The sequence below is a fragment of the Prolixibacter sp. SD074 genome (genome assembly GCF_009617895.1).
GTDB lineage: Bacteria > Bacteroidota > Bacteroidia > Bacteroidales > Prolixibacteraceae > Prolixibacter.
The window spans coordinates 230,344-288,014 of sequence record NZ_BLAW01000001.1 but is presented as its reverse complement, the minus strand read 5'-3'; the positions used below and the strand labels follow the sequence as shown (position 1 = coordinate 288,014).

Sequence of the window (57,671 nt, the reverse complement as noted above, 5' to 3'; positions counted from 1 at the left end):
GAGAAACATTCTCCGTTTTTTTAGCTTCCCGAATATCGAAAACAGCCAATCCTACCGAAGGAACTTTTGCCAGAAACAAAATCTTCATTACATGCCCTTCACAACTCTCTATCTGTGTAGGAACTGCTTTTCCTCTTCGATCGAATACCTGCACATTTGCCGGCATCTTTTCGTAGGTCAAACTAGCCGTAACAACATCTTCCCGACTGTGGGCAACCGGATTGTATACAACAACCGGACGACCTTTCACTTCCGTATTCATTCGGTTGCTTAATTCTTCGATCGAATTTTTCAATACACCTGCAAAGCCATTAGCGGCAATAAATTCATCGTTCCAGGCGTATTCGTAAGCTTTCGGAATGGAGGTTCCGGGAAGAATATCGTGAAACTGGCTTCCCAATACCAGTTCCCAGGAGGCATTTAGCTTTCTGAACGGATAACTGGCCAGATGAGTATGATCTGCCACTGCTGCCAAAGGCTCAGCAGCCCTGGCGAGCAGCTCATTTTTTCGGTTCATGCGTTTCATGTAGGCCTGAGAGGTTAGCGAACCGGCACTGTGCTCGGTCAGTAAGAGATCTCCGCTGTACCGGGGTAATTTTTTTCGGATTTCAGGAGTAATATCCTTATACATTTGGTCTGAAGAGGTCAGCACCACCTGAAGTTTACTGTCAGTTTGGTTCAAGCTGCCAACAGCATTTTTCACATCCCGCTCCCGCGGGGCCCCCCCTTGATCTCCTACACCATAATAGCGATAATCAAAGGAAATACCATAATTTTCCTTATCCTTGTTTAACCGGGCATTCCAACTGCTATCCCTGTCCAGCCTGGAAACGACATGACCAATGTACGTGGTGGCATTTAACGCAGCAACAACCCCTTTGTCATCAGGACCATTCCACACGCCCACATTAAAAGGAATACCAGCTGCTGAGTGCCATGTCAATTTTTGAGTTGAAAAACCAAGCAAACCACAGTGATGAAGAACGCTGGGAAGATTAGCTACAAATCCGAAGCAGTCAGGCAACATATAGTCTACACTCTCCTCTCCAAACTCTTTGCGGAAGTAGTTATTCCCGTATAGTACCTGTCGGATCAGCGATTCGGAAGAAGAGATATTCACCTCACCTTCGTCCACCGATGAACCCGAAACATACCACCGTCCCTGGTGAATGTAGCTCCGGACCTTCTCATAAAGCTCAGGATAATACTCCTTCATCATTTCGTAGCGCCGGGAGCCTGTAAAATTGAAAACATAATCAGGATACCGCTCAAACAGATGAAAATTTTCCGTCATTATATTTCGGATATATTCATTGATGGTCGCCGGATAATCCCAGTTCCATTCAGTATCCAAATGTGCATAACCGATGGTATACAACACTTTGTCCTTATTAATATCATATGGCGCCCTTCTTTGCAGAGGCTGGGCATAGCCAAAGACGGAAAACAGAACTCCCGCCAAAAACATACTTAACCTGATTTTCATTGTTTGTTAATTTTTGATTGATTTTAAACAGGAGTAAAGCCCCGCCGGATTGCCATTTCCGACGGGGATATTTGGTTTACTCTCTGATTTTAATTAGGATATTAGATATTCTTCAAAACCTATGCGATAGGTTACTTTGGTGTTTCTTTTTCCAGCATTTTAATAAAATACCCGCCCACAACCGAACGAGCCTGAAATCCGACCTGCTTAGCGTTGGTCGTTTCGTACCAGTCGGTCATCGGAACCCGGTCGGGAGTTTCTGTTACAAACCGGTGCAGGCGGTCTATAAATTGTTCGAAATCGGCCTGGTTATCTGCTAAAGTTGCTGTCCAGACAATCCAGTCGGCTTTCGTATAGGTTTTCCGGTTGTCAAGCGGCAAACCGTACTTGTTTTGTTTGGTCAGGTAGTATGCAATTTCCTTCTTCGCTACTTCCTTTGGGAAAATATTAAACTCGAGCAACTTGTCCCACACCAAATTATATTTCTGGCTCCAGGTTCCGGGCTTGTCAAACGTCAGCCGGTAATGATCACCGTCATTAGCCATCGTTTGCCATCTTTGGGCCATCTCTTTGGCTGCTGATGTGTATTTCTTAGCAATATCAGTTTTGCCCAACATCTCAGCCAGTTTACCGTATCCTTCTATGCCCATGATGGCTTTAATCGACAGGTTCGTGTTATGAGCAAAATGCCCGGCAAAATCGTCAGTACATAACTGGTTTTCCGGATCGAGTCCGTTTTCAAGCAGATAGTTCGCCCAGGTAGTCAGCACATTCCAGTGTTTGGCTGCATAATCGGCATTGCCTTCCATCCTGGCAATAGCTGTTGTCAGGATGATCATGTTGCCACATTCTTCCACCGGCATGTCTCCTCCATAAGTCTGTCCGTTGGCTTTCGGATAAGTGCCCACATCGTGTGCCGCAAACGGCTTCGTCCATTTACCGCTTTCCGAATAATAGAATATCGGGTTCAGCATGCCCTTCAACAAATCGGGGTTATAGTACAGAAACAAGGGGGCAGAGGGGTAAGTAACGTCAACCGTCCCGATCGAACCGTTGCTGAAGTTCTCTTTCGACAGGAAAAGAATGTTTCCGTTCGGATCTTTCACCAGTTTGTGAGCAGCGATCGACTGCCTGTAAGCCAATACGCACAAATCGGCGTATTTCTTTCCGCCGGCAGCAAGAGTTTCTTTCCAGAGCTTATTATCAAACTGGTCACAACGTTCGACCACCTGGTCGTGTTCTTTTGCGGCAGACTGCAGAGCATCGTTAAAAGTGATTGTACCGTTGTGCGTCCACCAGGCCTTCAGATTAGTGCCAAAATACTGGATCGATTCGATATCGTTATAACCGATCATTACATAACCATCCGAAGTCTTTTTGGAAATCTGCCCCAGGTTTTCCACAAAAGCCATGGCCGGCATTGACCGGTTCATTTTTGCTGTTAGTTCGTTTTGTCCGGAAGGTACTTTCCCGTTTTCGGCAAAAGCTGTTTTGGTATCAAAATAGTTCCCAAGTGCGACCGAGCAGTTTTCACTTTTACCGGCAGCCAGATAGACATATCCCCAATCGATGCGCACGTTATCGCCTTTCTTTTTCAGAATAGGCTGTTCTGTGGTTCCGGCTTTGATATAATCAATGTTACCGGTTTCACCTTTGCTGACCTGAACCTCCTGGCTCACATCATTTACTGCCCACTGCGGCGTAATTTCAAAGTAAAGCTGAACATTATGTTTCGCTCCGTCGTCCGAAGTCACCTGGTAGTTGATATAGTCGATCGGGCGGGAAAGCAGGTCCAGGTCGTTAGGCAAAAACGGTGCTACAAACTGAACATCCAGATTAACCGGTCCGGCGGTGAAGCTGTAGTGCGTTTGAGTCGCGGAAAGCGAAACACTGTTTTGTTTCGCAGTCCGGGTAAAAACTTCTTTTTGGTCACCGTCGGTGTAGAGTCCGAAATCGACATATGCCAATCCGCCGGTGTTCGTGCAATGCCCGGCCAGTACATTTTTGCCGTCTTTATTCAACAAGTTCGGATCAATTTTTAATAGTACATCATTTTTTGCCGAATGACCCGTATTGACGATCTCTTTCCCGTTCAGGTAAAGTTCAAAATCATCGTCGTGTGAATAAATCAAATAGAGGTTCGCGTCTGCTACCATTTTCGGAGTGGAAAATTCGCGTCTTACCCAGATTTCTTTGGTGTTCCATTCGGTACCAATGGCTTTCATTCCCGAGGTGCCAAAAGCAGCTTTCCCGCTTTTCCAGTTGAGGTCATTAAAACCAGATGTCTTCCAGTTTTTTACAGGTGTTTGGGTGGTGTATTTCCCTTGCCAGGCTTCTTCTCCAGCCATCGGAACCAGCGTTTTCAGCGGGATATTTTCCTTGCCCATAAAACGATAAACGTCCCCGTCGACCCGAATGGCGCCGATCAATGAATGTATCTTACCCGTCCAATGTTTCACGGGGCTACTAAACAGGGTATCCGTTTCACTCCATGCACTGGTATATGGATCAACCGTGATCAACGGGTATGCCGGGGCACGGAAGGAAACAGCGCTGGTCTCATTTAGCTTTACATGCGACTGCGTACAGGAAAAAAGAAAAAAAAGTATTCCTGTGAACAGGTACAAAGTCGGTGTTCTCATCATTTCGTTTGGTTTACATTATTAAGTCTCTAATTCTTCACATTTCTACATCTACAATGCCATCTTCAGAAAAATCATCTTCTCATTCTTCTCTATTGCAATACCTTAAGGACTAAGCATCCTACGTTTTTCCTCATCGGGAAGAGTGACAATCTTAGTTAATTCGAACGCGATATCACTCAGACACTGTGTCGGGCGCCAGGCCCCATTTCTCATTCAGATGGCAATCTCACAAGCCGAAGCAGGAGATTCACGTCTGTCAGATATCAAATTTTATTTTGGGGAACAATAGAGGATGAACAACAAGTGTACGACAATAGTCAAAGAATTTACCAGCGCAAACATTCCGACTTTAAATTCAGTCTTTCTGCTAAAAGCGATAGCGTTGACGTCTCCGGGCCCGCGAAACCCAATCTAATATTCATCAGGAAAATATTTCGAATATCAGAGACGCTATGTTGTGTCAGCCGTAAAGTTATGTTTTATCATTTAATATGAAAAGTATTTATTGAATTTTACATTCAACAATAAAGTTTACCATTCTATCTTCACCATAATACCATCGGGGCTGTTTTCAAATCCCATCCAGTATGTGTGTGATTGATTATCCCATGAAGTTCGAACATCCGGAAGCTCATCTCCTCCGGCATCCTGCACCTGAACTTTCCTGGGTTTTTTTGGTAAAAGGATCCGCATACTGTTTGTTGTTTTTAGTGGACTTTTGACGACAAATGAGTACTGTTCCGCTTTTGTCGTTTCGTCATAAACCCGCGCAGCTGCAGCTAAAACCTGTGGATTCCTTTTGCTTTTCACCCGGCGAAGATCAAATAGAAGGGCCTCCCTGCCAGGTTGAACTGTTTTCGTTTTTAAAACCGGTAGCTTTGAATCATATAAATCGATAAAAGATCCATGAATTGAAAAAGGACTGGCATCTACTCCTTCATCCGTCACAAAGATGATATCATAGGGGCCACGCTCCAGGTAAAAACTATTTTTAAATACTAATTTACCTGCATGAGCAGACTCTTCGTACGCATCCTTAACAATATGGATGAATGACGCATCTCCCCCTTTTTTCAGAACAAATTCTTTAGGGTCTTCCCGGATGACATACACCACCCCTTTTCCCACAGTATATTGACCAGCAAGCAAATCAGGATTGAGCCCCATTTTTACGAACAAATCTTCAGACGGCGCTTTGTATCTATTCCCCTCCGTATTCCACCACTCTTCAACGGATTGATACGGATCGTCATCCCGACCACAATAAATTAACACACCTCCATTTTGAACCCAATTGGCCAGATAATCATGGCCTTCCCCAGACACTGGTTTCATGTTAGAGTAACTCATAATTAGCACCTTGGTATTTTTAAGTGCTTCCGGGTAGCACAGGTTTTCCATGTGGGATATTCCGACCGGCACTCCTCTCTTTAACAAGGGTAAAGTTTGTCCGTAGAAATTGGAAAAACGGGGATCTCGATAGCCATCATGTTCCGGAAACTGCTGAAACATCAGTGAATTGCTCATTAGGATAGAGATTCCCTGAGAACCGCTAACGGCATGATTTGAAACAGGCATTTTATTTAATGCGTTTATCATTACCTGCATTTGTGTTGAATAATACCTCGGGATCAGCACCTCCTTGTCGCTTCCGGCCAACCGGTAAGGACGGGTATATATTCTTTCCGGCCAAGGCATTACTTCGTAGTTATTAACCGTGGGGTACAGCAATTCTGCCGTAAATGTTGCCTCATAATTCTGTTTGTAATCCTGCCAGTTTCTGGGCCAATCCTCAACAGGATCAGTTAAAAGAAACAACTTGCGATGTGTGGGAGCGGTCATCGATACCATAGAGCCATATTCCAGAAAAGCTGTTTCAAATACCCGTTCTTTTGCTTTTCCGTTAAAGTAGTTGGGTTCGCGCGAAGTACCAGTCCAAACCTGTGCGATGTAACCATCCACACAAGGCAAAGAAGCCAAACTGGCTTCCGGACTAACAATTTTCCATTGCGAATAATTCACCAGCGAATGGGTTGGGACGTAACATTTCACATCCATTCCTTTACTTTTCCCATACTCTTTTGCATAAGTAAACACCTCATTCAGCGCGCGGTAATACAAATGATATTTCAACTTGTTTGCCAGGTAGGTGTTTTCCGGGGATTTGTCCTGTGGCCTCCAGTCGAATCCATAGAAAGCTTTCCATTCCCGCTTAAACGCTTCGCTGTATCCTGCACGGGCCCAGAATTCGGGCTCTTCCATGAAAATTGCATTAACACCAGCATCGATTACCCTTTTTACATGTTTCTCTTTTAGGTACTTCAAATAGTTTTCGGAAGGAACAATATATGGAACCATGTGGCCGTGCCAAATGGTATCACCATTTTGTTGCACCTGACCTTCGTCCAGATGCCTTTTCCCGTCCCATTCTCCTGTAAAATAGTCCTGGTATTCGCCCCAGGCGATACCCGTCATAAAATGAGCGACATAACCATGATCCCTCCACGATTGCACCCGCTCTTCAAAAGGAATCCTTTTCGATCTGTCGGAAGGATTTCCCCCAACGCCATATACCATAACAGCATCGGCTCTTACATCAATCGCAGGCATCCACTCACGAGAAGTCTGAAAAGTTGTTTTAACCGGATCATTGCTTTGCGCAAACAGCTGCCCCGTAAGCGCAACAAAACAGATGACTAGTAGCTTTCTCATTGTTAATCATTTTTTGACAGTTCATGGCCTAAGGAAAAAAAGAAGGAGGTAAGGCTCCCTGAATATTCGTACCAATCTCAACTGAGCCAACGCGGGGGAAAAGTGATGTTCCATATCAAATTTTGGTTGATTATCGACCAAGATATAAAAGTTTAAAGCCACCTTCTAAAAAGATGACTTTAAACCTCTGGCCTTTCTGTTTTAAGGAATCATAACTTCCTCAGGTGCGTTGTAGTTCCAACGCCTTGTACCACTTCCCCTGGGGGTATCGTAGTTGATACGTGCAGCAGCACGAACAAATACAACCCGACCGGAAGGAATTGTCCCGTTGGATTCAATGGTAATTGTTTCACCCAATAGCGAGTTAAACTCCGAACCGGAATATTCAATCTTACTTGACCATCGATCGTCGCGGGCACGGTACCCGACCGACGAAGAATAGCTAACAAACAATTGAATATCGGTCACATTCAGGAAGCTATTGCTATAACTGCCCATTGGTTCGATTTTGGAACGAAAATCTTCTTCCGATACGCCCCTTGTAACACGTACTTTTGCTGTAATTTTACCATTGGTTACAACCGGTTCGCTTACCCATTCTACTTTCAGAAAAGGTTGAACTTCGAATTTTACTTTCGTAATGCCTTCAATATTGATCGTTTGTGTTTCATCCGCTAACGGAACACCACGGTTGTCTTCCCGGACCAATGGGATAAAAGGTCCAAAAAGATTGACGTTGTATGTCCCTTTAAACAGTTTCGTATTTTGGAAAGTCCCGTCGGGCATACAATTAAAATCAGGGTTATGGCTCACATTATCGCCATAACTAAGTTCGGTCAAACGCACAGTGATCCCTTCGCTTCCCTGATCGGTAAGCACTGGTTCACCCGTAGCCGCATCCACAACTTCTCCTTGCAGGGTTTCTGACGGTGCTGCATAGTTGTCCAGTTCAAACATGCTGCATGAAGTGAACGAAAACAGCGTTAACGATAATATATAAAATGCTATTTTTTTCATATCCTGTGTCGTCTTACATTTAATCGCAAAATTCATTATCTATTCGGTTGCTGATCGATTACCGGACTTTTTGCTACCTCTCCACCCGGAATCGCAAAATAGTAGTCAACAATATTATACTCGAACGTTTTCAGGCTTACCCATTGAAAATGGGCATCGAAGAAGTATTTTCCACTTTCGGTGGAGAAAAACGGATACAATCCGCGGAACCGATACCGGGCATTGTTACTGAACAGATTCTTGTCCCTCTTTTCGCCCCAGAAGCCATCACGTCCTTCGTAGTGTTCAACCCGCCAGCGACGCAGGTCCCATTTGGTCTTATGCTCTAAAGCCAATTCTTTACGACGTTCTTTACGAACGATGTTACGCCCGGCTACGTCAGGAGTGATACTACCGTTAAGCAAACTGGCCCCGGCTCTTTCACGGATACTGTTAACTGCATCAGTAGCTACCTGCATCAAGTCATCTCCATCAGGTGAAGATTCTCCGCCCAACGAAAGCTCTACCGCAGCCTCAGCAGCATTCAACAATACTTCGGCATAACGCATCAGGATGAAATGTTGATCGGATTTTCCTTCACCAGCTTCGAAAGAAGGATCGGGATTCAGCCACTTACGGTCATACAATCCGGTAAGGCAACCTTCGCCGTTGTTATAGAAAGGGCCATTGGCCCCGGCAGCGGTCATTTCGGCACCATTGTAATCAACAATCTCCTGACCGTTACCTTCCCTTGGACTTAGGTACAACGTTTTTGGGTCTCCCTTATAGGCATCCAGATTCTGATAGCGTGTTTCAGCTGCCTGGTAAGAGTAATCGTTAAATAAAGGCTTAATTGGCTCGGACCCCGTATATATTCCGGCACGAATTTCAATTTTCTTACCTTTAAACATGTCACCCGGAAAAATCACATAAGCACGTAGACGCGGCTCAGCATCTTTAAAAAAATCCAACGGCGAATCATACATCAGGTAGTCACCATCCGTGTTCGATGTCCCGTCTGTTACCCGGATTGTTCCATCACTATAACGATCGAAACCGTCATACAATTCCATAAGATCAAGCGTTGGACAAGTTCCTGATGCCAAAGGCGCTTTAAAGATAAAAGGGGCACTGTACGCGTCGAACCCGTGAGTCATTGTGGGGTAAGTGTATTCTTTTACATAGATATTTTCAGGGCTGTCCTCATCGCTGAACATGTCGACCATGTTTTGATATTGTGCCTCCGGATCGTTGGCTGCCCACTTTTTCATGTAAAGAGCATATTTTCCACTTTTTATCACTTCCTGAGCAGCCAGATAGGCCTCCCTGAAATATTTTTTCGAAGCAGCTTGCCAGGAATCTTCTGCAAAACCAATTACGCGAACGCCTGTTTTCTGTCCAAACCCGGTTAAACGGCCTGCTACAGTTTCGTTGTATTTGGCAACACTACCGGCGTACAACATTGCTTCCGATTTGAAAGACAACGCAACATATTTGTTTGCATATCCGGTCTTGGGGCTGTTTGGCTGCAACAAAGCAACTGACTGATCGAAGTCGGCAAGAACCTGGTCCCAGGTTTCTTCTTCCGAGGAGCGTGGTACTTCCAATTTGTCCTGTTCTGCAAGATAAGGGATTACATGGGTGACCAGCGGTACTCCTCCAAAACGTCTTGCCATTGCATAAAACACGGTAGCCCGTACAAAATATGCTTCACCCAAATAATGGTTGTACATCACTTCCGGGTAGGAACTTTTGTAATCTGGTAAAGTCTCAATCAGATAGTTGGCATCTCGCAATAAGGTGAAGGCCTGCCCCCAATAGGGAGTGTTCTCTCCGGTAAAGGCGGTACAAATTCCGTCCCGGTTCAACGCTTCCCCTGTTCCGGAAATCCCTATTGCCCCTAACCACGAGTTAAAATTGATCCCCCACTGAGCCATGTACTTAAAATCCTCAAAGGGCATATGGCTGTACATCCGTGCCAAATAAATCTCCATACCAGATTCATTTGTCAGGAGATCATTGTCGCTAACGATATTTTTGGGTGCAATATCCAACTTCGTGCAAGCAGAGGAGAATATCAAGGCGATCAGTGATAATATTAATATCCTTTTCATATTATAATCTGATTTATAATTCATAAGTTTTGAATTCAATTATTAAAATGACACAGACACCCCCATGGTATACGTCTTACTCAGCGGGTACATCCGTCCAAGGTCGCTGTCCGGATGTTCAGGATCGACAAACTTCACCCCTGTTATGGTAAACAGGTTGTAAGCATTGACAAATACGCGCATATTCATCGACGATAATGCATTCACCCTGGGAAGGGTATAGCCAAATTCAATACTCTTCAAGCGCAAGTACGCTGTACTCACCCGGTTGAATTCCGAATTACCAATTGGATAGTGTCCGGTGAAGCCATAATACCCGGTTGTCCATTTTGTTTCAGGGGCGTAAGGGTCTGCCATCGGATCAACCGGATGCCAACGATCCAGGTATTGTACCAGGGTACCGCCGCCATTGCTTCCCCAAATGGAATACAATGGTTCTTTATATTCCATGGAACCAAGTGCCGACCCTTGCAGGAGAAAGTTCATATCAAAGTTTTTGTATGAACACTCATAGCTCAAACTAAAGTTCATCCATGGTGTTTGATCGAAGGCGAACGGATGTTCATCCAATCCGTTAATCTCACCATCACCGTTCCAATCAAGGTATTTGTAATCACCTGGCAAAACATCTCTTTCTTTATAAAGGCCGTATGACCAAATATCTTTCCAGTTTTCAAAACGTCCTGCCGATTCATAACCGAATTGCACGCCTTGATAACGGTTTGTCAGGTTATCGTGGCGCCATTCGTCATAAGAATTTGCATAAGGCCCCTGTCCCGAAGCAATTTCATGTTTTTGACGGGTAACTGTAGCAATCGCTTTTACGCTGTAAGCAAAATGGCCTATCTTATTTCGGTGAGTCAATTCCAGATCCATACCAAAATGACGGTCGCTATCCAAATTCTCAATTGGGGCAGTAGCACCTACAACAGTCGGCAAATCGGCGCCACGACGAGCAAAAATCCCTTTCCGGTGACGATCGAAGTAGTCGAATGAGAATCCAAACAGTCCGTCCCACCCTTCAAAGTCAACACCGATATCCAATGTATGCGAAGTTAGCCAGCTATAGGACTCATTAGGGATCGGCAATCGCGACACCCCATAAACAAACTGGTTCCCGAAAATATAGCCTGGCGCATATTGGTTATAATACCCTTTTGCCGCGTTACCACTGGTAGCCGGATAGGTATAGCCATTTACCCAGCCGTATTCTGCACTTCCATCGTCCCCCAGCACTCCGTAGCTACCGCGCAGCTTCAACTGATTAACAAATTCAAGTTGTGAAACCGATTTAAAGAAGGGCTCTTCCGACACACGCCAGCCGACAGATGCTGAAGGGAAAAAACCCCACTGGTGTCCCGGGGCAAATTTTGATGAACCATCATAACGGAATTGTCCCTCAACAATGTAACGGTCTGCAAAGGTATAGTTCAAACGCCCTATCAAAGCTGAATTGGAAAGCTCATAAATATCATTTGAACCACTTTGCATGCCCCCAAGCTGATTTTCGTCGATACCTGCGAAAAGATATTCCATTCCGAAAGCCAGGTCGCGTTGTGCATAATAGTTATCGCCAGTGCGCTTTTGAGTTTCCCAGCCGACAAGTCCGCTCAGCTTGTGAACTTCGTTGAAAGTACGTTTATAGTTAAGGATAAATTGTCCCAGCGTTTGCTGTTTGCTGTAGAATTCGCGTCTCAGTTGGTTGGGAGAACTCGGATTGTACAACTTTGCATCGTACGAATCAGTTAATTTGTTATATGCATATTGATAATATTCTTTACGGAAAATAGTATTGTCGTCCATGCGGTAGTCGTAACTAAACAAGGCTTTGGCCGACAATCCTTTCAACGCATTCGACAAGGTACCAAAGTCGAAGTTCAGCGCTGCCGATGACTGGAAATATTTTTGAGCGTATTTACGGTATCCTGAAATATCTGAAGTCATTTCGGCAACTGTATTCTCCTCCAGGTCTAGCCCTTCGTAGCTAAGCATCGTCTGTTCCGGGTCAGCGTAAGCCGGGAACAATACACCCTGCCTCCAGTAATTGCGAATAATATCAACTGCGCTGGTATAAGGATTGTTACGTTCGTCAGCAATACCGCTCAGGTTCAGGTCAAACTTCAACCCTTTTAAGATCTCCGTACTGATATTTGAACGTAAATTCATTTTATGATAATTCAGGTCTCCTGACTTAAAGAAACCGTCCTGATCCATGTACCCGATACTAACATAGTACTGTGTTTTTTCCGTACCTCCGTTAATACTTACGTCGTGTTGCGTTTGCGGCGAAAAGTCAGAAAACAGCAAAGAGGTCCAGTCTGCCGCTCGACGGGTTCCATTGCGGAAATCTTCAAAATCCTGTTCGGTATAAATAATGGTTCCCCCGTTGATATTATTCATCGACCTCTCGTTGTAAAGCGTCATGGTTTGGAAGGGATTTGCAAGTACCGGCATTCCCGAAGGTTCCTGCAAGGTGTAAGAACCATTATAAGATACTTTCACTTTTCCTCCTTTTGAACCTTTCTTGGTCGTTACAAGCACAACACCATTACCCGCTCGCACACCGTAGATAGCTGCCGATGCATCTTTCAAAACAGATACGTCTTCAATATCATTGGGGTTCAAACGTTGAAACTCACCGACTGTGCGGGGAACACCGTCGATAACCACCAGCGGGGCCCCTAAACCACGAATGTCGAAGTTGCTGTTATAGGCACCGGGCTCGGCGCTTTTTTGCCAAACACGTACCCCGGCAATCCTCCCAGTCAACATGTTCTCCGGGTTTTCATTTTTGGTTTTACGCAAATCTCCCCCTTTTACACTGGCCACAGCTCCTGTTAGTGTAACTTTTCTTTGCGTACCATATCCAACCACAACGACTTCATCAAGGTTTCTTTTATCCATCTGCAATGTCACGTTGATAGTGGAGCGTCCGTCAGCGCTTTCTTCTTTTGTGATAAAGCCAAGAAACCGGTATACCAACGTAGCATTTTGAGGTGCTTCAATGGTATACTTTCCGTTAGAATCGGTAATAGTTCCTATCGTGGTATTTTTAACCGCCACAGTTGCACCTATAATCGGCTCGCTTTTGCTGTCGGTAACAATACCCGATATCGTGGTATTCTGCGCCCATGATGCCAAAGGCATAAAAATCATGACAAATACGATCAGACGTAAAAATTGCGCAACTTTTATGTATCGATTTTCAGTCATAAGTATATTAAATTTGTTTAGTGTTATTTCTCCAGTTCATATCGGGATAGTACCGCATATTCAGCAGAAAAAGCAAAATTGAACATGGCTTCAGTGTTGTTTTTGTTATTATCGTAACTCCAGCCTACCAACAAGTTTGTGGGAAGGAACCCGTTGTAAAGGAAGTTTTCATACCCATAGTCGAGATTTTTCTGGAAACTATCAATGTAATTTGCAACATTGCCATACGCTGGAAAAAGGGCAACATACCCCCGCATCAGCACGCCGTTGAACCAGTCGTTAAAGCCGCTAATATCATAGGTGTAGTAGCCGGATACGGTTTGTCCGGGTTTAGCGAAGTAACTAAAGCTTGCATCTGCCAGTCTTCTTCCGTCAGTCAAATACTGGTCATCTCCGGTAACCCGGTACAAGTCTGCAGCTCCCGAAAGCATTGTTCCGCTGTTGTAGCTGATAGCTGGTCCAACCTGATCGCGGCAAGAAATACCCTTACGGTATACCGTCCCGTTCACCATCTCGGTTTCAGGACTGCCGGGAGAACACCCTCCCATCATATCGTTGTAGACCCCGTCCGACCGTAGTAAATATTTCTTCTGCCAGGCATAGATTTTCTTTGCAAAGTCCAGGTAATACTCACTTTTATTAATCTGCCTGGTTTTGCGGGTCACTTTATCAGAAGAGTCAATGTAATGGGAAGTAGTCACATCTGCCTTATTTTTATATAATTCAGACAACCACACCAGGGGGCTGACCATTGGCCCGTTGCTACACGAGTGTTTGGTTACGTAACCAGGCCCCCAGGTAATACCGCCAATTTCGTTTCCGTTGGCATCAAGGGTACAATCCCATCCGTCCAGAACATATTCGGTCAGGTATTCGGCTTTCTTCAAATACTCCTCATTATCCGTATTTTTGTAGGCTTCAATTAACTCACGGATCAGCCACATTTGGTCGTCGTAAACGTTTTGAATCCCGCCCACATCTGCAGAACCTTTTGCGTTATTACGATTAACACCATACACCGACCATTCCCTGGTTTGGGTATAAGATGTCAACTCAAAAGTTCCGAGATAATAATCCGCGTTTTCATACAGTTGCTGCAACAATTCCGAGTAATGGTCAAAGTTGTCGTTATAAAGCGTTGCATCGCCGTTTTCCTTTTGAGCTTCGAGTCCATGGAGGATCGCATTAACGGCCTCAATTGCACTGGTGTACATCCAGACACTTCCTTTCTCTTCGGAACGAACCTTAGTGTAAGGGTTATAATACCTGGCCATAGCCATTCCCGCCCCCGTGAAATGGGCTTCAATGGCGTTGTCTGTTAGCTCCATCGCTCGCTGTAGATTTTCTTCGGGTGTGTTTATCCCCTCCACCGGAGGATTTGGATTATCCGGATCATTATCCGATGTAGTCTCACTACACGCCGAGGTTAAAAATAAAACCAAGGCATATGTAGCGAGAATAGTTTTGAAAATTTTCATTCTAGTTTCTGTCTATTTCTAGTTCAAATCAATTGAGTGTATCACCAGCTTGTTTTCACCGGTATTAGCAGCTCCGTTATATACTCCCAGTACAATGGTTACGTCTTTGCCATCAAACTGCGACAAATCGTACACGAATGAAGCATAGCCTTCAGGGTTTCCGGCACCACCGTCTCCGTGTTTAAACTTCATGCATCCGTCTGCAGCTTCTTCAGCTTCCTGAGCAGTATTGGAAATTGGGATGACATTTGTAACGGTTCCATCATTTTGGATGGCAGTGATTTTGAAGAATGTATAGTTGTCTCCGAAGTTACGGGTGCTAAACGTCAGCTGATCGTGGCCCGAAGCGATTGAGAATTTCGTATACAAGTAAGATTCAGGCACTTTGGTATCAACGTCCGCAGTATTACGTGTTTTAATGATGTAGCCTTCCGATGGAAATACTTCCGGGTCTTTTCTCAAAGGAACAAACGACCACTCTGCCGCTACGTGAGCCACAGCCCGCCATGCCTGATAAGCTGCCGGATATCCATCCGTCATACTGACATTCCTTCCGGCGCTGATTGGACTGATCCCAGTAAAAGAATATTTTGTTTGTGGCATGGTCGAACGAACTGCGCTCATTGGCAATTTCCAACCTGCTACAGCTTCATCCCCAGGTAACCATCCTGTTCCTTCAACTTTTTGGTCGGCAAAACGAATCGCCCTCAATACAAGTTGTTTCCAGTAATCGCCCGTTTCGTGACGGTAGATACCGATTGCAATGATCACTTCTTTACCAACGTAATCACTCAGGTCAAAATCAACATCGGTGTAATCACCCGATCCCCAGATTTTTGTCTCACCCACCTTCACGGCTGCCGGTTGCGCTTCAGCGAGGTCGACGACCTGCACACCATAATAGGCCGGACTAGCTTCGTCTGCGTTATGCGTACGGATCCGCAATGACATGATTTTATTGTCTTCAGTGATCAACTTACTTCCATAGGTGTAAGAGTCGAATACATCCATGTCAGCCGGGTTGTTTTGTTGGTCTCCGTCGTTGCGGATACGCAAGGTGGTACCTTCCCATTGTTCTTCCCAGTTGCCCCAGAAGGTGAGCGAACACATGTAATCGCAAGCCCAGTCCCAGTGGGGATAAGCATCGGCATTGCCACCGCCGCGGTATTCGCTGTAGTACCATTTATCGGCGCTCATTAAGTCTTCCGCAGTCAAACCACGAAGTACTTCCTGCGCCCCCATTTCAATGTTCAGGCTCACCACACCGTTAACAAAGCTTTCCGGAGTAATCGCTTTTGTAATTGTGACATAGTTTGCTTTGGTGAATGTTACCGTATAGTCATCAACAACTAAATTATTGATTGAGAAGCGACCATCGGCACCGGTAAACACATCGTTATCAGCTCCCAGACTCACAGTCACTCCTTCAAGCGGAGTTCCGCCATTTTTAACATCGATAACGGTACCGATAATGCTGGCCGAAGCGTTTACCATTGAAGCACTGGCGTTAGCTACCCCATCCACAAACTTGTCGGCATTAACTGTAACGCTAACCGTTAACCAACCATCTTTCGTAAATTTTACCGCATGTACCGTTAAGGATACATTTTCTGCAGTATAGGTCCCATCTGCAGCCGTCGTAACAACAACGTCGTCTTCGTTTACTCCCGAAATAGTTACTTGAACATCAGATATGGGTTGACCACCTTCATCGGTGACAGTACCTGTTACGGTTCCATACACCGGCCCCTGTAGTTGGTCATCTTTGTTACAAGAACTAACTGATACGATAATCGTACCCAGCAATGCAGCGAAAGCAAATGCTTTTAAGAATTCAATTAGCTTCATATTTTTAAATTAGGTTAAAACATGTCCAGTCCCGGGAGCAAAAACCAATTCGCACAAACCAGAACTGTCATTCAAGATTTCTTTTTAGTCACTGTAAATATTATCGGATGGTGGTTAAAATATGGGTTAAAATCGGGTTAAAACGGACAAAAATTTATTAATCTATCCCATAATCCTCCGACTGCGGGAATAATCACAAGCCCAAAATTCACACTGCTTATGCTGCCGGATTTTTTAATACCTTTGTTCCCAGATCTTGTTAAAAGTGTGACTAATCAATGAGGCTGTATGCGTTTGTATTTTTGCTATCGGTACTCCTGCCGTTGAATGAATCGTTGTTGGGAGGATTAAAGTTTCATGGTGGCGAAAAACCAATAGATCAACGGACATCATACAATGTTTTTGGAGCGAATAGTGTAAGTTTCTCGAATAAGTTCGATATTGAATTTAATATCTCGCTTTACCCGACCACCAAAATTGGCTACATTATCCGAATTAAAAACAAAAAAAGTAACCGAATCTATAACCTGCATTACGATGCGCAGGGAGATGACTATAAATTTGAGTTTAACGAAGAAGGAAAAGATAACCTTATCAATGCCAGTTTTGATCGAAAAGAGTTAATTAACCTTCACTGGTTTAAAATGAAGCTTTCTTTCGATTTGGTAAACGACTCCATAAATTTGACCATCCATAACCGGAAATTTGAAATTGGTAATGTTGACCTTCCGAATACTTATTACCCCATCGTTCTTTTCGGGAAAAGCGATTATATTATTGATGTCCCTTCTTTTGCCATAAAAGAATTATCCATTGGCAATGACGAAAAATACATCTTCCCGTTAAAAGAAAGTGAAGGTTCAATCGTTTACGACAAAAAGGGCAAGGCAATCGGGAAAGTGATCAATCCCGAATGGCTGATCAACGACTCCTATCATTGGAGATATAAGACTTCGTTTAAATCAAAATCGGTAGCGGGCACCAATTACAATCCCAGGAAGAAGGAATTTTATTATTTCAACGACGATTCGATATATATTTATAATGTAAGGTCGGGCGAAACAGAAGTAAAAGTTTTTGATAAGATATGTCCGGTAAAACTCATCCTTGGCACGAACTTCATTGATGTAAAAAACGACAAGCTGTATTCTTACGAAGTTTATTATGAAGGCCCATACGATGGATCGACCGTTGCCAGCCTCGACCTAAACACTTATAAATGGACACCGGAAACGTATGAACAGCTTCCAACGCAATTACACCATCACGGTTCTTTTTTCGATCCGGATAAAAAACAATACACCATTTTCGGTGGATTTGGAAGTATGCACTACAGCAAAAACTTTGTCACGTACGATATTGAAAACAAAGAATGGAAAACCCGGAATCGTTTTTCGGGAGACTTCCTGTCACCACGTTATTTCTCTTCCGTTGGTTATTTAAAAGAAAAGAATTCCGTTTACATCTTTGGAGGGATGGGAAACGAATCCGGCCAACAAACCGTTGGCAGGAGATATTACTATGATCTCTACAAGGTCGATCTCAACACAAATAAAATTACCAAATGTTGGCAGATACCATGGAACAAAGATAATGTCGTTCCCGTTCGGGGCATGATTGTTTTAAACGATTCGTGTTTCTATACTTTGTGTTACCCGGAACATTTCTCAAACTCGTATCTGAAATTATATCGTTTTTCGTTGATAGACGGGAGCAATGATGTACTGGGGGACTCCATCCCGATACATTCCGATAAAATTACGACCAATGCAAATTTATACTACGACGACCAACTGAACAACCTGTATGCAACGGTACAGGAATTTGACGATGACATTGCTTCCGACCTGAAAATCTATTCACTCGCCTTTCCCCCTATTACCGCAGACGAAATAAAAAGCTATTCAAAGAGAGGGATGAACACTGCTGCAATATGGATTATTATTCTTGCCGGCACTTCTATTTTGGGTATTGTATATCTCGTGTATAGAAAACTTAGGCAGCATCGGGAGGCGAGCGAAGCTGAACTTGCCATTTTACATGATGATGGAAAAGCAAAAACAATAACAAAACCCAATTCAATCTATTTGTTTGGTGACTTTATGGTCCGCAACAGGAATAATAAGGATATTACTTACATGTTCAGTGCCAAACTGAAGCAAGTCTTCTGTTTGATTTTGCAATATAGCGCTGAAGGCGGAATTACCTCTCGACGTTTAAGCAACATTTTGTGGCCGGACCGTCCTGCTGGAAACGTAAAAAACTCAAGGGGAGTTACCATTAACAACCTGCGGAAAGCACTGGGTGAACTTGATGGGATTGAATTGTCCTACGAAAAAGGTTGTTTCAAAATCGTCCAAACAAACGAATTCTATTGCGATTATATTCGGTGTCTCGAACTCATTTCGGACCATGATTTTGAAGAATCAAGGGAAGAACTGATTGAAATTATTACCCGTGGCAAATTCCTAAAGCTTTCTGATCATGAACTCTATGATTCATTTAAAGAGAAAATGGAACAGAAGCTGGAACCCATCCTTCTTCTCGAAATTGAAAAGTCGTTTCATGCAAAAGCGTACCAAACAACGATTGATCTTGCCGAGGCATTGTTCGGCATTGATCCGCTAAATGACACCGTACTAAGCTACCAGATAAAAGCGATGCAAAGACTCAAGATGACTGACGAAGCCACGATAAAATACCAGGCTTTTGTCATTGAATATAAAAACATCATGGGAACCGACTTCCCACATTCATTAAGGTCTTTGAGTTAACAAGGATAAATCACGAAACATAGGTTGCAATGGCGTTTGTTGAAAACGATATCAGTAAGCGATAGGTAATCGGATCATCTATCGCAACAACCCTGACAGCTGTATTTTTCACCTTGATTTTTGCCATGGTGAATCATTTTCTTCAATTGAACGGCTAAAATTGGTTAGTCGATATGCTACCTTGCTTCGTTCTCATCTTATTTATCATTAAGTTCACCAGTTAACAAAATAATTAAAAAGAATGTCCATAGTGGGGAAAGCTGTTGGTGGGGTTTCTGCGGAAAGAAAAGTACATTTTCGTTTGCCATAGTTTAAGAAGCGCTTCTCATTCCCGCGCGAAGCTCAACTCGTGAGTTTGGGATGAGCATCTCGCGGGATCTTCTTCTTCATCTCGTGGAGGCGAGATACGCTTCGGAAAACCGGAAATCGTCAAAGGTTCGAGATCGTGCAATATAAAATTTTAAAACCTGTAACTTTTTTGCTTACACCCTCTTCAGGGCGCCGCCCATCGGCTTGTTACCCGACGATAAGACTTTGCCTTGCCCTAAGTTTTACACCGTTTGCGCAGGAGGGTAAGGAACAAAGGCAGAATAACGAATATCTCCTTTTTTCAGTTTTAGATATGCCATATCAGGCATATGGCTCTCACTCCACACTAAACCGATAAATCGATGAAGTGTGGTAAACCTCTCCCGGACGCAGAATAATAGAGGGAAAATCAGGATGATTTGGAGAATCCGGGAAATGTTGTGTTTCCAGAGCGAACGCTTCCCGATAATTATAATGTTTGCCTGATTTTCCAATATCGCTTCCGTCCATGAAGTTACCACCGTAGAATTGCAGACCGGGCTCTTCGGTAAATATTTCCATCTTTCTTCCGCTCGTTGGATCGAAAACTGTTGCTGCCCAGCTCATTTCCCCCTCTTTTGTCTTATTCAACACAAAATTGTGATCGTATCCCTTGCCGTTCTTCAATTGCTCGTTTGTAGCCTGTTTCGACAGGTCCTGACCGATGGGCTTCGCCTTCCGGAAATCGAATGGGGTACCTTCAACCGGCTCATTTTTTCCCAACGGTATCATTGTTGAATCCACCGGAGTATAATAGTCAGCGTTGATGGTGAGCAACTGGTTATTGATCGTTCCACTGCCTTCTCCTGCCAGGTTATAGAAAGCATGATTGGTCAAATTCACGGGTGTTGCTTTATCCGTGGTAGCCCGATAGTCAATGCGCAAGGCATTATTTCTCGTCAGGGTGTAGGTTACTTCTACGTTCAGGTTGCCCGGGTACCCCATTTCCCCGTCTTTCGAAAAGTAGTCAAGCACCAGCGAACTGTCTGTTTTCGATTTTGCGCTCCATACTTCATTGTGAAAACCTCCCGGGCCTCCGTGAAGATGATTCACACCGTTATTCAGCGGCAGTGTATATGTCACCCCATCAAGGGTAAACCTCCCTTTGGCAATCCGGTTCCCAACCCGGCCAATCAAAGCTCCGTAAAAAGGTTCGTGCGACTGGATATAACTGTCAATATTATCGAAACCTAATACAACATCAGCTTTTTGCCCATTCCGGTCCGGAGCGCATAAACTCACAATACGGCCGCCATAATTGGTAATGGCAGCCGCCAAATCGCCGTTATGCAGAAAATAAAGGTTTGTTTTACGGCCATTTACCGTTTTTTGAAAACTTTTGGCATCCAGATGACCACAAGTCGTCGTACTTTTTTTCTCCTGACTGCAGCCTCCCAGTAAAAATCCTACTGTCGCTACTGCTAAAAGGTATTTCGTTAGTTTCATTTCTCTATGGTTTATGAGTTGATATTAAATGCTTTTTTTCATTGGAACTTCCCCGGCATCTCGTCCTTAAAATCTCCAATCGGATACAAGATTAAGCCAGTGCTCACCTTATTTTGATAAATCTTTTTCAGCTACCCCTCCCGTGTTATTCTCACCGGAATAATAAATCCACGGGCGTCAAAATACATATGGTCGATGCAGGTGACCCGGTGATTGGCGTCCGTCTCGCCCAGTGGCCTGCGATGATAAACGATGTACCATTCGTCTTTCCCAGGGATTTTTATGACAAAAACACACAGCACTAATCTTCATCATGGTAGTTATTTAAAGGATTGCTTAAAGATAAGGTCTCCCAAATCGAAGGAAGAGCATATTGTTTGCTATCTGTGAAAAAATCTCTTTCCCAGCTCATTTACTCCTTCTTTTCAAACAATACTGAATGAATTTTTTTCAATGTATCCACTGGTATTTTAATCACCTTCCGATCGTAAGTCATCAAACCATTGACCTCCCCTTCCACATCAGTGGTTTGCGTGTAAACTGCAGCGGACAAGCCTTTCGTTTTTTCCATTTCAACGATCTGGTTAAATTTTGCGATGTAATTTTTGAGCAGATCATCAGCCGAGTGATACGTTTGATATCCCCAGTTTCCTGTGTCCGGGTTCCATAAGTGACCCTTAACAGGATAGCCGATACCTCCGAATTCGCCAATCACCGAAGCCCGGTCTATCGATACGGGCGGAACATGGACTTCTTTTTGATAAGTGTGTATATCATACATATCACCGCATGGACGCAGGGCCCACCCGGTAACTGCATCCACCAGGCGTGTCGGATCGATTTTCCTGACCATACTGGCAATTCTGCAGGTAGCATACTGACCCCAACCTTCGTTGAAAGGGACCCAAACTACAATGGATGGCGAATTGTAGTGCAGATCAATCATCCGGCGAAGTTCATGCTCATAGTCTTCTGCATGGGCCGTCCGGACCTGTAGATCCCGGCCCCGGGGGGAAACATGCTGAACATGTACCGGCCGCTCTTTGCCCTCTTCCTGCATAACCACCATTCCGGAAGGCATATCCTGCCAAACCAGCATTCCCAGTTTGTCGCAATAGTAATACCAGCGGGCCGGCTCAACCTTGATATGTTTCCGGATCATATTGAAGCCCATCTCTTTGGTCACTTCAATATCGTATTTCATGGCCTCGTCTGACGGCGGAGTGTATAAACCATCGGGCCACCAGCCCTGATCCAGCGGGCCGTACTGGAACAACGGCTTGTTGTTCAGGAAGAGGTACTTATTCCCGTCTTTATCGCCCAGGCTGATCTTCCGCATCCCGAAATAGCTTTTCACGCGATCCAGCACTTCACCCGCACGGTTGGTCAGCGTCAAATCCATATGGTACAATACCGGCTGGTCAGGCGACCACAGTTTGGGGTTTTCAATAGTAATAACTGCTTCCCTGTCTGCCTTCACCTCCTGTTTAGCTACTACTTCTTTCCCACCTAGCGATATGGCAACCTGAACGCTGTATTCCGGTTTTAGCGGCTTATTCAGCATGGGAATGACCGAAACCGTTTTAGTATCGATATTCGGCGTCGTTTTTACTTCCTGAAGATACGCTTCATGCGAGACAGCTTCGAGCCAAACGGTTTGCCAGATACCGCTGACCGGGGTATACCAGATCCCTTCCTGCGAAAGTTGCTGTTTACCCCGGGGCTGAGAACCGGTATTGGTCGGATCGGTGACGGTTACGACTAATTCATTGGAGCCTTTTTTGCTTAAATACTTTGTTATATCAAATGAAAAACGGTCGTAGCCACCCTTGTGCGAACCAACCAGAAGACCATTGACATAAACCGTGGTGGAATAATCCACCGCTTCGAAATTCAGGATAACGTTCTTTCCTTTCCAACCCGCCGGAATCGTGAAACGACGCTTGTACCACAGCCGGTCGCCGGGTAAGAAGGAACGGCCAACACCTGAAAGAGAAGACTCAACACAAAACGGAACCAGGATATTCCCCTGGAATTTTTTCGGCTCGCCCTGGTTATCCTTCAATATGGCATACTTCCACAACCCGTTCAGCGACATCCAGTCCGAACGCTCGAACTGGGGCCGCGGGTACTCTTTCCATACATTTTCCGGGGTGACTGTTGCAGCCCACCGGGTCTTTATCCTGTTTCCTGCTGGTGCCCGGTTTTGTGCAATCAACGGGAGACTAAAAATCAAGATTACAATCGTCAGTTTAGCTTTCATACTATTCATAGTTAAATTATCTTCTTCGTTTGTATTCCCTTTGAGATGCAGGTAAGCTATACCTGTAGATTACTGTTTACGATGTCGAACCTTTATTTCCGGTTGCATTATTTTCAGCAGATCAGGTCCTCCGTCCGGGTTTGGAATAAATTTACACCGATTAATATGTACAATACGGGGACGGAGTTGTGTAGCACTGAAATGGGAATGATAAACAATGTACAGTTTACCCTTCCGGTCTTTGAAGAAGCCACAATGCCCGGGACCGGTTATCTTATCAGTTGATGAAACAATGGGGTTTCCTTTGTATTTTGTCCAGGGACCGGTCGGCTTTGATGACGTTGCATAGCCGATGCTATAATCAGGGTTGGCAAAATGATTGGCCGAATAAACCAAATAGTAGTTACTATTGTGTTTAAGCATATAGGGGCCTTCATTCACCCTGGCAACAGGATTCTTCTTACTTAATTCCCATTTCTGAGAGGCCCCAAAGCATTTCTGAACGGTATTTGCTTTAACGGATTGAAGGTCATCATTCAGCTCACACCTCCAAATTACGTTTCCGTTGGTAAATGCCACATAGTAAAGATATTTATGTCCATTGTCGATAAACAGATGGGGATCAATTGCTTTTGTCGAAATCAGGGGCTTTTTTACTTGCTGCACAAACGGCCCGAGAGGATTATCGCTTGTAGCCACAGCAATGTGCTCTTCGGCGCAGAAGAACATATAATACCGGTTATTCAAATAATATACTTCAGGAGCCCAGAACCCTTTCCCGCCCCAAACGTCATCTTTTACCAGCGCAAAACCTCCGGTTGTCCCTACGGGCCCTGTCCAGTCCTTTAAATTTTTTGACCGGTATACCTTTATCCCCTTCTGAGCATCTGAAGTGCCGTACATATAGTAGGTTCCCCGGTCGTTTAAAATAAACGGATCCCCCATTTTTACAGGCTTCCCCGCCAAAGCTGTAAGGGCGTTTAAACATTGCAGCAATGCTGAAACAAACAGGATACTAAATAATCTCGCCATAGTCTAAACTTTTTACTTCCTGAAAACTTTTCAAGATGGCCCCTCCTCAAATAGGGGCCATTTTTCCAATATCTATGAAAAGAAAACGCACTACATGTTTGGTTTACAGAATAATTTATTGATAAACTACGAGAGCGTAGCCGTATTTTACTGTCCAGAGATTATTCCTTCCGATACGGCCCATTTTTCCCAGGCTTGATTCATCTCTTTGACCTTCTCGGGATACTTTGCAGACAGATCATGCGTCTCTGTGTGATCTGAAGTAAGATTAAACAGCTCCCAGTGATGACGGGGAAGTGCCGACATCTTCCAGTCACCAATACGAATGGCCCGCCCCCCTTCATGCTCCCAGTACAACGTATCATGCAGCACCTTCGTTTTTGCCAGTATCAGCGGCATCAGGCTCTTCCCTTCCAGTTTGGGGGTTTTCTCTCCATTGATGCTATCGGGGTAAGCCGCCCCGGCCACGTCCAGGCAGGTCGGCAGGATATCGATCACATGTGCGACTCCGCGATTCAACGTACCGGCAAGTCCACTAAGCCTGGCCGGCCAATGTATGATAAATGGTGTGGCGCTGCCTCCTTCATACGACTCCTTCTTCCAGTAACGAAAAGGCGTATTCGAGGCACTGGCCCAGGCTCGTCCAATGTAGTCCCACGTGGTTTCCGTCCCCGGATGATCCGAGTTATATTCGATAATCGTTGAGTCGCGGGTGAACCCGGGACGGTCAAAGCCAGGCGGATATCCACGCTCGTATGATGCCCCGTTATCCGACAACACAAAAATGATCGTATTCTCATACTGACCGTTCTTCTTCAACGCGGCAATGATTTTTCCCACTCCCTGGTCGACGTGGTCCACCATGGCGGCGTGGACTGACATACAGGCCGATTCATAGGCCTTCTTCTTACAGTCTGCCCAACTCCGTCCCGAGGAGTTCGCTGGTAACGGGTATGTAGTACTGTCTATCAGTCCCATCTGAACCATCCTTCGGTAACGCTCCCTGCGTAATACTTCCCACCCATCCTTGTAGGTATCCTGGTATTTGGCAATATCTTTTTCCGGGGCCATCAACGGCCAATGCGGCGCATCTTCTGCTACGTACAAAAAGAAAGGCCTGTTGTCCTTCCGGTAACTGTCCAGCATCTCGATAGACTTCTGTGTGATAAAGTCTGTCATGTAGAAGGTGTCAGGAACCGTTTTGATGGGCTCCTCATTGTGTACCAAGCTGAAGGGATCATAGTAATCGACCACACCCCAAATTACCCCCCAGTGCTCCTCGAAGCCCCGGTTACACGGGTAGCTCCACAATGGTGCAAACGGACCGTGGTCAGTCCGGTGGGCCAGCCAGCGGAGCTGCTCATTATGGTTCGGCAGTGGTTTGGTTTGCGACAGATGCCACTTCCCGGCCATGCCTGTATGATACCCATTATCCTTTAATACCTCCGCAATCGTTGCCGCATTCCGGTTAAGGTTAACACCCATCCCGTTAATTCCGGCGGTCTGGGCATAAAGCCCGGTCAGCAGGGAAGCACGCGTGGGACAGCAGCGCGCACAGTTATGCATCTGGGTAAAACGGACTCCCTTAGATGCCAACTGATTGATATTCGGGGTTTGAATCTCCCCTCCATAGCAACCCAAATCGGAATAACCAGAGTCATCCAGCATGATCAGCAGGATGTTTGGATGATCCACCTTTTTAGTATCACTGGTGCACCCGGAGAATATCAGCCCCCCAAGCGCTAACAACGGTATTGTTTTTAGATGATTCATTATACAGTATTTTTTATCCCGAAAAAATTAAACGGCTCCTACCATAACACCATTTTCCAGTATTACAAAATCAGATGTCTTGGTTGCTTTTCGTTAGGCTCATGATCAGATCGACCTCATCTTGCTTGTATGGTGTTCCGTCCTGGCGGAATATATCGTGAAACCATAGTTTGGGTTCTGAACCATCGGGAACCGGTTCATCCCACGCATATTTTGTATTGGTTTTGCCGGTAACCAGACCCCAGTTGATAGCGCCGATGTGCTCTCTCTTCAGCAATGGCATGATATTCTTAAATAAACTGTTGTTGCGCCTTGCCATATACTCTGTGCAAACAAGAGGACGGCCATACGCTTTCAACGTGTCAATCGCGGCTTGATGATTTTCAGGACCTTCATAGTTATGGTAGGTTACAATATCGGAATGATTAACCTGATAAGTGTTTAACCGGTACAAGGAGCGGTTCCATACTCCGGCAGTCAGAGGCTGACTTGGTCTTACCTCCCATCCCCACTGAAATACTTTTTCCAGCAAAGGAAGTGACCTGTTTCCATATCCTGAATTACCCGGCTCATTGTATAAATCCCACATCGCAACACGCTTGTCATTCTTAAATGTTGTCAATACATCATGTACATAAACCTTCAGCGTATCCACAAGTCTCGAATCCTGGTATAATAAATCGCCAGGGTCGCGAACCCAGCCTGAATTGTGAACCCCCGGTTTCGGATCCGGCTGTTTGCCTGCATGATAGGTTGCGTTCCAGCAATCGTCGAAGAATACAAAAATCGTTTTGATGCCATGTCGGTGAGCAATTGTCAGGTACTGGTTCATTCGGTCTTTAAACCCTGTCTTATCTTCTTGCCATGCCAGGTGATGCAGGTACACACGCATACAGTTCATACCAATATCCTCAGCCCATCTCAACTCCCGATCAATGGTGGTTGTATCAAAGGTCGCTGCCTGCCACATTTCCAGCTGATTAATAGCCGTACTGGGAATAAAATCACAACCTCGCAGCCAATTGTTCTCGTCCTGCCAGTCTTGTGCCTGCTCAACCATCCACCTGTTTATTGCTAATTTTGTATCTTTTTCCTTTCTATTAGGACTTTGGCAAGATGTAAACATCAGAATAGTAGCTACAAAGAGAAAATAAACTTGTTTTTTCATAAGGATTAGTTAATTATTACTGATACTTTTTAATTCATTAAAATTGGACACCATGTATAAGGCGCATTTTTATCATTTCCCGAAATCGATTCTTCTGTAATATGGCCTGGTAGTAAATTATAGTTCAACAAGAAATTAATGCCAACGGTATTTCCTTGCGGCAATCCATTCTTAAAAAAAGCTTTGGGAATGGCGGCTTCAATCACATAAGAATTTTCCTTTTGCCTGACCTTGTATTGAATTGAACCGGGAACATCTAACTCTTTCCATGTTCCATAATCCCCCTCCTCTATTTTTAGACTCCGGTCCAAATTAAAGTGAAATGTAAAAATTCCGTGATGAGGCTTTTCGTAACCTTTTCGCGCGATGTCCACCTGACAGGAAATTCCACCAGCAGAGCCGTTCACCTGTTCAAGATTATCAATTTTGGAAGCCAAATACAGGTAATGATCATCGGCGCAAACCGTTGCTTTCATCCGTGTTTTGCTTTTCTGCCCGATAAAATAAGGCCATTCGCCTTGCCAACACCCTTCGGTCAATTGTCCATCCACAGAAATGGTACCAACAGGAACGGAAAATTCAGGAATGACGTGTCCTTTAATCATCCAGACCTCCGTTGAATTTGTTGAATACGCATTGGTCGATGTCAGGGCCACGGGGACCGTTCCATCGTTTATTACTAAAAGGGAATTCCACAAGCCCGATTTATTTATTGGCACGGTAAACGGGACACTCCTATTTCTGAACCGGGTGCCATCATCCGTTCCCACTTCTACGACCATACATGCCCTGTCCCAACTATCACTTCGGTTCCAGGTTGACTGATATGAGAGTAGGACCTCGCCACTTTTAAGCCTGACTATAAACGGGGCACCGGCAGATATTTCATCCGGAAGCAACTCATCCAATGGTTGATAATCTCTTCGGGGATCATCGCCCGAAATAACCCCGTCAGCCCAATTCTTTGAGAGCTTCTCGTGGTAGATGGTAGGTTTGAATTCTCCTTGTTTGTTGTCTTCAACAGAAACTAAAATTTCACCTTTATCCTGAAGTACAAGTGGAACCGGCATTCCGTCCCGTCTATTTTTTCTGAATCCTACTATCTCTGGCTCTTTCGTCCATGTCTTTCCTGAATCCATTGATCTGAAAATCGAAATATTCTGTTCATCAGATGACGTATATATTCCCTCATTTGAAAAATATAATTGCACTTCACCACTGGGAAGTTGAACAAAAGATGGCTCCCAACAGCCGTCGTTAAATGTTGACTGAGCTTCATAAATCAGCTTTTCATCTCCCCAACTCTTTCCACCATCTACACTTCTTTTTACTTTAATTCCAAATTTCCGATCATCTGTGTAGGCCTTACGTGGTCGAGGATTGCAGGCAACAAGAATCGAGTGGTCGCTCAATTCAATAATATCAGGAACTGCCATACTAATATTATTTTCTGTTCTAAAAACAATTTGAGGGGTGCTCCAGGTCTTTCCTGAATCATAGCTAAATACCAATTCTACATTTCCCGAAGAAGTTTCATAAACACAAGCTAAGTTCCCGTCATGAATCTGTTCCAAACGTGCATAACCACAATATACCTCATTGTGTCCGACAGCAGGTGCGATTTTAACCATCGTACTATAATCCCAGTCGATCCTGATTCCATCAATATTTGGTTTGGTCAACGGCTCCTGCAACACTTCCCCGACAGAATTATTGGAACAGGAAACAACCAGTCCAAAAAAAACATATAGCAATAAGAAAAAATGATATGTGTTCATTGCAATCATAAATTATTTGATTTCTGCTTGTTCAACTTCAACCTCGCCCGATGGTCTGTTTATTTCCTGTCCGGCTGGAACAGGTGTTCCAAAATCAGGAGTTCCATCGGCATTCCAGGTAAAGGGTTGCATACGAACATCGCGTTCCCACCCTGGAGAGGAACTCTTCTTCGAATGATAAACAATCCAGTCCTCAGTCCCATCGGGTGATTTTACAAAAGAACAATGTCCTACCCCATAAACCGTCGAAGTTCCCTGAAATACCGGACCTTTTTTCTTCCAATTGGAAGGATCGAGTACGTTACCGTCAGGATTTATTAGTTGTAACATTCCCAAACGATAATCGACCAACCAGGATTCACGGCACGAATAGACAATAAAGATATGGTCGCCGTGTTTCAGTATTTCCGGCCCTTCGTTCAGATTAAGAGGGCCACCGGTCTCCCAGCTTTCTTCCGGAGATGATAACAGTACACGTTTCCCCTTCATCGTATAAGGATTCTCCATTTCCGCTATGTATAAATTTTGAGGAGTCGCATCAGTATCCACCTGCTTGTTCCATCCCGACCAAACCGCGTATAGCTTTCCCCGGTATTCAAGTACAGTCATATCGATCGCCCAGATGTTGCTGGCAGGAGTACCCGGATTATCGCCGGTATAGAGCATTCCCATATCCTTATAATCGCTGAAAACATCATCTGTAGCTGAACGCAGCACTCCTGTCCGCTGATGAATAAAAGGCGGTCCGGAAACACCGGCAGCATAATAAACGTACCAATGCCCATTTATAAAATGGATTTCGGGAGCCCAGACACAGTTACTGTTCCATCCGCTTGAGGGTGCACGCCATATTGCTTTTAATTTGCCCCGGCGCGTCATATATTTTGAGCGCGAAACGACGATCGCATTATTAACAGAGTAACAGTAAATATAATGGTCTCCATGCTTGATCATCCAAGGGTCTGCCCCGTCCCAAACGGGGTTCGCAAATGTATTTTTTACCTGTGGTTCAGCAGATATTTCTGACTTTCCACAACCTGTAAAAGATACAAGTTCCAGAAACATAATGACTAATAGTTTATTTTTCATCATTAGTTATTAAATAGCTTTACCCGAGGAGCAGAATAAAAAACAAAATATTATGTTCCTCTATTTTTCTCAAATCGCAAATCTTACTTACAGAATAAATGAAACGTTACAACTGTTTTAACCAAGGGATTGGTTTCATTCATTATTCCTAAACCAGGCACATATTATCAAACTAATTCAACGAGGGAAATGCCGAGATACGCAGACGTGCTGCCCCCATAGGTATCAATGTGATATTTTCGACCGGTGTTTGAACTTTAACCGGATAAAAAGGTAGCACCGCTACCAATCCATATTGATCGATACCCCAGGTGGGAATTCGCTGCCCTTTTGCCTGAATTTCAATTGGAACATTAGATGGTGTAAATGGGAAATTATCCTTCGGCCACTTCTTATGAACAATTTTCATTGACGCGGAAAGACTGTTTTTGTCCAACACTAATCCATAATTCCACGGGCTAACAGGTTCAATTTTATAGGCCGGCCATTTATTAGGATCTGCTGTTTTCTGCCATTTGGAATCACCAATGGCAGATTTTATGTTACTAATCTTCTTGTATTCTTCAGCTATTTTCAATGAAAATGTCAAAGGACCGTAGTTTACAGAAACACTATTCTGATTAACCTGCCAGGTACGACATGACAGTCTCATGGGCAATTCAAGCCTGATTTGATCATTGTTGCTCCATTCCCGGTCAATCCGAATGAAGGTATCGGGAAACGCATTAGCCTTTACCTGCATTCCATTGATCTGAACCGAAGCTTGTTCACACCATCCGGGGATCCGCAAATAAATCGGGAAACTCACTTTTTGAGGTGTATTCAGTGTAAAACGCACCTCCTGTTCAAAGGGGTAACGGGTGTCCTCAGTGAGTGTCAACTCAGTTCCGTCACCAACCTTGACCTTGGTTACACAGGCGTTATACATAACTGCCGCCAAACCATTGTCATTACTCGCCATCACCAGGTTCTCCAGATAATACGGAAGTGCATGACCATGGTTGTGCTGGCAACATCGGCTACTGAACGGGTTCATTGCCAGGAAAGGACCGTTATTCGCAATACCAGGTGAATGATTTTTGTCATCAGCGGTAACCTGATTAGGACAGGTAATATAACGAAGCGCTTTCATATCGGGCGTAAAAGCAGCCGGAAAACTGTTGAAAAGTACATCCTCACAATTATCTGCCCACATCGGGTCTCCGGTAATTCGTGTTAATATGCCGTCTGAAGTCATCTGCTCAGCAAAGCCGCAAGTTTCTGTTCCCTGTCTCGGGTCGACATAACCCATTCGGGCATTCTCATCTGCACCGAACATCCCTCCGGGAACCTGTCCGAAGGTCCGGCGAACCAAGAAGTAATCATTGTATGTTGCCTTTAAATCCGCCGAGTCACCTGTTTGCATATAGTAGGTTGCAGGCTCACGGAAGCATTCGGCAATATTCACATTGTGCCAGTTTGGAAGCGTTGATTCCTGTTCCCAGTTCGCAGTATTAAGATGAATTTTCCGGGCGAGATCCAGCAGGAACTTGTCTCCGGTGAGATTGTAAAGCCAGTAAACACTATACAAATTATCCCCGCCTCTGCTGTTTTCCCAATAGCTGGAAAGAAACTCTTTATCCGGTACAGTCAACTCGAATCGGAAATATTTCGTCATGAAGGGAATAACACGTACGTCGTGGGTATATTCATAATAATTCTGCAACATGAACAATACAACCATGTTAGGCCAAAAATCCAGATTGCCATTGTCCGAGCGAACTTCCGGCCCAAACCAGCCATTTTCCTTTTGACTCTTGAGAATCGCATTTATCCAAATCATCGTCTCCTTTTTCATGGCTGGATCGTCAAATATAAAAGCCATATCGGAGTAACCGCGAAGCCAATAGGGTACCTCCTCCCAACCATGATCGCCTCCTTCTGATAACCAGGCGTTATTGTCTTTTTCGAGCCAGGCACTAATCTCTCCTAAATGCCCGCATAACCCATTCTTTTGAAGTTCAAGCCATTTCAAAATCCACCCCTTCGGATGGATGCTTCCTAGCGGTAATTTGATAAATGATGCAGGAACCAATGGTTTCCGATTACCGGGATAAAAAGCATTTTGAGCACTCGTTACAGGTTTGGTAATTACTTGGACATTGGAGCTATCTTTCCTATCGTTACAGCCTGAAAAACTGAATGATAGAAACAATAACAAGCTCATATAACAGATAACTTGCTTCATAATTTTTCTTCTTAAGCAATTATGTTCCGTTTACAATAAATAAAACTTTAGACCCTGGATCCTGTATAGGAATACAGGATCCAGATCAGTCAAAAACAACAAACACGGGTTCACTTAGCTTTTAATAACCTGATCTTAAACCTAAAGCAAGCTATTACCCAGATACTGTAGGCTTTATCTCATTCTAAATCATCGGTTATTTATTCCCGTTTTGTTCCAACATTTTAATAAAATATCCACCAACGACCGAACGTGCCTGAAATCCAACCTTTTTCGCATTGGTGGTTTCATACCAGTCACTCATCGGAACCCGGTCTGGTGTTTCGGTTACGAACCGGTAAAGTCCCGAGATGAGCTTCTCAAAGTCCTGCGGATTTTCAGCCAGGGTAGCGGTCCACACCTCCCAATCGGCTTTTGTGTAAGTCTTCCTGCTATCAAGCGGCAAACCATAGGGATTCAGTTTTGTCAGATAATAGGCCACCTCTTTCTGTGCAACCTCCGGAGGAAAGATGTTCAGATGCAAAATCCGGTTCCAAACCAGGTTGTATTTCTGACTCCAAGTACCCGGTTTATCAAAGGTAAGACGGTAATGGTCACCGTCATTGGCCATCTGTATCCATTTTTGGGCCATTGCTTTAGCCGCCTCGGTGTATTTTTTAGCTACTGCTTGTTCCCCCAGCATTCCTGCCAGCTTGCCATAGCAGGCAATTCCCATTATGGCCTTGATCGACAGGTTGGTATTGTGAGCAAAATGACCTGCAAAATCATCGGTACACAATTGGTTTTCCGGATCCATTCCCTTATCCAGAAGATAATTGGCCCAGGTTGTCAATACCTTCCAATGTTTCTTGGCATATCCTGCATTCCCTTCCATTTGGGAAATGGCAGCTGTCAGGATAACCATGTTTCCACTCTCCTCTACAGGCATGTCGCCGCCATAAGTTTGCCCGTTGGCTTTTGGATAAGTCCCCACATCATGAGCAGCAAAGGGCTTGGTCCATTTTCCGCTTTCTGAAAAATAAAAGATAGGATTCAGCATTCCTTTCAACAGTTCCGGGTTGTATTTCAGGAACAGTGGTGCCGAGGGGTAAGTCACATCAACGGTCCCGATGGAACCATTACTGAAATTTTCTTTGGAAAAGAACAGAATATTACCCTGAGGATCCTTTGTCAACTTGTGAGCAGCAATTGATTGTCGAAAAGCCAACACACACAATTCGGCATACTGCTTTCCCCCTGCCGCCAAAGTCTCATTCCACATTTTGTTATCAAACCTCGCACAACGCTCTTGTACCTTAGCGTGGTCTTCTGCAGCCGCCAGCAGTGCATCATCCATCGAGACCTTGCCGTTCCTGGTCCACCAAGCCTTTAAATTCTGTCCGAAATACTGAATCGACTCGATATCGTTGTAGCCAATCATCACAAATCCTTTCACCGGCTGATTGGAAACCTTTCCAAGCTTCTCTTCACAGGCCATCGCGGGCATATTCCGTGTCATTTTTGCTGTAAGATCCCGCTTTCCGACAGGAATAGCTCCATTCTCTGCAAATACTTTCTTCGTTTCGAAATAATTTCCGATTGACATCGAAGATTGAGGATTTCCGCTGGTAGCCAGGTATACATACCCCCAATCAATTCGCACGTCATCGCCCTTCTTCTGAAGGATAGGCTGGGCTGTGGTTCCTGCTTTCAGATAGGAAATATGACCGGTTTTACCCCGGGATACACGAACCTCCTGACTTACTTCATTAACCGCCCACTGCGGGGTTATTTCAAAATAAAGCTGCACCTGATGTGCTTTTCCATCGTTCGAACGTACCCAGTAATTAATATAGTCTACGGGACGCGAGAGCAAATCAAGATCATTGGGCAGTAGTGGGGCAGTGAAAGTAAGTCCCAGTTTTACCGGTCCGCAAGTAAAGCCATAGTAGGTCTGTGTTGCAGATAAAGCCACACTATCCTGAAATGCCGTGTGGGTAAATATTTCCGATTGGTTGTTTTCACGATAAAGGCCAAAATCGACATAAGCCCCTCCGGTTTTATTATGGCAGTGTACCGCAATAACGTTTCGACGACCAGGGAGCAACAACATCTTATCCAGCTTCAATACCACGTTATTTTTCCAGCTATATCCCGTATCCACGAGTTTCTTACCGTTCAAATAAAGCTCAAAATTATCGTCATGTGAATATATCACGTAGATACTATTCGCCGGTAATTGTGGAGGCAGTTTAAATTCGCGACGAACCCAAATGTCTTTGGTTTCCCACAGAGTTGACAAAGCAGGCATACCGGAAGTACCGAAAGCAGCTTTACCCGATTTCCACCCTTTTTCTGTAAAGTTTTTTTGCTCCCAGCCTGTCTCCGGCTTCTGCATGGTATATTTTCCTTCCCATGGTTCTTCTTTGGCCATGGGTAAAATAGCAATCCATGGTATATTTTCTTTCCCCATAAACCGGTAGACCTTACCATCAACACGGATAGCCCCAATGAGGGAATGAGTTTTTCCCGTCCAGTGTCGTACCGGGCTATTATAGAGTGTATCGGTTTCACTCCAGGCGCTGGTGTATGGGTCAACAGTCACCAGTGGGTAAGCAGGTGCTCGGAGATATGTAGCAATAGGTTGCGCACCCGCTTTCTTCATTGCTATGCCAGCTACAAACATAAATCCTATTGATAATAGGAATATTAATTGACCAATGCGAAACATATTATATCTTGGTTTGGCTTTATACAAAAATTGAGAAATATTCCGAAAAATAAAGAGGGACTGTTCAGGAACAGCGTTAACCTGAACAGTCCTTCAATAAATCCAAAATTTTAAAACTCGACCTTTTGAACAGGAGAAAAGATCATGTCCTCAACACCTACAATTTTAATCCCAACACGTGCATAAACATAATTTTGCGTTGGAACCAAGTCTGGTATCGTCACAGTCATATTGATAGAATTGGGATCTGATATATCTCCCCCCGCTATTTCTGCGGTTACAACATTGGCTCTAAAATCAACAAATTGCGTTTTATTGACATATAAATCAACCCGCTCGATATCCCGTGCATCTGCATCAGTAATAATCTTTTCTGCTTTAAATGTAGCCGTCAAATCTCTTCCCGAGACTGAAAACTGAGGATTTCGGACCATATAATATGGTTCTACCTCTATATCCATATTCTGACTTCCTTTTAAGTCTACGATAATAGTATCAGAACCTGTTTCTGCATTAACCTTATTCCTGAAAGGTCCTTGTGAGGAAGGAATAATCAGTTTGTATTTAGCATTAAAAAGCAATGCAGAGTAAGCGCCATCCTGATTTACTACAACATCAATGGGATAGCTCTTTTGCCAACCAGGTTCCCACAACTGAAAAGTGACATCATTATAGCTTACATTAATAGGTTCTCCGTTATAAACAATATTTCCTTTTAGATAGGATTGGGGTTCTGAATAGTTGTCATATTTACATGCTGAAAGAAATGCAGCTACAATCCCCAGTAGTATTATAAATTTGAACTTGATCATTTTCTTTAGTTTTGATTAGGATTTCTAACAATTTTTGGATTGTTATTCAAAATTTCATCGCTGATTTTCGAATAATAATTACCTAAACGGAATCTATCTGCACCTGTTACCTGAGCTGGCAAGTGTTGAATATAAACATATTTACCGTCATTTGGGTCACCTGGCGCATAATATTTGTAGGGCCATAAGCCAAATACCCGGTTACTTACTTCATCAGCTTTCCACGGTTTTGTTGTTAGCGGCAATGATTCTCCATTCCAAACAATATGAGCCAAACGCCACCGCTTCATATCCCACAATTCATGGCCTTCAAAAGCCAATTCGACCTTCCGTTCATGAACAATACGATCGAAAGTCATATCGGCTGCTGTCAAATCAGTATTAAATCCTGCTCTTCTCCGAACAACATCCATATAAGTTGCAGCTTTTTCAGGTTGCCCCAGTTCAAATGCAGCTTCAGCAGCATTTAAGTAAACCTCTGCAAGCCGGTAGCGCACCCACCATACCTCACTGTTTAATCCACGTTGACCAGAACCTGTTGCTGTGTCCATAAACTTCCTAACGTAAAATCCTGTTTGAGCGGTAAACTCCAAACCATCAATAGGTCCGTCAAAGCCGACCACCTGGGCTACTTCTCCATTGGGAAGCTCCTTACGAGCACCATATGTATCTCCGGTAATAATCGCCCCATCGGCCTGCATATAACCAGCCCATATATCCAGATCTTTTCCTTTGTATTTAGAGCCAGGAATCATTACGGTTCCTGCAAGACGAGCATCGCGACCTGCAAAAATATCACTTGGATTATCGTAATAGATAAAGTTACCATCTGCTGTATTTGTCTGGAAAGTTTCAAACGTATTATCCAATTTTTCAAAAGACTGGACCAGATTTAAAGAAGGATTCAGCCGTCCCCCTTCCAGATCCTCTGCTCCGGACCATGGTTGATTTTGCAATGTAAAAGGCTCGACTTTACCACTCTGAAGTTTGAAGTCTTTTACAAAAATAACTTCCGGATTAGCATTCTTATCAATGAAAAGGCTGGCAAAGTTCTCAGACAGATTTTCTTTTTTTTGATAAAGAGCATAAGTTCCGCTATTGATTAGTTCTTCTGCAGCACTAAGAGCTTTTTGGTAATAACTGGTAGCCATATTAGCCGGAATGCCAACTTCACCGCCAGACAGAGTAACATTAGGTGTTTTTGCCCCGTATTTCGCTATAGAGCCAGCATAGAGAGCGACCCTTGATTCCATCGCCAAAATTAACCCTTGAGTGGCTCTCCCTTTGATATTCACATCATTGGGAAGATCCTTTTTAATCGCATCGAGTTCACTAAGAATAAAATCATACACTTCCGATTCTTTAGCTCGCGGATATTGCAAGTAGGAAGGATCCCCACTAAAGTCATAAGTAAGCGGTTCCAGAATAAGCGGCACGCCTCCCATGCGTTTCACTAACTCAAAATAAGCCGTTGCCCTCAAGAAACGTCCTTCTGCAATAAAACGGGCTTTATCGGCGGGAGCTAAGCTATTGGTAAGATCTGATTCTGCTTTTTGGATAAAAAGATTAATTTCCCGAATGTAATTGTAATTCCATAATGACCACTCTCCGTAGCCCCACTCACTATTTTTACTTCGCCAATAATCTCCATTCGCCGAACCAAAGCCTTCGTCAAAATCAGCATAGTTCCACCAATTTTCAATGGTTTGAAACTCTGGAATTCTGTCATATAAATCAGCGACAACCGAAAGAATAAGGCTTTTGTCCTTCCACACCTGATCCTCGATTAAAATATTCGTAGGTTTCCGGTCCAGAAACGCTTTATCATTACATCCCCAAACAAAAGCCAGGAATAACAACAATATTGAAATATATTTTTTCATTTTTCTACTTCCTTTTTTAGATTAGAATGAAAGGTTAACACCAACATTTACCATGCGATTTTGCGGATACTGCAGACCATTTTGGTCCATAATCTCCGGTTCAACGCCAAGTTTCTTAAGATTATCGAACGAAACAAGATTATATGAATTCACATATAAGCGCGCTTTTTGCATGCCAACTTTGGCAATCAGGTTTTTGGGAATACTATATCCAATCTCGAACGTTCTCAACCTGAGATAACGCACACTAGTCAACCAGAATGTCGAATTCTTGTTATAGTTATTATGCCATCCGGTATTAAAACGCAATGCAGGATATTTACCGGGAATCCATTCACTATTTAAATCAAAAGGATCGGCCCGGTGCCAGCGGTCATCATAGAATTGTTTTAACAAGTTGCCTCCATTCTGATAAGGCCAACGCATTTCCCATCCCTGGTTGTATGAATACATAGAACCACCCGAGAAATCAGCCCGAAGATCAAATCCCTTAAACTGTGCGGTAATATTGAAACCAAAGTTCAAAATCGGGTTACGGTCTCTCGGATAACCTATCGGTCGCTCATCATACCCATTAATTACTCCGTCACCGTTAACGTCCTTGTATATTAAGTCTCCAGGTAACATCCTTTTGTTACCTTCGCCATCGTTATTCACGGGCCAAGAGTTTATCTGGTCGAACGACTGGAACTGACCAACAACCTCATAACCCCAATAAGTGCCGGTCCATCTATCCTCCGAAGAATTACGATAATAATCCCATGAATTACCGAAAGTGGGCTTATAAGAACTTAAAAAACGATTACGTGCATAAGAAACATTTGCACCTACCGTGTAAGATAAGTCTCCAACCTTTCCATTATAATTAATCGAGGCCTCTGCTCCCATCGTTGCATCACTGTTGACATTTTCATCAGGCAGAGTATATCCAAGTTCACTTGGAACCAGAACATCATACTTCCTACCTCTCAAACCTTCGCGCTTACGATAAAAATAATCTACCGTACCACTCAGTTTCCCTCCCCAAAAAGAATAGTCAGCTCCGACATCCGTAATCTTACTTGTATACCAGCTAATAGAGGTAATAGGAACGCCCCGGTCCCTTGAACCTTTGATGACCTCGCCATCCATTATCACTGTAGATGTAGCATAGTTGTACCCTGTTAAATAGTCAAAGTCGCCAATGCCCACATTATCATCTCCCAGTTCACCATAGGAAGCACGTAATTTTAGGTCAAATGTACTCTGTCCCAACAAAGCTTTTGCAAAATTTTCCTCGGTAATCCGCCATCCAATAGAAGTTGACGGGAAAAATCCCCAGCGACGATCCGATGCAAATTTCCATGATCCATCTTCACGTCCGGCAACTTCCAAATAATACTTATTTGCGTAGTTATAGGTCAATCGACCAACATAACCGATACGCGCCTGCGTCCAATCTCTGTCATTGTAAGTATCCATATCAGCAAACTGTATGAGAGGCAAAACATTGGTTTTCGGCACTGCATGAACCCATACATCCAGTTCCCTTCTTTTAATACGTTCAGCAACATAAGTGGCAGCGATGGTATGCTTTCCAAAGGTTTTATTGTAGTTCAACTGCCCTTGCAACACATTTTCGAAAACTTTGTGAGTAGCTCTCTCACGCCAGGGATTCTTATTTGCAAAAGTAATCTTATATTCATCAGTTTCCGGATAATAGGTGTAAGCATCGTAAGTATACTCATGTCCGTTCATCAAACGATCTGCAAAATAGTATGAATAGGTTCCCTTAGCAGATAGTCCATCTATTGGCAAATCATAATCACCTGTGAAATTCAGTTGCATTACACGCCAATCTTCATGCCAGTATCCCGAATTGGCTTTATTCAACAATCCCCAGTTTGTATCCATATGTCCTATATTATTGATATAATTGGGGTTGTCATTAGCATACGGACGTTCTGTAGGACGGTTTCTGAAAAGTGCAAATCGTGGTGCCCAGTAGTCGTCGGTTCCGGGAACTCCCGGGTTATCGCGTGTTTCAATCCGTCCGTTAATAGAGACTCCGACTTTGAAGCGCTTGGTAATCTTAGCATCGATATTCGACTGCAAGTTGGTACGAGCAAATGTGAACTGACGTCCCAAAACTGAATTCTGATCCAACCGAGTGAGTGACAAATAGTAATTGATTTTATCCGAACCTCCTGTAGCGTTAATATTAATTGATGTTTGAGGAGAATTGCCTTTGATGATAAAATCATACCAATCGAAACTTTGATAACCAGGCTCCGTTCCGGCCTTCCATTTAGCAAGTTCTTCCGGAGTAATATTGGTATGCCCGTCAAGATTCATTTCTGCATCAGCCTTACCAAGCATCCAATCATATGCATTAACCGTTTTCGGAAAACGCGACCAATTTTGCCATCCGGTATACGCATCTACGTTAATTGTATTTTTCGAACCTAACTTCCCTCTTTTGGTCGTAACCACCACAACTCCGTTAGCAGCACGCACACCATAAATAGCGGCGGATGCATCTTTCAGTACACTAATACTTTCAATATCATTAGGAGACAGGTTATTAAATTGGCCCGCATCTTTCTGGATTCCATCAATTACATAGAGCGGATCTCCCATATTACGAATTTGGATATTAGCACTAGCACCTGGCCGTCCATCCGGCATTCGGAAAGAGACTCCCGCTATTTTACCAGCCAATGCGGAACTAACTGTTGTTGCATGAACATCCTCCAGATCCTTTGATGTCACCCCCGAAATTGCCCCAGTAAGAGACTCCTTCTTCTGCACACCGTACCCAATTGCCACCACTTCATCTAATCCAATGGATGCTTCTTCCAGTCGAACGTTGATAACATTATTATCACCTACATTAACCTCTCTGGTTTTCATTCCTACAAACGAGAAAACCAACGTCTTAACATCTGGTTTAATCTTCAGTGTATAATTTCCATCGCTATCCGTGATGGTTCCGTGGCTTGTTCCTTTGGCTATAATTGTAACCCCCGGAACAGGAGAACCAGAAGTGTCGGTAACTTTACCGACAATGGTTTTTTCAGGTTGCTGGACAATGGCAGTTCCCTTACCTGGATTCTTATGTATTACAATTTGTCTTTTGTAGATATTAAAACCGACATTCTGTCCCTCTAAAACTTTACTAAGAATTTGCTCGATAGAAGCATCTTTCAGGTTGACATTAACACGTTTGTTGACATTCAGATCCTCGTTTTTATAGAGAAAAACAAAATCGCTGTTGCTCTCTATATATTTAATAATGCTGCCAACAGTTCCATTATTAAACTGGATGTTAAGTCGGGTTTCCTGTGCGTAGCTGTTGCCCGCAAAAGTGGTGATAACCGAAATGAAAAGCAAGAACAAGGTAATGCGCATAATTCGCCATAATTTCAATAGACTTTCCCGAAAGAGAAAATCCATTCGTCGATTTTTTTTCATAGATTTGTAAAGCTTTAAATGTTAATAAATACTGATATTTATTGGTGTTTATCGAACCGGGAGATGTGCCACCATTTTCCGGTTTTTTATTTTATTTCATAATTTTGATCATTAAGTTTAACAAATTTTACTCCCGCTGCCTGTTCCAGGTATTTGAAGGAATCATCGCGTCCCTGACTTAAATCCAGTTTTCCACTGATTTCAATCGTCGATTTCAATGGATCGTCATATTTGAAACAGATATTGTAATAACGTTCCAGCTTTTTTATTACACGACTGAGGTCGGTATTCTGAAAGGACAGAAGGCCTTCTGTCCAGCTCGTATAATTGCCCGCAACAACCGTAACAATCTTAGTTTCTTTGGTGCTTTTGTCAAATGATGCTTTCTGGTTAGGCTTCAGTTTTACATCGCTGGCAAACAAACCGGATCCATTTGCATGCAGACTCACAGAGCCCTCAGCCAGAACCGTCTGAATCACGTTATCTTCAGGATAGGCTGAAACATTAAATTTGGTTCCCAGTACTTTTATTTCCTGCATGCCTGTCTTTACAATGAATGGCTGCTCAGGATCTTTATGAACATGAAAGAAAGCTTCCCCTATCAAATACACCTCTCTTGTCTTCTTGGCAAAACGTGAAGGATAAACTAATCGGCTTCCGGCATTCAACCACACAATGGTTCCATCAGACAAACGAATCCTTGAGTGGCTCCCATAAGGGATAATCAATTGGTTCATCACCGGATTATTATCATCCGCTTGTGTATTGATTACATGCCCTCCATTAAACACGATGGTGTCTTTTCTCGAATAATCCAGCACTGACTCTTTGTCCTTCAAGTCGATCTGATCTTTGTTGTTCAGAATAAGTACTGGTTTATTGGTTAACGTAGGAATAGCGGTTTGTTGAGCGAAGTAATTCGTTTTTTCCGGCAACATGAGTTGATATACCAACAGTCCTCCAATGGAGAAAAATAAAATGGCAATAGCTGCATATTGTAATATGGATTTGAGCAAACCAATTTTCTTTTTTTCCCGATCGGCTGCATCGAGTTTTTGCACAATTTGCTGCGCCAGACTACGCTTTTCCAATTCCGACAAAGTGGATTCCTCGTAACGCAAAAGCTCAAACTGCTTTTTAAAGTCAGTTATAAACCGCGCCTCATCCGGATTCAACTGAATATATCTCTCCCAGTAATCCTCAAGTTCCGGTGAAGGATGATAAATCCATTTAAAAAATAATGGGTTCTCTATTAGTCGTTCGTAAATATTCATTCACATTAACATTTATTCACAAACAAGAGTAGGAATCTCCCAAAACGGGACAAAAATAATACATGTTGAAAAACATAAATCAACAATAAGTATTGATTTTAAATCTTTTAGGCCGAAATAAAATGTTAACAAACGAACTTTTCTGTTAAATCTGGGAGTTCGTTAAGGAAAATAGATGGAAGAAAAGTCTTTATTCTGCAAAGTAAATGAAAAGCAATTCGAGCGGATTCTTTGACAACTGACTGCGTAAACCATCCAGTAAACGGTATACTTGCTTTTTTACTGTATCGGGTTTAATGCCGAGAATCCGGCCGATCTCAACGTAGGAAAGTCCACTGTTGAACTTCAGGTACAAAAGTTCCCGTTGTACGGGATTTAAACTTTTTAAATGAGCCTGAAGCTTCAACAATCCTTCATCCAACATCTCCTCCTGCTCATTTCGTTCTTCAAGTTCGAACTTCAGATAAAAACTATTGGATTGAATATCTGCCAGTTTTATTCCGCTTTGTTCTTTCAGTTTCCTGAATATATTTCTTTTCAATGTTTTAAACAGGTAAAACTCAAGTGAAGCCGGATTTCTTAATTCTGTACCGTATTTATAGATGTCAATAAAAACATCCTGAATACAGTCTTTCAACATTTCGCAATCGGAAGTGATTTTTGAACCGTATGCATAAAGACTATCTGAGAATTCATTATAGATCGTTTCAAAGGCCCTCCGATCGCCTTCCCTGAAGTTATTCCAGACCAATTCCCAATAATCCCGGTCCCGATTCGTATGGTCTGGATATTCATTCATAGGATACAAAATTAACCTTCAAAAATAGAATTTTGTATGAATGTAACCAAAAAATGATTAATCGCAGTTGCCCGGGAAACCAATGCTCGTTCGGCCCCAAACATAAACTCACCAACAAACCTAAAAATACGCCTAACTATCATGACAAAACGAATACCGATAACAAAGTACATTTGCGTCTCCAACTATTATCCTCTTCCTCCGGTTGCAGGAAACGTTCATCTTTTCCTTTTCCCAGCTTGACACAATTTGCCCGCGACGAAATTGATGCGATAAAGCTACAGAGCCAGGTTCATCGGAAAAATAAGGTTGCAGTATAATAGGTTTAAATCCTGATTGCCGTGGAGCAGGATAAATTTCGCTTTGCCCTTTATAGAGCCAGGTCCCGATCGCTCCAATTCCCCAGTCAGGAAGTTTCCGTTTATGATAGAAACTTTTTCCGCAGCTCGTCCACTTCAGACTGACCAATAGGAGCCAACTTTCCTAAAGACGTAGCCATAACCAACGACTTCGCACTGAACTCAGCCACTTCCAGGCGGTCGAAGGTGCCCAACAATGTATCGCCTGTCACGATCACCGAATCATTATCGATGATGACTGCGGGAACTGATTCGGTTATCAAATCCGGAACCGTGTCATTTCCTTTAAAGTGTGAACCGAAAGATACATTGGGCACATCCTGCAAAAAAATCCAACTTTCGGGGATCGTACGCACATCAAACTTATTTCCGGTAACACTGAATGCCATCAGGTAAGGTGATTGCGTCAGAATTATGGAATTGATGTGTGGGTGACGTTTATACAATTCCTGATGCAACCACGTTGAACGGCTCGGAATTTTCCCCGGTTCCCGCTCTCCATTCTTTATCTGGACCACATCATCAGGAGTCATATCCCAACGGTTCATATTCGTCGGTGTAATCAGAAAATCATTCCCTTTCCAGCGACGGGAAACGGTTCCGTAGGAACTAATCATTAATCCCTGCTGACAGGCTCGTTTGACAAACCGCACAATTTCCTCTCTTTTTTCCTGCTCTACAGAAGTTCCTTCTACCTTCTCCATTTCCGGCGACAGATGAGGAATTTGTTCTTCAAAGGCATTAATCTGGCTATCTGAAAGCGATTTTACCTTCCCAATCGTTTTCCCGTTGATAATCGCGCGGGCAGTGAACTCCAACGTTTCAAACCGCTGAAAAGCATCATCCAGGTTGCTTCCGCCAACAACAGTTCCATGATTCTCCATTATCACCGCTTTGTGTCCTTCCCTGAATACACCGGCAATACGCTCGCCCAGTTCTTCACTGCCGGGAAGCGCATAGGGTGCGTATCCTACAGAACTGCAAATGTTTTTAGCCTGAGGTATCACATTGGTATCCGGTATTTGCCGGACAATGCTAAACGATACCAGTGCCGGCGGATGCGCATGAATCACGGCTTTAATATCGGGACGAATCTCGTAAATGGCCTTATGAAAAGGATATTCTGAAGAGGGCTTGTGTTTCCCTATAATCGACCCGTCTTTTTTCACCTGGATAATATCGTCCCTGTTCAGCGAACCCTTATCGATAGCCGACGGAGTAACCCACAGATCACCGCTCTCATCCATTATCGAAATATTACCTCCCGACGTGGTCGTCAATCCCCTTTGATAGATTCGGGTAATGATCAACACAATCTGATCCCGTGGGTGCATTAATTGAAAATCCGATTCCTTCATCACTCTATTTTTATTATTCATTCCATATTACCATTACAATATCATCTACTATTTACAGGGCATACCATCTTTTTAGTCCCAGGCCAACTGGCTTCCTGGCATGACCAAAAACCTCTTCAGCACAAACCAGCGCAGCTCCCAATGCTGAAGCATTATCGATCTCACTCGTATAAACGCGTTTCTCCGGAAACCGGGAAGCCAGGTAAGCCATAAAAATCTCGTTCCTGGCAAATCCACCGGAAACAATCAGGCTTTCCACGTCATCTTTAGCAGGAAAGACCAGTCTCAATGAACAAATGCATTCTTCTGTCAAATCGAACATGAGTTGATGATAAGCCGTTTCGAAGTTGTCAAATTGTTCCAAATCAACCGAATCATCCAAATAACTAGTCAGCAATTTCTTGCGGAAAAAGCTTTGCAGTCCATTCTCCAGATACTTTTTGAGTAGCATTTTATTCAATCCAACATACTTATAGGCTGATGTCTCCGCCCCGAAATAATTTGTCAGCCGTTCCACATTCACGTCATGGATATGCCCCAGAAAATACCGGGACGATTTTACCGGCTTCTGATAAATGTTCATGTAGTTCAGGCAATCCTGCTTCAACTCTTCTTCGGTCAGGCTTTCATGGTTAAAGGGATTCATGCTAATGCACCAGGTCCCTGTTGAAAGAAGTACAAACCGTTCATCAGTCCCCATCAAATAAGGAACTAACGCGGCTGAACTATCGTGTATCCCGACTCCAGCCTTCAATGTTTTTCCTTCTACCTCAACATCAATCATATGACTGTTGGGAAGGGGCAAAGGCAGCTGAATTCCTTCATCTGTCAACCATTGATGATATTGATTATGGTCGAAATCCCACAAAAAAGTATGACAACCAATGGAGGTTGATTCCGCCGCTATTTGCCCAGTTAATAGATAAGAGAGATACTGCGGAAAGTGTAAAATCCCTTTGGCTTTCCGATATACATCCGGATGTTTCTCCTTCATCCACAAGAGTTGAATACCCGAATTCAACAGCAATCCCAGTGACGGACTGGCAGTTTGACGACAAAACTCACTTTCTCCACCATACTTTTCAAACAGCGATAAAGCAATTTGCCCATCAACCGGTTTTAGGTAGTTATACAATGGCCCCAATCGCTTCCCATTTCCATCAAGCCAAACTAATGAGGCGCCATAAGTGGAGAAATTAACGGCAGTAATCTCATACGCTTCTGACATCATTACTTTTCGCAAACTGTCAAAAATCCAATGTTCGATCCGAGCAATGTCATCGCACTCAAAACCCTCATCATCCACAACAGGCTCCATCTTTTGCTCATCCTGGTATACTACCCGGAAGTTCTCATCGAATAACAAGATTTTCTTGTTGGTCTTCCCAATATCAAAGGCGACAATTCCCTTCATAAACTACTTCGTGAATAAGATAGAAATATTACCTTTTAGAAAGCACATCCCGCTCATACCGTTGAATTTCACTTATATAATCCACTCCTACAGGAACACTTTCCCGGAGACAGAAGTAATCCCAGACCGCACTAAACGGCATCGTTTTCAACTCCTCGATAAACGCCAGACGTTCAAAGTTTTGGCCGGACTCCTCCAGTTTTCTCAGCTTTGTTGTCGGTTCAAGCAAAGCGATGAGGAAAGCTTTTTGCACAGCCCGTGTTCCAATTACATACGCCCCAATCCGGTTAATCGATGCATCGAAGAAATCGAGCGCGATATTCACCCGGCTTAGGAAATTGTTGCGTATCACCTCGGAGGCAATCAACTGAACGTCATCATTCAGGGTAACGACATGATCCGAATCCCAGCGTACCGGACGGGAGATATGCAACAAAATTTCATCCAGAAAATGCAGACAAGAAGAAATCTTATCGCCCACCTGTTCCGTCGGATGAAAGTGCCCGTTATCCAGACAAATCAGTTTGTTATTTTTGATTGCATAGCCCAGGTAGAAATCGTGCGAACCAACCGTCATCGACTCTGCTCCAATGCCAAACAATTTACTCTCTACAGCATCCTTCATGTATTCTTTCGGATACTCCACAGCCATTATTTCATCGAGCGATTTTTTCAATTGTGCACGATAGCCATTCCGGTCGGCCGGAGTATCTTTTGTCCCATCCGGAATCCAGAGATTATGCACACAGGGAGTACCCAGTTGCTTGCCAATTTCAGCAGAAATGGCCCGGCAACGTTTGGCATGTCCCACCCAGAATTTCCGAATGGATTCATCCTTGCTGGCCAGGGTAAATCCATCAGCCGCGTTGGGGTGCGAAAAACAGGTAGCATTGAAATCCAGTCCGATTCCGCGCTCTTTGCACCAATCGATCCAACTTTGGAAATGCTTTACTTCAATCTGGTCCCGATCGACAAATTCACCACCGAAATCACCGTAGATAGCATGCAGGTTAAGGCGTTGTTTCCCCGGAAGCAAAGACAAAACTTTGTCCAAATCAGCCCGCATCTCTTCCAGACTGGTTGCCTTACCCGGATAATTTCCGGTAGCCTGAATTCCGCCACCCGACAAAGATGCATCAGGCGTTTCGAAACCGCCCACATCATCCGTTTGCCAGCAATGAAGGGAAATAACAACATCTTTTAGTTTGTTTACCGCAGCATCCACATCTACCCCTAAAGTGGCATACGTATCTTTGGCAAGCTGATAAGCCTGCATAATTCGATTATCGTCTTTCATTTGTTTCATCGCATTTAGATTTCATCATTTCTTTTTCGCATTTTCATAGGGATAGTGAAATCTATATTGACCTGACCCCAGCTCCATGGATACTCCATCAGGCTGCTGCGTTACCACTTTTTTCATTTCAGATTTCAATGGCAATGAATTCAGCGTCAATTGCTCACTATTCGCCCCAGGTAATATTACTGTAGCAGTTGTATTTGCAGGAATCGTCACGGTGTATATAAAATTATCATCCTGAATTTTCCAATCCGATTCAACCGATCCATAGAGTGATTGGAAGGTTGTCGTTGCATAGCTCAGGCCTCCACCAACATGGGGGGCTAAAAAGAAATGCTTGTAACCCGGCTGTTTGGGATCAATCCGGATACCACCTACGTAACTATACATCCATTCACCAATAGCACCATAAGCATAATGGTTAAAACTGTTCATACCCACATCCTGGAAAGTGCCATCCGGTTTCTGACCGTCCCAACGCTCCCAAATGGTTGTTGCTCCCTGGGTAACAGGATACAGCCATGACGGATATTTCTTGTTCATCAGCAACATAAAAGCCAAATCAGGATATCCATTGTCCGATAAGGTCTGGCAGAGAAGCGGTGTACCAACAAATCCCGTGGTCAGATGCCCGAACTTTCGTACATCATCCGCCAGGTAATTTGCCGCTTTCGAAACTTTATCCTCGGGCAACAAATGAAATGCAAGCGCCAACACATAAGCTGTTTGTGTATTCGATTCCAGTCGTCCGTTAGGCGTTACAAACTCTGCATTAAAGGCTTTCCTTATTTCCCCCGCCAGTTTCTTGTACTGTTCGGCGTCATTCTCGTTGCCAATAATTCCGGCAATTTTCGACAACAAACTGGTGGAATAAAAATAATAGGCAGTAGCAATCAAATCTTTGTCCGTTGTTGCTCCCGGATAATCAGATTGGTTTGTGGCAAATGCTAACCAATCGCCAAAATGCGCATCTCCCAGCCAAAGATTTTTCTTTCCTGCCCGGCCATGCATATATTCCACCCAGGATTTCATACCCGGGTACTGTTCCTCCAGAATTCGTTTGTCCCCATACGTCAGATAAACGCTCCACGGTACAATTACCGAAGCATCGGCCCAGGCAGCCGAACCTCCTGCCCCGTGCAGTACATCCGGGATGACGTGCGGAACAATTCCATTGGATTGCTGATCGGCAGCCAAATCTCTCAGCCATTTTGTATAAAAAGCAGCCACGTTGAAATTAAAAGCAGCCGTCATGCTGAATACCTGGGCATCACCCGTCCAGCCAAGGCGTTCGTCCCTCTGTGGACAATCGGTAGGCACATCCAGAAAATTTCCGCGTTGTCCCCACTGAATATTATGCTGTAACTGGTTGAGCAATGAATCAGAACAGACAAAATTTCCGGTTGGTTTCATATCCGAATGAATCACGATACCGGTGATAGAATTCAAATCGGGAGTGCCCGGAAATCCTTCGACCTTCACGAACCGAAAACCGTGGAACGTAAAATGAGGTTCATAAACTTCCACTCCTTTCCCACTCAAAATATAGGTATCAGTTGCTTTCGCCTTTCTCAAATTAGCGGTGTAGAAATTTCCATCCTTGTCCAATACCTCTGCAAATTTCAATATGACCTTATCTCCTTTATAACCCTGAACCTTTAGCCGAACCCAACCAACCATATTCTGCCCCAAGTCAAAAACCGTTTCACCTTTGGGTGTCTTGAATAATTTGATTGGCTTGATCTCATCGGCTGCCCTGACCGGAACACCGTCCTGTGCCACCAAAATATCTTTCCCATCCGGCAATTCAGATACTTTATTCCATTGACTATCGTCAAAATCCGGCTTATCCCATCCGGGCATCTTCAATCGGGCATCATACGTTTCACCATCGTAAATATCTGAACTCAAAATAGGACCACTCTTCTCCTTCCATGTGTTGTCCGTTGTCATCGTTTCCGATGTTCCATCCATGTAGTTAATCTGAAGCTGCAAAAGAACAGCCAGTTTATCGCCGTAAGTATTGCGTTTCCTATCCCAGGTCAAATATCCACGATACCAACCATCACCAAGAATGGTTCCCATGGCGTTTTTCTTCTCCAGCAATGAAGTCACATCGTAGGTTTGGTACTGAAGCCGCTTGTTGTAGCTTGTCCATCCAGGTGCAAACAAATCAGGACTCACTTTTTTCCCGTTCAGAAAGAGTTGGTAGAGCCCTTTCGAGGTGACATAAATTCGTGCCGACTTAACCTTCTTCGTTAGCGAAAATTCTTTTCGGAAATAAGGGCACGGCTCGGAAATCGTAGTATCTTCTGTCATACTACTCGTTATCCACGAAGCTTTCCAATCTGTCGGTTTTAACAGCCCCATTTCCCAGTATGCCGGTTCACTCCACTCCGTCGCTTTATTTCGGTTATCCCAAATCCTTACCTGCCAGTAAACGCGCTGCATCGAAGTTAATGCCGGACCGCTATAAACCACATCAGCGGATTGATTGCTTTCAACTTTGCCTGAATTCCAAATCAAATCATCTTTGCGGTGCAGGTTCGCAGGGGTATCGGCCACCCTGATTTCATAAGCAGTTTGGAGTACATTTTCCCGATCACTTTGTATTTGCCAGCTTAACCGGGGATTTTTCACATCATACCAATTGGATTTGTCCGGTATTCACAAATTAGATTATTGACCTCAGTTTTTGCCGAAAGCGTGAATGAATTTCCGCTGCAAAGCAAAAACACAAGCAGTAAACGGATGTATTGTTTCCTTTTCATTGAAAAATTTAGTTTATGTTGTATTATTAAGTACTTCCTGCATTTTGATTAGTAAAACACTAAAAGTTAACCACGAATGTGGACAAGATCAGGACAATGATTCCGGTGACCAGTACGACCATTGTCTGGCGGGAACTACCTTTCCACTCCTTCAGGATTATTCCCCAGATATTGCTGAACGAAATATTTAACGCCATCAATATGCTCCAGGAGAATACCGCAATCCCGGCCGATAGCAAACTCTTGCCCATTCCGTAAAAATGAAATTGTAGGAACCACAGGAAACCCGCCAGAAAAGTGAAAAAGATATTGTTGAAAAACACTCCTTTCGAAACGGATAGATAGTCGCGAATGGTTTTGTTTTTCAAATTGAGGTAAAAACAATAAATGAAGTTAGTGATAAAACCGCCTATCAGGATAAAAGCTAACGTAAGATTACTCTGAAACAAAGGATTTACACCAGCTTGCAATGAGGCCTCATCAATGGGCTTGCCTACTTCGTATCCATAACTGAAAGCAGCGCTCATCACCCCGGCCAGCACAGCAATAATTAGTCCTTTCTTCAGATCGAATTCTTTAATAGTTGCTTTGCGTTCTTCTTCACTAAGTCCTTTGCTCTTCAATGCACCGGCATACCCAATAATGGCAATTCCGATGATACAGATCGTAACGCCGGCAATTATCAATAAGCCGGAAGACGTAGCCAGTAAATTCTGACCTGCAACAATCGGTGGAATCAACGTACCAAATGCAGCACAAAATCCTAATGAAATACTCTGTCCCATCGCCACCCCTAAATACCGGATACTTAAGCCGAAAGTCAGGCCACCAACACCCCATAACATACCAAAGAAAATCGCCAACAATTTAGCAGACATAGGCGCTGCATGAATGATGGCAAAAATCTTGTCATGCGGGATAGTGAACAACACAAAAATCCAGGGAACAATCAACCAGGCTGCCACCCCCTGAGAAAGCCAGTACGACTCCCAACTCCACTCTTTTACTTTTTTAAAAGGGACATAAAAACTGGCGGCTCCCAAACTTCCAATAGAGATTAATCCAATTGCACTCAAGGAACTCATGAATATTGAATTTAGTTAGTATTTACTATTTTTGTTATTGCCCGTACAATAATATTGTTTCAAAAATAGTCTATGTATCAGACTAAATAAATACACAAATTGATCAAGTATTTGCACATTTTGACACTAAACTAACATCCATGGATGACTTCTTCAAATACCTGACTCCCGGTGACGAGGACCGAAAATGGGGCGTATATCTGAATGTGGCAGGCACGTCCACAACGCCTCCCCATGTAGCTTATCCGCAAAGGGAACATCCCAGCGGATATTATTTTACCTGGGACAAATGGCGCATTTTGGACGAATATCAAATCAACTATATTTCGGATGGTTATGGTGTACTGGAGACTGATTTCGGAAAATTTCAATTGCATTCCGGCTGTGTCTTTATCACCTGGCCGGGAATCAAGCATCGATACAAACCACACGATGACAAAGGCTGGCACGAAAACTACATTGGTTTCAACGGCAATTATGCTAATCATCTTTTGAAAAACGAGTGGTTTTCGCCCAAAGACCCCGTCATTAACTGCGGTTACCGGGAAGAATTACTCGAAACATATTACCGGGTTTTCGATTTGGTAAAAAAAGAGGAACCCGGCTTCCAACAAATTGCTTCGGGCTTAATCATCAAACTGCTGGGGTATATTCATTCCTTCCGGAAACAAAAGGAATTTTCCGGAAAACGAATCGCTACCATCATCGAAGAAGCACGGTTCAAAATGCGTGAAGAGGTTGAGCGATCGCTTGACATCGAAAAGATGGCAGAGGAATACAACATTGGTTATTCTTACTTTCGTAAAATGTTCAGACTGTACACAGGCGTTGCTCCCCACAAATATTTCATGGAACTAAAAATCATGCGGGCGAAGGAATTGTTGCTCGCTACAGATAAAAGTATCAAGGAAATTAGCTTTGACCTGGGGTTTCAATCCATTCACTACTTCAGTCGGATTTTTAAGAAGAAGACCGGAGTGCCACCATCAAAATTCAGGCACTAAACAATATGTAGATAGACAATTACAAACTTCGAAGCTGGCAAAGGAGAATTACGAAAGATCATCTTCTATGCCTGCTTCTGATTCCCAAACCGGTGAAGAAAGTTACTAACTCAGTGTTTAATGGAAGGACTGCAATCAGGATGAAATGTTACTGGCTATAAAATTTTATTGTCCAATAATAACATTATACGAATCAACATCCATAACCTGCGGTTCGTACAAAATTCCCGGTGAAGCCAGGTTGCGGGCAAATGCGCACAGGTGATTTGCTGACCCTTTTAACAAATTGGCATATACTATTTCCATGTTAGGATTTTCCACCTTCTCCTGCCGGTTGTTTAAATCGACAATGTCCGTCTCTTCGATTAAAGCGCCAACTTTAAGCGCTTCTTCCAGACTGACTTCTCCCTGTGCAACCAAATTCGTATATAATTGGGCCAATGTTTCATTAAGGAAAACACCACGCTCATCGAAGGCCGGATTTTCAACGTTGTAACCATCAATTAGCAACAGAACTGCATCCATGTGCCGCTGTTCACTAGCTGAAAGATTGGCAAATACCTTGAGCCCCTAAAGATGTTCGGAATACGATGGCCTACCGAAAGGTGCTCAATAAAAATCAATTCACCGTACGACATCCTCCGGATATTTTATCACGCGAAAAATTAAACACATTCCCCCCGGACGTTGTTGTACAACTGATAATGAATCACACCTGAAGCAACTTATACATAACAACCGGCTTGATGTTATGTGAATATCCATGCTGCTATGTCAGAAACGAATAATCTTCTCAACCGGGCCCTCGTGACCGTTCATGACAACAGGGCCATTCTTATCCGGTTAGTGGTGGGCCTCATTTTTCTATCGGAAGGAATCCAGAAATTTATTTTTCCTGATGCATTGGGAACCGGCCGCTTCATGAAGATCGGTTTTAGCCAGCCGGAATTCTGGGCTTACTTCACCGCAGTATTCGAAATCATCTGCGGCCTGCTCCTTCTCCTGGGGCTATTCACACGAATCGCTTCCATCCCCCTCCTGATTATCATGATAACAGCTTTCATCGCAACTAAGTGGCCTATCTTAATGCATCGTGGTTTTTGGGCCATGGCCCACGAATACCGTACTGATTTTGCCATGACGGTGCTGTTAATCTATTTACTTCTTTACGGAAGTGGTAAAAATTCCGTTGACTACCGATTATCGAAACGATTAAAACAGAAATCATGAAAAAATTAAATCAACCTCCTCATAGCACTTTCAAAAATGTAAACGAAGACAGGCGTAAATTCATGAAGAATGGTCTGTTTTTAAGTTCTTTTGCTGGCATTGCCGGACTCAGTCTTCTTTCGGGTTGTGAAGATGAAGCAGGTGAAGATGTTGCTCCACCCGAAGATTTAATGCGCGAACATGGCGTGCTGAACCGAATTCTACTCATCTATGATACTTGCCGGATACATTTATACAATGGAGATTCATTCAATGTTTCGGTACTCAATAATTCAGCCAATATCATCCGTAATTTCATTGAAGATTATCATGAAAAGCTGGAAGAGAACTACTTGTTTCCCCGGTTTGAGAATGCCAACGTACTAACCGATTTAGTCGGTATTTTGCGGAAGCAACACCTGGCCGGACGCAATGTAACCGCCCGAATTATTCAGCTCGCAAACATCAATTCCCTTACGGAAGAAGAAAATGCAAGGCAGATGATTGAATTGCTGCAGTCGTTCAATAACATGTACCGCCCACACGAAGCCAGAGAAGATACGGTACTTTTCCCTGCCTTACGGAAGATTGTTTCCAGGAACGAATTTTATGCATTGGGCGAAGATTTCGAAAAGAAGGAGCGCGAATTATTCGGTCAGGATGGCTTTGAAGGGATCGTCGAAAAAGTGGCAGCACTTGAAAAACAACTGGGCATTTATGATTTGAGCCAGTTCACACCACAAATACTTACAGATTAGCAACGTATGCCTTCCCATCCTTACGAAGGGCATAATCTCCGTTCAGTTCGAATTCCAGCATTGGCGTTTCCACTTTCAGATAATCTAAAATCTGTTCGGCCCGGGGAACTTTTTTAACTGGCTTCTTAGCTTTATCTTTGGCAAATGCCAGAATAGGACCACAACCGGCTTCTTCAAACATTATTTTCAATCGTTGATTTTCATGTATATCGGAATTGACAAATGAACTCAACTTGCACAAATTCAAATAAGCAATGTCCTCTTTGGACAAACCGGTAATAGAACACAATTTCTGCTCTTCCGGCGTACCGCACTGCGTTACCAGTAGAAAAGTCCGAATGATTAATTTACTTTTCACCAAATCAGCAACCAAATAACCGATTTTATATCCCAGCATGCGATACTCAATTAAGTAGGAATTATGTCGATATGGAATAACTGCTGGCTGTGCAAGCGAATCATACATACACCAGCGCAGCTCGCCGGGAGCCAACAAATCCACCCGTTCGCCCAGTCGGCGAAGCGCATGACTTTGTATATAAACATTTAATGGTTCGGGATATTCCGATGTTTCGAGGTGCAGTATTTCAGCTTTCAATTGCAGCGGTACAAAATCCTCGACAGCAAAGCCAACCTGGAAGGCGGGGCGTCGTGAACCGCCTGCTTTTATATGAATGAATGGATTTGCTACCCTGTTAACCCGAAATGCAGCGAACACCCCCTGGTGGGCACCTTGCCCCCCTCCCCACTCGAAGCGAACCGGATAATGGTGGATATCAATTCCGTCATAGACCATTCCCAAAATCGTCTTTAGTTTTTTAATCATCAGCTCCAACTCGTCACCAAATAAATTGTTTGTAATTGGGCTCATTTCATCATAAAATTCATCCTCTTTCGGGAAATCCGGATTTGGATCCAGCAAAATAAAAGAATAAATAGTCAAACCTGTGGTCAAATACTCATATGCATTGATTTGATTATCAGCACCTGGAATATCCAACTTATAATCATTCAGGTAATAATACAAAGCTTCGGTCATCATTTTCGCATGCTTTGCCGACAGGGTGCAACCGTCTTCCGGTTGTACTTTTGGCGCACGCATTCGCAACTTCCAGAGATATTGCAATTCGCGTTCGGAAATCTGTCCGAATAAATGTTCCTTTTCAATAAGGGCAAAAAAAAGTTTGACTTTCCGGTAAAATTTTTTGCGTTGTTCGGCTTGTTCTTGTTTTCGTTGCTGTGCCGATGACCGTTTTTTTCTTCGCTTCGACATGGGACGTGAATTAGGTTAAATGCAAATAACCTCTCCATATCGCATATGAAAAAATGTTGGTGCGTGTTCAACGGCTGGAGAAGTTAGATTTCTGTTGAATTTAATAAATAAATTATAAAAACAATCGGAATTATATTGTAAAACATATCACAACCCAAAAACATATACATGAAAAACAGTCTCTTATAAATCCACCTCTACTTAAATATAAATCTCACGAAGTATTGAAACAAATATTTTTAAATCACCTATTGATAAAAGAATAGCTGACCACTAATATGATGCAATACATCTCTCAGCTGCCAGCTATGGATTCCTAAACCTATGAAAAAAGCTACTAGTTCTGTGTATGAGAGAAAGTCGGCAACAACGATTATGTCATGCTGACCATCAACGATTATTTTCCAATGATATCCTGATAAGTTTCGGTATCCAGAACCTGTGGTTCATAGGTTATTCCCAGTGAAGCCAGATTACGGACAAAAGCACGCAAGTGATTTGTCGAGCCTTTCAGCAGACTGGCATAAACCAACTCTACATTGGCATTTTCCACTTTTTCCAGCCAATTATTCAAATCAACGATATCCGTTTCTTCAATTAAAGCACCGACTTTCAGAGCGTCTTCCATGCCGCCATTCCCTTGCTCAACTAATGTATTATAGAGAGTTTGTAAGTCTTCATTAGCAAAAACACCACGCAAATCGGAAGCCGGATTTACCACGTTGTAACCATCAATCAGAAACAGGACAGCATCCATATGCCGTTGCTCACTGGATGAGATGTTGGCAAATACCTTAAGTTCATAAAGATCGTCCATCTCCAGGTAAACATCCCGGGCAACTTTTTCTTCTTCGATCATGAACTGCAAACTGGCGATTTCCGTTTCTGTCAGGTCACCGGCTAAATTGCCGTCATCGTCAACAATGAGTGAAAGTGCTTTTATGTTAGAAGCCTGGACTTCATCGGCTGATACGGAGGGGTTTTCGCTACAGGAGGTTACGATAATTAATGCTGCTATTGCAAGGAATGCAATAAAAAAACTTGTTTTTTTCATCACAACTGATTTTAGTTCAACTACAAATAATTCAAAAAATGCAGCATTTGTAAAGTCTCAGTTCATTTGTCGGCAAACAACTATTTAACAGTGAGTTATTCTCAACAAGCGCCACATTTTTCTACTGTACCGCATAAGATGAACGTTACCCTACTTCGATTCGAAAATAATCTACACTAAATCAGTTTCTTCCTTTTTAAATTTTACATTTCAGGCAATATTATCCTTCCGGAAAATAAAAAAGCTGACAACAGATACGTCCATATCCGTTGCCAGCTGACTTACAAACCTATGAAATCCTGTACGTTTAAATTCTTCTAATATATCAACGTTTGAATGGCACGTGCCGGAATTTCCAGATGTGTTTCGGCATCTCCCACAATCAGGTTATAAGCAACCGGACTGTCAGAACCATTCATAACGACGGTAACCATCTTTCCGTCTTTGTTCAGGAATGAAGTGCTAAGCAAGGTACTCCGGCTGGAAGCTGTACTGATGCGCTTCGCTCCCGGATGAATGAATTTAGAGAAATGGCCGATGTAATAATAAGCCGGGGTGAAAATCAGTTCACCTGTACGGGTATCGGCATGAACCGGCGCAAAACAGAAGTTGCCAACATGGTTCGGGCCACCATGCTGATCGAGGAGAATGTTCCAGTCCGTCCAGCCTACCGTTCCGTTATTAAAATCGTGAATCATGTTACTACCATAACGTTCAGCATTTGACCAGCGCTGGTACCCGTCAGGAGTAAAAGCCTCGTTGCAT

General features: G+C 43.5%; 35 protein-coding genes and 1 pseudogene (2 of these 36 only partly in view). 4 read left to right on the top strand and 32 right to left on the bottom strand.

The features are described from left to right. The 8 genes from GJU82_RS01240 to GJU82_RS01205 form a co-directional block, all read right to left on the bottom strand. Positions 1–1,486, bottom strand: partial view of a glycoside hydrolase family 38 C-terminal domain-containing protein gene (locus GJU82_RS01240; RefSeq protein ID WP_153630487.1) — the beginning only. 1,754 nt of this gene lie to the left of the window's left edge; 1,486 of the gene's 3,240 nt are visible here — the first part of the coding sequence; it begins with the start codon at positions 1,484–1,486; the stop codon falls past the left edge of the window. Between the two features lie 131 nt (positions 1,487–1,617). Further along, complete coding sequence (locus tag GJU82_RS01235; RefSeq protein ID WP_228488515.1) at positions 1,618–4,131, bottom strand: glutaminase family protein; 2,514 nt, start codon at positions 4,129–4,131, stop codon at positions 1,618–1,620. A 531-nt stretch (positions 4,132–4,662) separates the two neighbouring features. Beyond that, positions 4,663–6,843 (bottom strand): hypothetical protein, encoded by a 2,181-nt coding sequence (locus GJU82_RS01230; protein ID WP_153630486.1) that lies wholly within the window; start codon positions 6,841–6,843, stop codon positions 4,663–4,665. Positions 6,844–7,044: 201 nt separating this feature from the next. Beyond that, positions 7,045–7,860: a DUF3823 domain-containing protein gene (locus tag GJU82_RS01225; protein ID WP_153630485.1), complete on the bottom strand. Its 816-nt coding sequence runs from the start codon at positions 7,858–7,860 to the stop codon at positions 7,045–7,047. A gap of 35 nt (positions 7,861–7,895) precedes the next feature. After that, entirely contained in the window at positions 7,896–9,953 is a 2,058-nt protein-coding gene (locus GJU82_RS01220) for a RagB/SusD family nutrient uptake outer membrane protein (RefSeq protein WP_153630484.1), read from the bottom strand. A gap of 42 nt (positions 9,954–9,995) precedes the next feature. Further along, entirely contained in the window at positions 9,996–13,166 is a 3,171-nt protein-coding gene (locus tag GJU82_RS01215; protein WP_153630483.1) for a TonB-dependent receptor, read from the bottom strand. Between the two features lie 23 nt (positions 13,167–13,189). Continuing rightward, positions 13,190–14,644 (bottom strand): glycoside hydrolase family 76 protein, encoded by a 1,455-nt coding sequence (locus tag GJU82_RS01210; protein WP_153630482.1) that lies wholly within the window; start codon positions 14,642–14,644, stop codon positions 13,190–13,192. Positions 14,645–14,662: 18 nt separating this feature from the next. After that, complete coding sequence (locus GJU82_RS01205; protein ID WP_153630481.1) at positions 14,663–16,492, bottom strand: collagen binding domain-containing protein; 1,830 nt, start codon at positions 16,490–16,492, stop codon at positions 14,663–14,665. A gap of 278 nt (positions 16,493–16,770) precedes the next feature. On the opposite strand from GJU82_RS01205, the gene GJU82_RS01200 reads away from it, so the two are divergent. Then, positions 16,771–19,266, top strand: a complete 2,496-nt coding sequence (locus GJU82_RS01200) for a DNA-binding transcriptional activator (RefSeq protein ID WP_153630480.1) — start codon at positions 16,771–16,773, stop codon at positions 19,264–19,266. Positions 19,267–19,911: 645 nt separating this feature from the next. Here the strand turns inward: GJU82_RS01200 and GJU82_RS01195 are convergent. From GJU82_RS01195 to GJU82_RS01105, 20 genes are all read right to left on the bottom strand, one after another. Then, positions 19,912–21,060 carry an aldose epimerase family protein gene (locus tag GJU82_RS01195; RefSeq protein ID WP_153630479.1) on the bottom strand — a complete coding sequence of 383 codons (1,149 nt, stop codon included), beginning with the start codon at positions 21,058–21,060 and terminating at the stop codon, positions 19,912–19,914. Positions 21,061–21,472: 412 nt separating this feature from the next. Further along, complete coding sequence (locus tag GJU82_RS01190; RefSeq protein WP_153630478.1) at positions 21,473–23,323, bottom strand: glycoside hydrolase family 2 protein; 1,851 nt, start codon at positions 23,321–23,323, stop codon at positions 21,473–21,475. A 69-nt stretch (positions 23,324–23,392) separates the two neighbouring features. After that, complete coding sequence (locus GJU82_RS01185; RefSeq protein ID WP_153630477.1) at positions 23,393–24,355, bottom strand: glycoside hydrolase family 43 protein; 963 nt, start codon at positions 24,353–24,355, stop codon at positions 23,393–23,395. A gap of 147 nt (positions 24,356–24,502) precedes the next feature. After that, complete coding sequence (locus tag GJU82_RS01180) at positions 24,503–26,128, bottom strand: arylsulfatase (protein ID WP_153630476.1); 1,626 nt, start codon at positions 26,126–26,128, stop codon at positions 24,503–24,505. A 70-nt stretch (positions 26,129–26,198) separates the two neighbouring features. Beyond that, complete coding sequence (locus GJU82_RS01175) at positions 26,199–27,296, bottom strand: hypothetical protein (protein WP_228488514.1); 1,098 nt, start codon at positions 27,294–27,296, stop codon at positions 26,199–26,201. 29 nt (positions 27,297–27,325) lie between these two features. Beyond that, positions 27,326–29,074, bottom strand: a complete 1,749-nt coding sequence (locus tag GJU82_RS01170) for a sialidase family protein (RefSeq protein WP_194830927.1) — start codon at positions 29,072–29,074, stop codon at positions 27,326–27,328. A gap of 12 nt (positions 29,075–29,086) precedes the next feature. Continuing rightward, a complete protein-coding gene (locus GJU82_RS01165) occupies positions 29,087–30,139 on the bottom strand; it encodes a family 43 glycosylhydrolase (RefSeq protein WP_153630474.1) in 1,053 nt (350 codons plus the stop codon). A 196-nt stretch (positions 30,140–30,335) separates the two neighbouring features. Continuing rightward, entirely contained in the window at positions 30,336–32,390 is a 2,055-nt protein-coding gene (locus GJU82_RS01160; RefSeq protein ID WP_153630473.1) for a beta-L-arabinofuranosidase domain-containing protein, read from the bottom strand. 196 nt (positions 32,391–32,586) lie between these two features. Continuing rightward, complete coding sequence (locus tag GJU82_RS01155; protein WP_228488513.1) at positions 32,587–35,055, bottom strand: glutaminase family protein; 2,469 nt, start codon at positions 35,053–35,055, stop codon at positions 32,587–32,589. Positions 35,056–35,210: 155 nt separating this feature from the next. Further along, positions 35,211–35,912 (bottom strand): DUF3823 domain-containing protein, encoded by a 702-nt coding sequence (locus GJU82_RS01150; protein ID WP_153630471.1) that lies wholly within the window; start codon positions 35,910–35,912, stop codon positions 35,211–35,213. Positions 35,913–35,917: 5 nt separating this feature from the next. Further along, on the bottom strand, positions 35,918–37,795 hold the full coding sequence (locus GJU82_RS01145; protein ID WP_153630470.1) for a RagB/SusD family nutrient uptake outer membrane protein: 1,878 nt from the start codon (positions 37,793–37,795) through the stop codon (positions 35,918–35,920). A 21-nt stretch (positions 37,796–37,816) separates the two neighbouring features. Then, complete coding sequence (locus GJU82_RS01140; protein WP_228488512.1) at positions 37,817–41,230, bottom strand: TonB-dependent receptor; 3,414 nt, start codon at positions 41,228–41,230, stop codon at positions 37,817–37,819. Between the two features lie 104 nt (positions 41,231–41,334). After that, positions 41,335–42,522 (bottom strand): FecR family protein, encoded by a 1,188-nt coding sequence (locus tag GJU82_RS01135; protein ID WP_153630469.1) that lies wholly within the window; start codon positions 42,520–42,522, stop codon positions 41,335–41,337. Positions 42,523–42,712: 190 nt separating this feature from the next. Then, positions 42,713–43,321 carry an RNA polymerase sigma factor gene (locus GJU82_RS01130; RefSeq protein ID WP_153630468.1) on the bottom strand — a complete coding sequence of 203 codons (609 nt, stop codon included), beginning with the start codon at positions 43,319–43,321 and terminating at the stop codon, positions 42,713–42,715. Between the two features lie 132 nt (positions 43,322–43,453). Next, complete coding sequence (locus GJU82_RS17815; RefSeq protein ID WP_194830926.1) at positions 43,454–43,789, bottom strand: alpha-L-rhamnosidase C-terminal domain-containing protein; 336 nt, start codon at positions 43,787–43,789, stop codon at positions 43,454–43,456. Continuing rightward, positions 43,743–45,038, bottom strand: coding sequence for a class II aldolase/adducin family protein (locus GJU82_RS01125; protein WP_153630467.1), 1,296 nt, complete (start codon positions 45,036–45,038; stop codon positions 43,743–43,745). Before GJU82_RS01125 ends, GJU82_RS17815 begins: the two co-directional genes overlap by 47 nt. A 52-nt stretch (positions 45,039–45,090) precedes the next feature. After that, entirely contained in the window at positions 45,091–46,452 is a 1,362-nt protein-coding gene (locus GJU82_RS01120; protein ID WP_153630466.1) for an FGGY-family carbohydrate kinase, read from the bottom strand. 28 nt (positions 46,453–46,480) lie between these two features. Continuing rightward, positions 46,481–47,758, bottom strand: a complete 1,278-nt coding sequence (locus GJU82_RS01115) for an L-rhamnose isomerase (RefSeq protein WP_228488511.1) — start codon at positions 47,756–47,758, stop codon at positions 46,481–46,483. A 15-nt stretch (positions 47,759–47,773) separates the two neighbouring features. After that, a complete protein-coding gene (locus GJU82_RS01110) occupies positions 47,774–50,392 on the bottom strand; it encodes a glycoside hydrolase family 78 protein (RefSeq protein WP_228488510.1) in 2,619 nt (872 codons plus the stop codon). Positions 50,393–50,582: 190 nt separating this feature from the next. Continuing rightward, positions 50,583–51,608: an L-rhamnose/proton symporter RhaT gene (locus tag GJU82_RS01105; protein WP_153630465.1), complete on the bottom strand. Its 1,026-nt coding sequence runs from the start codon at positions 51,606–51,608 to the stop codon at positions 50,583–50,585. Positions 51,609–51,748: 140 nt separating this feature from the next. Here GJU82_RS01105 and GJU82_RS01100 point away from each other — a divergent pair, with 140 nt between their 5' ends. Beyond that, on the top strand, positions 51,749–52,612 hold the full coding sequence (locus GJU82_RS01100; RefSeq protein WP_153630464.1) for an AraC family transcriptional regulator: 864 nt from the start codon (positions 51,749–51,751) through the stop codon (positions 52,610–52,612). A gap of 165 nt (positions 52,613–52,777) precedes the next feature. Here GJU82_RS01100 and GJU82_RS01095 read toward each other — a convergent pair. Continuing rightward, positions 52,778–53,170: pseudogene (locus GJU82_RS01095) on the bottom strand (DUF2202 domain-containing protein); the annotation flags it as partial. A gap of 213 nt (positions 53,171–53,383) precedes the next feature. Here GJU82_RS01095 and GJU82_RS01090 point away from each other — a divergent pair. Next, entirely contained in the window at positions 53,384–53,842 is a 459-nt protein-coding gene (locus tag GJU82_RS01090; protein ID WP_153630462.1) for a DoxX family protein, read from the top strand. Continuing rightward, positions 53,839–54,579: a hemerythrin domain-containing protein gene (locus GJU82_RS01085; protein ID WP_153630461.1), complete on the top strand. Its 741-nt coding sequence runs from the start codon at positions 53,839–53,841 to the stop codon at positions 54,577–54,579. Before GJU82_RS01090 ends, GJU82_RS01085 begins: the two co-directional genes overlap by 4 nt. Here GJU82_RS01085 and GJU82_RS01080 read toward each other — a convergent pair. The 3 genes from GJU82_RS01080 to GJU82_RS01070 form a co-directional block, all read right to left on the bottom strand. Then, the gene (locus GJU82_RS01080) at positions 54,569–55,852 is read right to left on the bottom strand and encodes a hypothetical protein (RefSeq protein ID WP_153630460.1); all 1,284 of its coding nucleotides are present in this window, start codon (positions 55,850–55,852) and stop codon (positions 54,569–54,571) included. The genes GJU82_RS01085 and GJU82_RS01080 overlap by 11 nt on opposite strands. A gap of 397 nt (positions 55,853–56,249) precedes the next feature. Further along, positions 56,250–56,906: a DUF2202 domain-containing protein gene (locus GJU82_RS01075; protein ID WP_153630459.1), complete on the bottom strand. Its 657-nt coding sequence runs from the start codon at positions 56,904–56,906 to the stop codon at positions 56,250–56,252. 317 nt (positions 56,907–57,223) lie between these two features. Beyond that, positions 57,224–57,671, bottom strand: partial view of a glycoside hydrolase family 30 beta sandwich domain-containing protein gene (locus tag GJU82_RS01070; RefSeq protein ID WP_153630458.1) — the end only. The gene runs 1,013 nt beyond the window's last position; 448 of the gene's 1,461 nt are visible here — the last part of the coding sequence; the start codon falls outside the window, past its right edge — the gene reads right to left on this strand; the stop codon is at positions 57,224–57,226.

Coding starts and splice junctions, on each gene's coding strand:
- GJU82_RS01075 (WP_153630459.1), bottom strand. CDS start 56,906: ATGAAAAAAACAAGTTTTTTTATTGCATTCCTTGCAATAGCAGCATTA.
- GJU82_RS01135 (WP_153630469.1), bottom strand. CDS start 42,522: ATGAATATTTACGAACGACTAATAGAGAACCCATTATTTTTTAAATGG.
- GJU82_RS01085 (WP_153630461.1), top strand. CDS start 53,839: ATGAAAAAATTAAATCAACCTCCTCATAGCACTTTCAAAAATGTAAAC.
- GJU82_RS01235 (WP_228488515.1), bottom strand. CDS start 4,131: ATGATGAGAACACCGACTTTGTACCTGTTCACAGGAATACTTTTTTTT.
- GJU82_RS01225 (WP_153630485.1), bottom strand. CDS start 7,860: ATGAAAAAAATAGCATTTTATATATTATCGTTAACGCTGTTTTCGTTC.
- GJU82_RS01205 (WP_153630481.1), bottom strand. CDS start 16,492: ATGAAGCTAATTGAATTCTTAAAAGCATTTGCTTTCGCTGCATTGCTG.
- GJU82_RS01140 (WP_228488512.1), bottom strand. CDS start 41,230: ATGGATTTTCTCTTTCGGGAAAGTCTATTGAAATTATGGCGAATTATG.
- GJU82_RS01130 (WP_153630468.1), bottom strand. CDS start 43,321: ATGAATGAATATCCAGACCATACGAATCGGGACCGGGATTATTGGGAA.
- GJU82_RS01150 (WP_153630471.1), bottom strand. CDS start 35,912: ATGATCAAGTTCAAATTTATAATACTACTGGGGATTGTAGCTGCATTT.
- GJU82_RS01230 (WP_153630486.1), bottom strand. CDS start 6,843: ATGAGAAAGCTACTAGTCATCTGTTTTGTTGCGCTTACGGGGCAGCTG.
- GJU82_RS01115 (WP_228488511.1), bottom strand. CDS start 47,758: ATGAAACAAATGAAAGACGATAATCGAATTATGCAGGCTTATCAGCTT.
- GJU82_RS01145 (WP_153630470.1), bottom strand. CDS start 37,795: ATGAAAAAATATATTTCAATATTGTTGTTATTCCTGGCTTTTGTTTGG.
- GJU82_RS01105 (WP_153630465.1), bottom strand. CDS start 51,608: ATGAGTTCCTTGAGTGCAATTGGATTAATCTCTATTGGAAGTTTGGGA.
- GJU82_RS01200 (WP_153630480.1), top strand. CDS start 16,771: ATGAGGCTGTATGCGTTTGTATTTTTGCTATCGGTACTCCTGCCGTTG.
- GJU82_RS01155 (WP_228488513.1), bottom strand. CDS start 35,055: ATGTTTGTAGCTGGCATAGCAATGAAGAAAGCGGGTGCGCAACCTATT.
- GJU82_RS01210 (WP_153630482.1), bottom strand. CDS start 14,644: ATGAAAATTTTCAAAACTATTCTCGCTACATATGCCTTGGTTTTATTT.
- GJU82_RS01080 (WP_153630460.1), bottom strand. CDS start 55,852: ATGTCGAAGCGAAGAAAAAAACGGTCATCGGCACAGCAACGAAAACAA.
- GJU82_RS01125 (WP_153630467.1), bottom strand. CDS start 45,038: ATGAAGGAATCGGATTTTCAATTAATGCACCCACGGGATCAGATTGTG.
- GJU82_RS01100 (WP_153630464.1), top strand. CDS start 51,749: ATGGATGACTTCTTCAAATACCTGACTCCCGGTGACGAGGACCGAAAA.
- GJU82_RS01170 (WP_194830927.1), bottom strand. CDS start 29,074: ATGAACACATATCATTTTTTCTTATTGCTATATGTTTTTTTTGGACTG.
- GJU82_RS01175 (WP_228488514.1), bottom strand. CDS start 27,296: ATGAAAAAACAAGTTTATTTTCTCTTTGTAGCTACTATTCTGATGTTT.
- GJU82_RS01120 (WP_153630466.1), bottom strand. CDS start 46,452: ATGAAGGGAATTGTCGCCTTTGATATTGGGAAGACCAACAAGAAAATC.
- GJU82_RS01195 (WP_153630479.1), bottom strand. CDS start 21,060: ATGAAACTAACGAAATACCTTTTAGCAGTAGCGACAGTAGGATTTTTA.
- GJU82_RS01090 (WP_153630462.1), top strand. CDS start 53,384: ATGTCAGAAACGAATAATCTTCTCAACCGGGCCCTCGTGACCGTTCAT.
- GJU82_RS01185 (WP_153630477.1), bottom strand. CDS start 24,355: ATGGCGAGATTATTTAGTATCCTGTTTGTTTCAGCATTGCTGCAATGT.
- GJU82_RS01165 (WP_153630474.1), bottom strand. CDS start 30,139: ATGTTTCTGGAACTTGTATCTTTTACAGGTTGTGGAAAGTCAGAAATA.
- GJU82_RS01180 (WP_153630476.1), bottom strand. CDS start 26,128: ATGAATCATCTAAAAACAATACCGTTGTTAGCGCTTGGGGGGCTGATA.
- GJU82_RS01220 (WP_153630484.1), bottom strand. CDS start 9,953: ATGAAAAGGATATTAATATTATCACTGATCGCCTTGATATTCTCCTCT.
- GJU82_RS01160 (WP_153630473.1), bottom strand. CDS start 32,390: ATGAAGCAAGTTATCTGTTATATGAGCTTGTTATTGTTTCTATCATTC.
- GJU82_RS01190 (WP_153630478.1), bottom strand. CDS start 23,323: ATGAAAGCTAAACTGACGATTGTAATCTTGATTTTTAGTCTCCCGTTG.
- GJU82_RS01215 (WP_153630483.1), bottom strand. CDS start 13,166: ATGACTGAAAATCGATACATAAAAGTTGCGCAATTTTTACGTCTGATC.